This is a genomic window from Myxococcus sp. XM-1-1-1 (assembly GCF_020037095.1).
GTDB classification, from domain to species: Bacteria; Myxococcota; Myxococcia; order Myxococcales; family Myxococcaceae; genus Myxococcus; species Myxococcus fulvus.
In genome coordinates, this window is record NZ_JAIQDH010000003.1 from 456,412 (window position 1) to 513,000 (window position 56,589).

A 56,589-nucleotide genomic window follows, 5' to 3' on the forward strand; every position below is an offset into this window, starting at 1 on the left:
TGAGGTTCATGTCACAGGTGATGCGCAGGTCGTTGATCTGCACCTGGGCGCAGTCCATGGTGAACTTCGCGCCGGAGATCTGCGCCTGGCTGACGCAGCCGCGCTCGGCGGAGCGCTCGGCGACGAAGTTGAACATCTCCTGCATCTCCTTGCCGGAGAGGTACATGATGTTGATGGTGTTCTCGAACGGGAACACGTTGAACATCGACTCCTGGGAGATGACGCCCGCGTAGAGGTTGTCGCGGATGCCCAGCGAGTTGGTGAGCGCCATCTGCGCGTCGACGCGGCGACGCTTGCGCATCGAGTCCGCGGCGATGTTGCCCAGCGGCGAGTCGCCACCCGTGGAGTTGTTCCGGCGCGTCACGTCCGTGGGCGCGTAGGAGAAGATGTTCGTGAGCTGCAGCCGCATGTCCATGCCGATGATGTAGGGCTGGAGCAGGTGCGTCGTCTGGCGGTCCTCCTGGGCCTTGCAGGCCTCCATGGCCGCGCGGACCTCGGGGGTCTGGATGAACTGGCCATCCTCCCAGAAGATGTTCGAGTCATACCGGTACTTGCGCATGGCCTCGTCGCACCACAGGCCGTCGAGCGGGAACACGCGGTAGTCCTGGCTGAGGACCTCGCCGCCCTCGCCGCTGCCGATCACGTCCGGCATCTTCACGACCAGCTCCAGCCGGCCCACGTACTTGGCGAACGCGCCGGAGTGCGAGAGCACCACCTTGCGGCCGCTGGGGTCCGCGAGCAGCTGCGGCGGGTTGAGCACCACGTGCAGGTGGCCGCCCATCACCACGTCCACGCCGCTGACGCCCGGAATCTGGACGCGCACCACGGACTTGTCGTTGCCCTCGGGGCCGAACCACTCGAGCACCTGCCACGGGTTCTTCTCGCGGCGGATGAAGGAGCGGGCGCGGCCGTACTCGTAATAGGCCTCGTAGCCCTGGATGACGTCCTGGTCCTCGGTGAGGCCCAGGTGGCTGACGATGACGATGAGGTCGGAGACCGGCCGCAGCAGGTCCACGTACGCACGCACCACCTCGTTCTGCTCCAGAGGCGTCACCTGGAGGCTGTTGCCACCCTCGACGATGGAGTTGAGCGAGGAGATGTTCGCCATGCCGATGATGGCGACGCGCAGGCCCTTCACGTTGCGGATGGTGTACGGCGCGGCCTCCAGCGCCGTCTCGTTGCTGCCGTTCTGCCGCCAGTCATTCCAGTTGTAGTTGGCGGCGAGCAGCGGGAACGTCGCGAACTGCTTGGCCTGGTTGGTGAAGTTCAGCGCGCCCGCGTCGAACTCGTGGTTGCCGATGACCGCGGCGTCCAGCCGGGCCTGCGACAGGAAGCGGAACTCCACTTCACCGTTGTTGAGGTTGAAGATGGGGGCGCCCTGGAAGCAGTCGCCCGAGTCGACGTGCAGCACCCGCTCACCCTTGGCGCGCTCGCGCTTGAGCACCGCGGCCATGCGCGTGGCGCCACCGAACGGGCCGGCCTCCGGGATGAGTCCCAGGTCCTGGTCCGTCTTCAGCGGCGCGAAGTCGTAGGGGATGAGGCGTGAGTGGATGTCCGAGGTATGAAGGAGCGTCAGCCGCACCTCCTGCCCCTCGAGGTTGTAGTCCTGGCCTTCCATCACTGGCATGCATGAGGCCGAGACCAGGGCGCAGAAGAGGCCGAGCAGGAGGCGACGCATCAGGAGATTCCGTGTTTCGGTAGGACGTCGGGAGTAAAGCGGGCGCAAGGTACGGTATCGGACACGGGCGGGCAAGCAACGCCGCCATGGCATTCGTACAGTCCCCCTATTCAGGGCCCCCTTCACGGAGAGCAAGCAGACATGCGGCAGCGTCATTCCAGTGTGACTGACATCGAGATCATCGAGGATTTCTCGTCTACGGCGCGCTGCGACGAGGGCTTCCTCCGAGTGAAGCGGCTGCGGTGTCGCAACCGACGCGCGGATGGCTCCTCGTCGTCCGTGTACCGCGTCGACGTGGTGGACCGGCCCCGGTTGGATGCCGTCGCCGTGCTCGTCTATCGACGCGGTGCGGCGGGACTCGAGGTCCTGACGCGGATGAACCTCCGGCCCGCGGCGTACTTCCGGAAGGATCAACGCGACGCGATGACGGTGCCGGACCCGGGCACGGGCTACCTGCGGGTGGAGGAGATCGTCGCCGGCCTGCTCGAGCCCGAGGACAAGGGCGAGGAGGGCCTCAAGAAGCGCGCGGCGGCGGAGGTCCACGAGGAGGCGGGCTATCCGGTGCGGCCCGAGGACATCCAGCTGTTGGGCGGCTCGTTCTTCCTGGCGCCGGGCATCCTGTCGGAGAAGGTCTTCCCCGCGGCGGTGGACGTCACGGACGTGTCGCAGGAGGAGCCCGAGGGAGACGGCTCGCCCCTGGAGGAGGGGACGCAGCTGCACTGGCGCCCGCTGGGGGAGGTGCTGGAGGCGTGCCGGCGCGGGGACATCCCGGACGCGAAGACGGAGGTGGCGCTCACGAGGTTGCTCGCCCGATTGGGATGAGCACGGAGTTTCTCCGGGGGCGGCGGCCGGGGTAGGGTGCGCGGCGTTTTCGCACTCCACTGCCGAGGTCGCTGCATGTCGTCGCTGCCCCCGTGGCTGGCCAACCTGTTGCCCATTCTCATCCTGCTGGGAGCCATCGCGCTCGTGCTCGCGCGGCTGCCCAAGGTGGAGCTGGGCCACACGGACGCCTTCCGCCGACGCCGCTTCTTCAACTGGTTCCCGCTGGGGATGACGTACGCGTTCCTCTACATGGGGCGCTACAACCTCAACGAAGCCACCAGCGCGATGAAGGGCCACACGTCCAACGCGGACTTCGGCACCATCTTCTTCTGGGGCACGCTCGTCTACGGCTGCGCGTTCCTGCTCAACGGACCGCTGACCGACAGGCTCGGGGGCCGCAAGACCATCCTCTTGTCGGCCGCGGGCTCGTCGGTGGCCAACGTGCTGATGGGCGTGGTGGTCTACAAGGTCCTCACCGAGGGCTGGCAGCCGCCGGGCGGCATCGTGGGGACGCTGTCGTTCCTCTATGCCGTCAACATGTACTTCCAGAGCTTCGGCGCGGTCTCCATCGTCAAGGTGAACGCGTCCTGGTTCCATGTGCGCGAGCGCGGTCAGCTGGGCGGCGTCTTCGGCATCCTCATCTCGCTGGGCGTCTACTTCGCCTACGACTGGAGCCGCTTCATCGCCAAGGCGGCGCCCACGTACTGGGTGTTCTTCGTGCCGGCGGCGATCCTCGCGGCCTTCGTGGTGCTGGACTTCTTCGTCATCCGCGACACGCCCAGCCACACGGGCCACCCGGACTTCGACACCGCGGACGCGTCCAGCGGCGAGGCGGCGTCCAGCAGCGTGTGGGAAGTGTTCAAGAAGATGATCAGCAACCGCACCATCATCATCATCCTGATGGTGGAGTTCTGCAGCGGCTTCATGCGCAACGCCATCATGCAGTGGTACCCCAAGTTCGCGAAGGCGACGGGCCTGTCGGAGGCGTTCGTCGCGGCCAACTGGGGCATGCTGCTGTGTGTCGCGGGCATCACCGGCGGCATGTTCGCCGGCGTCATCAGCGACCGCGTGTTCGACTCGCGGCGCGGGCCGGTGTCGGCGGTGCTCTACGCGGGCATGAGCCTGGGCGCGGTGGCCACGCTGTTCCTGCTCAACAGCCCGGCGCTCGGCTGGACGGTCATCTTCATGTCCCTGTGTGTCATCGGCGTGCACGGCATGCTGTCGGGCACGGCGAGCATGGACTTCGGCGGCAAGAAGAACGCGGGCCTCGCGGTGGGCATCATCGACGGCGCCGTGTACGCGGGCACCGCCCTCCAATCCATCCTGCTGGGGCGCATCCTCCCGGCGGGGGAGGTGGCCAAGGACCCCAACAACTGGGGCAACTGGCCCCTGGCCATGCTGCCCCTGTCCTTCGCGGGCCTGCTGCTGGCCACGCGGGTGTGGAATGCCCGCCCGCAGCCGAAGACGGCGCCCGTCGGGGGGGCCTCGGTGGTCACCCAGCCGGTTGCGACTCCCAAGACCGGTACGGGAGGCTGAGGCCGCTGTGGACCGCAGGACGTCACGGGGGCGTCACTCCCCCGTGACAGGGTTGTGACGTAGAGTGTGGACGTGTCCCAGGTACCCGCCCCACTGCCACTGCAGAGCCGCTTCGAGGTTCACGACCGGAAGCAGTTCGAGATCAAGCTCGAGTACCAGCCCTCGGGGGCGGACGAGACGCGCTACCTGGTGGAGGCGCATCTGTTCCTCCCGGGGAGCCTGAACATCGACGCGGAGACGTACCCCCGCGCGGACTTCTACGCGGACATCCACAACTACGTGCGCTTCAAGACGCCGGTGATGGCGGTGCAGGAGCTGCTCACGTCGGACGCCTCGCCGCTGGTGCGGCTGGAGGCGTGGCTGCGCACGGGGCTGGGCTCGGAGAAGGACATCGTCTACCAGGCGAAGCTCCTGTCGTGCGTGCTGCGCGGGGCGCTCAGGCGCTTCGCCACGGGCGTGGAGACGCGCTGCGAGGGGCCGGTGGCGCTGCCCACGGAGGCGTGTGCGACGCTGGAGTCGGACGTGGTGGCGATGCAGGCGGGGGTGAGCGAGGTGCTCGCGCGCTTCCGGCAGTGGCTGCGCTCGGTGGGGGAGCTGCGGCTGCAGGAGCGCTCGCGCGCGTCGCTGCGGCTGGTGGACGAGTACGTGAGCCTGCTGGTGGAGAACGGCTTCCGGCGCGCGGTGGCGGACATGAAGGCGCTTCCGCGTGGGGAGCCGTGGCTGCAGCTTCGCAAGGGGCTGATGGAGGCGGTGCTGCGCGAGGAGTCCTACCGCAAGGAGCACCGGCTTCGCAGCGTGCTGAGCCCCACGGGGGACAACGAGGAGTACATCCAGCGGCTGGGCATGCTGAAGAAGTTCTGCATGAACGTGCTCTTCCTGTCCTCGCGCCGGCGGCAGAAGCGGCAGGGCTGGGAGGAGGTGCTCTTCGCGCTGGCGGCGGGCATCGCCATGGCCTTCGCGACGGCGGTGGCGCTGTGGGCGCAGATCCGCTTCACGCAGGTGAGCCTCAACTTCTTCCTCATCGCCGTGGTCGGCTACATGATGAAGGACCGCATCAAGGAGGGCCTGCGCCGGGTGCTCAGCCGGGTGGCGGCCACGCACCTGTCGGACCGCACCGCGGACCTGGTGGACCCGGTGACGGGGCGGACCATCGGCACGTGCGAGGAGCGCGTGGACTACGCGCCCAAGGTCCCCGACTCGGTGGCCTCGCTGCGCCACCAGGACGACTTCCTCACCGTGTCCCAGGGCGAGCTGACCGAGACGGTCATCCGCTACCAGAAGCACATCATCCTGGACGCCCGGCTCCTGCCGCGCACGGAGCGGGGCCTGTCGGGCGTGACGGACATCCTGCGCTTCAACGTGGAGCGCTTCCTGCGCGACATGGACGAGCCGGAGCTGGCGCTCGAGTACGTGGACCTGGCGGACCTGTCCGTGGGTCACATCCGGGGCGCCAAGCGTTATCCGGTGGACGTCGTGCTGCGCTTCACCGTCGAGGAGGAGGAGACGGACCGGCGCCAGGAGAGCACGCAGCTGGTGCGGCTGGTGCTGGACCGCAACGGCATCCAGCGCATGCTGCGCTTCGCGGACACGGCGGCCGGGGCGCCCCCTGGCCCCATGCCCTGGCAGTCGGCCGCCTGAGTCGGGCGGTTTCGGCGGCGCTCGGCGGCCCGCGCGGGTAATGTTCGCCGCGCTCATGGCCCACGAAGACTTCAAGAAGCGCATCCGCGACGACTGGCGCGACAGCCTCCACGCCATCCTGGCCAAGGCCCGCTCGCTCGGGGAGCAGGCGGTGCTGGCGTTCGACCTGGACTCCACCCTGCTCGACAACCGGGAGCGCCAGGCGCGCATCCTCCGGGAATACGGCACGGCGCATGCGGTGGAGCCGCTGTCCACGTGCAAGGCCCACCACTGGAACTCTGGCTGGGACATGCGCGAGGCGATGCGCGCGTGCGGCCTGGAGGCGGCCCTGGTGGAGCGGCACTTCGAGCCCGCGCGCCACTTCTGGGGCGAGCGCTTCTTCACCAGCGAGTACTGCGCGGTGGACGAGGCCATCGACGGCGCGGCGGCCTTCACGCACGCGGTGGTGGGTACCGGCGCCCGGCTCGTCTACGTCACGGGCCGTCACGAGGGCATGCGCGGGGGCTCCGTCGCCTGCATGCGCCGGCTCGGCATGGCCGTGCCGGATGGGGAGCGGGTGATGCTCGTGATGAAGCCCGCGCCCTACGACGACGACGATGCGTTCAAGCGCGAGGCCCATGCGCAACTGGGCCGGCTGGGGACCCTGGTGGCCGCCTTCGACAACGAGCCCACCCACGCCAACGACTACCGGCGCCGCTTCCCCGACGCCACCGTCATTCATCTGGCCACGGATCATTCCGGCCGGCCCGTGACGCTCCTGGACGGCATCATCAGCGTGCCGCACTTCACGCTGGTTTCCTGACGCACCGCGCCTGAATTTTCGGGGGAAGGGCGCGGGGTTTGAAAGGCTTTGAAGTCCCAGGTCCGCGCGCTATGAGGCGCACGGCATTCGCCGTCCCCGGGTGAGGAGGGACGGCCTGCATGGAGGCACCCGCGGTGGCCAGCCCGTACTCGAAAGAACAGCTGTTGACGATGTACCGGAAGATGTACCTCATCCGCCGTTTCGAGGAGCGCGCGGGTCAGCAGTACACGCTGGGGAAGATCGCCGGCTTCTGCCACCTGTACATCGGGCAGGAGGCGGTGGCGGTGGGGCCCGTGGAGGCCATCCGCCAGGACGACTACATGCTCAGCGCCTACCGCGACCACGGCCAGCCCCTGGCGCGCGGCAGCGACGCGGGCATGGTGATGGCGGAGCTGTTCGGCCGGGGCTCCGGCTACAGCAAGGGCAAGGGCGGCTCGATGCACATCTTCGACATCGAGCACCACTTCTACGGGGGCTACGGCATCGTCGGCGGGCAGATTCCGCTCGCGGCCGGCATGGCCTTCGCCAGCCGCTATCGCAACGAGGACCGCGTGACGGTCTGCTATTTCGGCGACGCGGCGGCCAACCAGGGCGCGCTCCACGAGACGTTCAACATGGCGTCCAAGTGGAAGCTGCCGGTCATCTACATCTGCGAGAACAACCGCTACGGCATGGGCACGGCCATCGCGCGCACGTCGGCGGTGCCGGAGATCTACAAGCGCGCCGCGGCGTACGACATGCGCGGCGAGCCGGTGGACGGCATGGACGTGCTGAAGATGTACGAGGCCGTGAAGGACGCGGCCGCGTGGTGCCGCGCGGGCAAGGGCCCGGTGCTGCTGGAGGCGAACACGTACCGCTTCCGTGGCCACTCGATGGCGGACCCGGCCAACTACCGCACCAAGCAGGAGGTGGAGGAGGAGCGCAAGAACGACCCCATCCCCAAGCTGCGCGACTACGCCATCAAGAATGGCCTGGGGGCGGACGCGGACTTCGAGCGCATCGAGGAAGAGGTGAAGGCGCAGGTGGACGCCGCGGTGAAGTTCGCGGACGAGTCCCCGGAGCCGAGCCTGGAGGAGCTGTGGCGCGACACCATCGTCGAGCCGGGCGAGGAGGACGTTCGCCCGCGTGAGCGCGTGCTGGGCGTGAAGGTGACGAACTGGCCGAAGTACCCGAGCGGCCAGGAGCTGAAGGTCACCTGGGACCTGGAGCCGCGCGAGCAGGCGGAAGCCGCGGACAAGAAGGCGGGCCTGAGCAACTAGTGCCCGGCCCGTCACACCCCAACCCTTTTTGATTTCGAGTCGGAGCCGACGATGCCCGAGTTGATGTACCGCGAGGCCCTGAACCAGGCGCTCGCCGAGGAGATGGAGCGCGACGCCAACGTCTTCCTGATTGGCGAGGAGGTGGGCCGCTACAACGGCGCCTTCAAGGTGTCGCAGGGACTGCTGGACCGGTTCGGGAGCGCGCGCATCATCGACGCGCCCATCTCCGAGCTGGGCTTCGGTGGAATGAGCGTGGGCGCGGCCATGGTGGGCCTGCGTCCGGTGGTGGAGATGATGACGTGGAACTTCGCCATCCTGGCGATGGACCAGATCGTCAACAACGCGGCCAAGCTGCGCCACATGTCCGGCGGCCAGCTGCGCTGCCCCATCGTGTTCCGGGGCCCGGGCGGCGCCGGCGGCCGGCTGTCCAGCCAGCACAGCCAGGCGTTGGAGGCCAACTACGCGCACTTCCCCGGCCTGAAGGTGATTGCTCCGGCCACGCCCGCGGACGCCAAGGGCATGCTCAAGGCGGCCATCCGGGACGAGAACCCGGTCATCATGTTCGAGGGCGAGCGGCTCTACGCGCTCAAGGGCGAGGTGCCCGAGGGCGAGCACGTGGTGCCGCTGGGCAAGGCGGACGTGAAGCGCGAGGGCACGGACGTCACCATCATCACCTGGAGCCGCATGTATTACTTCTGCATGCAGGCGGCCGAGGAGTTGGCGAAGGAGGGCATCAACGCGGAGGTCCTGGACCTGCGCACGTTGAGGCCGCTGGATGAGGAGGCCATCCTCGCGAGCGTGCGCAAGACGAACCGCGCCGTCATCGTGGAGGAGGGCTGGGCGCTGGCGGGTGTGGGCGCCTCGGTGGTGGACATCATCCAGTCCAAGGCGTTCGACGACCTGGATGCGCCGGTGGAGCGCGTGACGGGGCTCGACGTGAACATGTCCTACGCGGCGAACCTGGAGAACGCGACGCAGCCGGACGCGCCCAAGATCATCGCGGCGGTGAAGAAGGTGCTGTACCGCGAGGGAGCCTGACCCGTATGGCCACGCCCATTCAGATGCCGAGCCTGTCCCCGACGATGACGGAGGGGAAGATCGTCAAGTGGCTGAAGAAGGTGGGGGACAAGGTCTCCTCCGGTGAGGCCATCGCCGAGCTGGAGACGGACAAGTCCAACCTGGAGATCGAGGCGTACGACGACGGCTACCTGCTGGAGATCGTCGTCGGCGAGAACCAGACGGCCCCCGTCGGCGCGCCCATCGCCTATGTCGGCGCGAAGGGCGAGAAGGTCGCTGCCGGAGGCGCGCCCGCGCCGAAGGCCGCCGCGCCGGCTCCCGCGCCCGCCGCCGCTCCCGCGCCGAAGGCCGCCGCGCCCGAGGCCCCCAAGCCCGCTGCCGCCCCCGCCGCGTCCGGTGGTGGGGACCGCATCGCCATCCAGTTGCCGAGCCTGTCCCCGACGATGACGGAGGGGAAGATCGTCAAGTGGTTGAAGAAGGTGGGGGACAAGGTCTCCTCCGGCGAGGCCCTGGCCGAGCTGGAGACGGACAAGTCCAACCTGGAGATCGAGGCCTACGACGACGGGACACTGGCGGAGATCGTCGTCGGTGAGAACCAGACGGCCCCGGTCGGCTCGCCCATCGCGTACCTCACGCCCAAGGGGGGCAAGGCGGCCGCCGCCGCTCCCGCGCCGAAGGCCGCCGCGCCCGAGGCCCCCAAGCCCGCTGCCGCTCCCGCCGCGCAGCCGGTCCAGGCTCCCGCTCCCCAGGCGCCTTCCGCGTCTGGTGGGGGACGCCGGGTCCGGGCCAGTCCGCTCGCCAAGAAGATTGCCCAGGCGCGCGGGCTGGACATCGCGCAGGTGCAGGGCTCGGGTCCCTCGGGTCGCGTGGTGAAGCGCGACATCGAGGAGGCGCTGGCCAAGGGTGGGACGAAGTCCCCCGCGCAGGCGCCCTCCGCGCCGGCCGCGAGGAAGGGCCCCTCGGCGCCGACGGTGGCGCGCGCGGAGTCCCGCACCGAGCCCCTGTCCTCCATGCGCAAGGTCATCGCGCAGCGGATGACGGAGGTGAAGCCCGGCGTGCCGCACTTCTACCTCACCATCGAGGTGGAGATGGACGCCGCGGTGAAGGTGCGCGAGGAGGCGAAGGCGATGGACCTCAAGGTCTCCGTCAACGACCTCATCGTGAAGGCCGTGGCCATGGCCGTGCGCCGCTACCCGAAGGTCAACGTGTCGCTGCAGGGTGACCAGGTCATCCACCACGGCTCGGTGGACGTGGGCATCGCGGTGGCGCTGGAGCAGGGCCTCATCACCCCCATCGTCCGCGACGCGGACACCAAGGGGCTGCAGGCGCTGTCCACGGAGATTCGCGAGCTGGCGGAGCGCGCGCGCAAGCGGGCCCTCAAGCCCGAGGAGTACACGGGCGGCTCCATCACCGTGAGCAACCTGGGCATGTACGGCATCGACAACTTCGCCGCCATCATCAACCCGCCGCAGGCCTCCATCCTCGCGGTGGGCGCGGTGACGGACAAGGTCGTGGTGCGCGACGGGCAGATGGTCATCCGCAAGATGATGTCGGCCACGCTGTCGTGCGACCACCGCATCGTCGACGGTGCCATCGGCGCGGAGTTCCTCCGCGAGCTGCGCGGCCTGCTGGAGCACCCCACGCGGCTGCTCTTCTAGGCTGCTTGCAGGTGAGTGGCCCGCTTCCTCGCTCCGTCCCCGGAGCGGCTGGGAGCGGGCCCTCTCGTTTCTACTCGCGGGTGGGCTCGCGCTCGCTCGCATCTTCCTCCTCGAGCTTGCGTTGCGCCTCCGTCACCCGGGCCTGCTGCTCGCGCGGCGTGCCGGTGGGGAGCTCCTGCTCATCCTCGTGCGAGCGTCCGCGGATTCCGGGCCAGGGCTCGGGGCGCGTGGCCTCCACGTGGTCGATGCGCTCGGCGTAATCCGCGTCACTGCCCGCCTTGCGCGGCTTGTCGTCGGGCTTGTCCTGGTGCGCCATGACGAAGTCCCTCCTGAGGGTGCGTGTGAAGTTGCGCGATTAACGGTGGGGCGCCCCGCGGAAGGTGGCCACCCGGGGCCCGCTGCGTGGCCCGCTCTCCCGGTTGCTGGGCGGGCACGAAAAAAAGGCCGGCAGCCGAATCGGTTCGCTGCTTAACTTCGTCCAAATGAACGACGACATGACACGCGAACGGCTTGTCCAGGGTGTGTCGGAGTTGGAGGAGCGGGTGGGCCCGCCGCTGCCTCTCGCGCAGTCGCTGCACCAGGCCCTGCTCGGCGCGGTGTTCCCCCTCACCGCGGAAGAGCTCACCTGGGTGGCTCGTGAGAACGAGGCCCCGCCCACGGTGCTCTCGCTGTTGGGCGCCCTCCCCAGGGGCCGCTTCGCCTCCGTGGACGCGGTGGCCGTGGCCCTGGAGCAGGACACCGGTGATGCCCTGGCGTCCCCGGACACACCCGCGCCCGTCCTCACCTCCACTCGCTGAACCCTCACTCCTCCTGCGCCCTCCCGTCGCCGGCATGCCCGGTGAACGGGCAGGGTGACGGGCACTCGTCTGGATTTTCCTGGGGGTCAAACCTGTCTGGTTGGTCTAGAGTTCGCGAGGCATTACGTCCCGGGGGGACGGTTCCGTCGGCACCCAGCAGAAAGGGAGTCGGAGGAGGCGCTATTCTAGGCGGCACCAGCCTGGCCTCTTTGAGGGATAGCCGGCCAGGAGGAGCGTCATGAACCCGTCTGAACTACCCGCGGTGCTGTACGTCGACGATGACGCGCTGAACCTGCGGGTCTTCGACGCGAACTTCGGACAGCGCTTCCGCATCTTCCGCAGCGCGTCTCCCAGCGAGGCGCTGGCGTTGCTCGAGCAGCGCAAGGGCGAGATTGGCGTCATCCTCTCCGACCAGCGGATGCCGGGGATGACGGGCGTGGAGCTGCTGGAGCGCGCGCGCTCGATTGCCCCCGACGCCAAGCGCATGCTCGTCACGGCGTACGCGGACATGCAGGCGGTCATCGACGCGGTGAACCGCGGCCAGGTGACGCGCTACTTCGTCAAGCCGTGGGACCGCTCGGAGCTGCAGGCGGCGCTGGACGACGCGCTGAAGATTGCCCGGCTGGAGCTGCGCATCCGCGAGGTGGAAGGGCGGATGATGAAGTCGGAGCGTCTGGCCACGCTGGGGCAGGTGACGGCGGGCATCGCGCACGAGCTGATGGGCCCGGTGGGCTACCTGTCGCAGAACGTGTCCTCGCTGCAGCGGGATTTGACGAGCGTCATCCAGTACGTGTCCAAGCACCTGTCTTCGGACCCGAACCCGTCGGTGGCGGAGACGGTGGAGGACCTGCCCGCGCTCATCAAGGACCTGGCGGACGGCGCCGAGCACCTGCGTCAGGTGGCGCTGGGCCTGAGGGCCCAGGCGCGCGGCGAGGACATGGAGGCCACCGCGGACGTGGCCGAGGTGGTCTCCTTCGCGGTGAAGCTGGCGCGGGCGGAGGTGCGGGACAGGGCACGGCTGACGAGCAACGGCGAGGCGGTGCGCGTCATCTTCGGGCCGGTGAAGCTGTGCCAGGTGCTGCTCAACCTCGTGGTGAACGCCGCGCAGGCCATGTCGGGCACGGGGCGGCAGGGGCGCATCGAGGTGCGCTGGGCGGTGCGGCCTGACGACGTGGTGCTGACGGTGGCGGACAACGGCTGCGGCATCCCCGTGGACCTGCAGGAGCGCGTGTTCCAGCCGCTGTTCACGACGAAGCCGGTGGGAATCGGCACGGGCCTGGGCCTGTCCATCTGCCGCGAGCTGGTGGCGCAGGCGGGAGGCAACCTGCGGCTGTCGTCCACGCCCGGCGAGGGCACGGACATCGAAATCACCCTCCGGCGAGCCCCGCCCCTCTGAGGCCGAAGGCGTTGCTGAGCATGCGCCACACGCGGTGGAGCGTCTCTCCCTCCGCGTGGCGAACCTTCTCCACCAGCACGGCGCGCCGGGCCTGGGCTCCCTGGGGGCCGTACTCCACGACCAGCGCGTAGCCGGAGCCGGTGCGCTCGACGATGTGCACGGCGCGGACCTCGTCGAAGGGGATGAGCTCCGTGCGGGTGGCGCCGGGAGTCCACGCCAGTCGCTCGACTCGCAGGGTCTCCGAGCGGAAGTGGAGCACGAAGCGGCGGCGGCCGAGCTTCGACTCGAGCCGGAGGGCGGCTCCCACCAGGGCCGCGGCCACCAGGGCCAGGGTGGCGGAGGCGGCCGGGAGCGAGCCCTTCTCCTGTCCCACCAGGACGGCGGCGCCCAGGGCGCAGCCCACGGCGACACCGACACACAGGCCCGGCAGCATGCGCGCATCCCACCGGGGCGGGCGGGATTCCCCCACCAGCCGGCCCCCGTCGTAACGCAGGCGCACGTCGCCCAACAGCGGGGGCACCCGATTCTCCTGCAACGCGTCCTCGAAGCTCGCCACGGGCATAAGCATACCGGTCCCCGCATGCGAGCCTCGAAGTCCGCGTGAAGCTGTGCGAATCTCCAAAGCCATGGATCTCCCGTTCGAGACCGGTGAGGGCGACGGTGGGGAGGGGGGAACGCTCGCCTCGACGGTGTTGGTGGTGGACGACGAGCCCGTCGTGCTCGACATCTGCGCCCGCTTGTTGGAGCGCGAGTCGGACCTCGTGGTGCTGGTGGCGGCGAGCGCGGAGGAGGCGCTGCCGATACTGCGTGAGCAGCGCATCGACGTGCTGGTGACGGACAAGAACCTGCCCGGCATGGGCGGGGTGGAGCTCGTCGCGCAGGCGCGGACGCTGCAGCCCACGCTGGAGGCGCTGATGATCACCGCCTACGCGAGCAGCGAGTCCGTCATCGCGGCCTTCGCGGCGGGGGCGAGCGACTACATCCTCAAGCCCTTCGATGACCTGCGGGTGCTGCGCGCCAAGGTGCGCGCGGCGCTGGAGCGGCGCACGTCCGGGACGCGAGTCCGCGAGCAGGCGCGGGAGGTGGCCCGGGAGGCCGCCGCGCTGCTGGCCGCCGGGCAGGACGCGCCGGAGCCCGCGCACGTGGCGCTGGAGGAGGAGCTCCGGGCCTACGAGGAGTCGTCACGCCAGGTCCAGGCGGGCCGCGTGGCGGTGGTGGGCAGCGCCGAGGCACTGGAGTCGCTGCGCGAGTCCGGGTTCGAGGTGCGGGAGCTGCCGCCGTACGCGCCGGAGCTCGAAGAGGTGGACGTCGTGGTGGTGGAGACGGGGGACCCTCAGTGGCGAACGCTGGCGGAGCGCCTGCAGAGCCGGCCGCCGGATGTGCTGCTGCTGGCCAGTCCCGAGGCGGACCTGGGTGACCTGCTGGAGGCCATCACCCTGCGCATGGACCTGGTGGGCTTCGGCACCACGCAGGGCGCCAGCGTCCTGCCGGAGAAGGTGCGGATGCTGCTGTTGCGCCGGGGTGTCCAGCGAGCCCAGGACCGACTGGCCGCCGCGCTCTCCGCGTTCCGCCAGAGCATCCTCGCGCCGTCGGCTTGAGCCGGTGCTTCAGGCCTCGCCGGCGTCGAGCTGGCGTGCGAGGTCGAGCTGAAGCGCCAGCAGCTCCGTCATGGGCACAGCCCGTCGAGACACCTGGGTGAGGTCCTTGCCTTCTGCCGTCCAGAGGGGAGGGTGGAGGGAGAAGCCCTGATCCGGTGAGAGCCTCGAGGCCTCTTCGCTCCAGCCGGCCGCGCGGTACGCGCCATAGAACCCGGCGAGATCTCCAGAGAGGAAGAAGGCCAGCAGGTCCGAGTAGCCACGCCCCAGGTCCTCCCAGCGGAGCGTGTCGGGCGCGAAGTAGAACGCGCTGCCTCGCCCTTCGCCGAGTGCCCCGCCGTCGAGCGCGAAGAAGCCGCCGAGGACATCATGGGCCACGAGCAGCATTCCCCGGCTCGCAGCCACCGCGGGATGCGGGCCCAGCGCATTCCACGTCGCCAGACTGCCGCGCATGCGCGGGCCTCCGCCGCCCAGGATTCGGAGCCAGCCCCCGTCGACGAGCAGGCCCCCTGTCTCGTAGGCCACCGCGCCCAGGGGAGAGCGCGTCGTCACCTGAAGCAGGTGGAGCACAGCTCCGGCGGCGGCTTCGTCGCGAGGCAGGACCTCGACCGGGTGGCTCGCCGCGCCCAACCACTCCCGCACCAACGGCCACGCGGGGTCCTCGGTTTCGAGCAACGCCTCGAGCGGCCGCATGCGTCACCCCACTCCGGAAAAACAAAACGCCGCCTTCTTTTCAGAAGGCGGCGTCTGAGTGACCCTGCCGGGATTCGAACCCGAGTTTGTGCCGTGAGAGGGCACCGTCCTAACCGCTAGACGACAGGGCCGACATTTCGCTGCAACCACCGTGTTTCTGCTGCTGCTTCCTACATCCTGCTTCAGCTCTCGTCAACCATCTTGATTCGAGCTTTTTTGCTGCGGACTGCGGTGCTGCGAGCTGGGGAACTAGGATTCGAACCTAGATAAGCAGAGTCAGAGTCTGCTGTCCTGCCGTTAGACGATTCCCCAATCACTGCGGCTGCCTCTACTACCAACACCGCCCATCGACTGCAACAACTTCGGTGGGCGTTTCCTGCTGACTGCTCTACTTCTTCTTCCCTGACTTGGGCTCCGGCTTCTTCGCCGGCTTGGCCGCTTGCTGCGTCGGGACGATGTAGATGCGAACTTCCTCGTTCGCCTCGTAAATATTCAGCCCCGCGAAGTTCTTCCCCGAGGGGTTGGTGATGTGGACCGCCTTCACGCCCGGCTGGTTGACGATCTGCCTCCGAGGATAACTGCTCGTCGAGTAGACCGAGCGGTAGTAATCCAACGTCGCCTCGAAGTCTTTCGGCGCCCGGTACCGATTCTCCCCCACCTTCTGGGAGCCGTCCGGGAGCTGGGCGCCACTGACCACCTCGGCGCTCGCCACCACCGCCCAGAGCGCACACATCAACGCGCCGAGCGGGCGCGCCTTATAAAAACGCTGTCTCATGGTGTCAAGCGCTCGCATCATGGCTCGCGAAGATAGGGGCCGAAGCGGGGAACGTCCACCGCTTCGTGAGGCGGAGGTCACGCGCCGCGCGCCAGGGCGGCGTCGATGCGGCGCAGGGCCTCGTCACGACCCGCGAGCAGCAGCGTCTCGCCGATGCCCGGGCTCGTGGTGTTGCCTGTGATGGCGACCCGCACGGGCTGTGCCACCTTGCCCATGCCCACGCTGGAGGACTCGCTGACGGACTTCACCACGCCGTCCAGCGCCTCCACCGTCCACTCCGGCAGCGCGGCGATGCCGTCGCGCACCTTGCGCAAGAGCCCCAGCGAGTCCCCCGTGAGGTGCTTGGCCGCGGCCTTCTCGTCCAGCGTGACGCCGGAGCGGAAGTAGAGCGACGCGGTGGTCGCCATCTCCTCCAGCGTGCGCGAGCGCTCCTTGAGCGCGTGCACCAGCGGCACCAGGCGCGAGTCGCCCTTCACCTGGAAGCCCTTGGCCTCGAGGAAGGGCACCAGCCGCTCCGCGACGGTGGCCTCCGGCAGCTCCTTCATCCACTGCTGGTTGAGCCACAGCAGCTTCTCCGGATTCCACACGCCGGAGGTGGTGCCGACGCCGGAGAAGTCGAACCACTCCTTCATCTGCTCGCGGCTGATGACCTCGTCGTTGCCGTGGCTCCAGCCCAACCGGATGATGAAGTTGTTGAGCGCCTCCGGCAGGATGCCCGTGCGCTTGTGCAGCATCACGTCCGCCTCGGGGTGCTTGCGCTTGGAGAGCTTCTCGCGGTCCGGTCCGAGGATGAGCGGCAGGTGCGCGAACTCGGGCGGCTTCCAGCCCAGCGCCATGTAGAGCATCAGCTGCGGGAAGGTGGAGTTGACGTGCTCCTGCCCGCGCGCCACCAGCGTGATGTCCATCAGGTGGTCGTCGATGACGCAGCCGAAGTTGTAGAGGGGGATGCCGTCCGCGCGCAGCATGACCCAGTCGTCCAGGTCCGAGTAGGGCTTGGTGATGACGCCCAGCGCCTTGTCGTCGAACGACACGGTGCCCTCGGTGGAGGGCATCTTGAAGCGGATGACGGCCTCCTCCTCGCGGCGGCCCTCGGGCGGGCCCTTCAGCTCACGGCACGTGCCCGGGTACTTGTAGAAGGCGCCGGACTTCTCGGCCGCCTCGCGCTGCGCCTCCAGGTCCTGCCGGGTGCAGTAGCAGCGGTAGGCCTTGCCCTCGGCGAGCAGGCGCTGGGAGTGCTCGCGGTAGGTGTCCAGGCGCTGGGTCTGGAAGTAGGGCGCGTGGGGGCCCTCCTTGCCGGGTCCCTCGTCCCAGTCGATGCCCAGCCACTCGAGGCCGTCGAGGATGGCCTGCACCGACTCCTGCGTGGAGCGCACGCGGTCCGTGTCCTCCATGCGGACGATGAAGGTGCCGCCGTAGCGGCGGGCCTGCAGGTAGTTCATCAACGCCGTCCGGGCACCGCCGATGTGGAGGTATCCGGTGGGAGACGGAGCGAAACGGACGCGAGGGGCGGAAGTCATACGGGCGCGCGGATTAGCAGGGAGGCGGTCGAGGGGTCAACGCGGATGGGCGCGCTGAGGTATGGTGCGCCCCGAGGGAGATAACGCGTATGTCGATTCGTCAGCGATTTCGCTTGGGAATGTTGACGGTGGCGCTCCTGGGGGGATGGACCGCGTCCGCGACCACGCAGCTTCGCGTGGACGTGACGCAGCTCTCCCAGGAAGCGGATGCCGTCGTTCATGGCGTCGTGCGCCGCGTGGAGAGCCGCTGGAGCGGGGATGGTCGGCGCATCGTCACCGACATCGAGGTCCAGGTGACCGACCCGCTCAAAGGCCAGCCGGGCAACACGGTGCTCGTCACGCAGCCAGGAGGCGAGGTGGGCGACGTCGGCCAGACGGTGCATGGCCTGGCGACCTTCAAGAAGGACGAGGAGGTGGTCGTCTTCCTGCGCAAGCGCGGCGCCTCCGCCTTCCGCGTCGCCGGCATGGCCCAGGGCAAGTTCCAGGTGCGCCGCGACGAGGCCGGCAAGCCCGCCATGGTCATCCCCGAGCACTCCGACGCGCTGCTGCTGGACCCCGTCACGCGCAAGCCCACGACGGCCACGCAGAAGCCCCGGACGCTGGAGGAACTGAAGGCCACCGTGCGCGCCGCGCTGAAGAAGGGGTCCACGCCGTGATGCCCGTGGCCACGCTGCTCACGCTCATGGCCGTCGGACAGTTCGACCCGTACGTGCGCAGCCGCGTGACGGCGGGAGACCCCTCCACCCAGGCGCTGTACTGGACGGTGCCGCTCGTCACCTGGAACCTGAACCGCGACGGCAACCCCGTCACGCCGGGGGAGACCGAGTTCCAGGCCATCCGCGCCTCCTTCCAGAGCTGGCAGGACATCTTCACCTCCTGCGGCAACCTGTCGCTGCGGGAGGGGCCGCTGGTGGACTCGCGGGAGGTGGGCTACCTGCGCGGCAAGACGAACCACAACGTGGTGCTCTTCCGCACCCAGAACTGCAGCGGGCTGGTGCAGTCGACCGACCCCTGCTGGAAAGAGGAGACGTGCGCGAACCAGCACGACTGCTGGGATGACGACGACGGCACGCTCGCCATCACCCTCACCACGTATGACAAGCGCTCGGGCATCATCTACGACTCGGACATCTCCTTCAACGCGAGCCGGTACTTCTTCACCGCGGTGGACGGGCCTCCGTGCACGGCGCAGGGGCAGAGCAACTGCGTCGCCACCGACGTGCAGAACACCGCCACGCACGAGATTGGCCACTTCATCGGGTTGGACCACACGCGCGTGACGGGCTCGACCATGTTCCCGAGCGCGCCGCCGGGCGAGGTGTCCAAGCGCGAAATCGACCCGGGCTCGCGCGACTTCGTCTGCGACGTCTATCCGAAGGGCAAGCCCAGCCAGTCCGACTTCCACCCGGCGATGGACACGCTGGTGGGCGGCCCCGTGGGCGACAAGGGCTGCTCCGCGACGGGCGCCACCGCGACGTCGATGGGGCCGGCGCTGCTCGCGTGGGCGTGGCTGCGTCGGCGTAGGCGCGGCGCGGCGGAGGGCCGCTCGTGAGAAGGCCCCTGGTGCTCGCGCTGACGCTCGTCACCAGCGCGCCCGCCGTGGCTCAGGACGCGTATCCCTACCGCCGCACCACGGCGAACGGGAACGGCCGCATGTGTCTGGTCTGGCCCGCCCCCGAGTACGTCTACCACCTGGATGCCGCCGGCAGCGCGCGCACGCCGGGCGACACGGAGGTGGCCGCCATCGAGGCCTCCTTCGAGTCGTGGCGGCGCGTGGCCGCGACGTGCAGCGACTACACGTTCCGCCGGGGCAGGGATTGGGAGGGGAAGGTGGAGGTGGGGTACGTGAAGGAGGACCCCGCGTCCAACTACAACATCATCACCTTCCGTGAGACGTACTGCTTCGACGTCGCCCCTGAAGACGACGCGTGCTGGACGGAGATGACCTGCGGCAACAAGTACGCGTGCTGGGACGAGGACTCGCGCACGCTGGCCATCACCATCTCCTCCCACGGCGTCGAGAGTGGGCGGGTGTGGGACGCGGACATCGAGGTCAACGCGGCGGGGTACCTCTTCACCACGGTGGACGCTCCGCCGTGCGTGGAGGGCTCCGAGTCCGTCGACTGCGTGGCCATGGATCTGCAGAACACCATGACGCACGAGATTGGCCACGTGGTGGGGCTGGACCACGTGCCCTATCCGGGCGCGACGATGGAGCGCACCGCGCCGCTCGGTGAGACGCAGAAGCGCATCATCGATGCGGGCTCCGCCGAGGGCTTCTGCTCCATCTACCCGAAGGGGCTGCCGCCCAATCAGTGCATCATGAAGAACACGGGGCTGGCCCTCTTGGGAGACGGGCGCGGCACCGGCTGCGCCTCGGCGCCGGGCGCCGTCGTGGCCGGAGGCTGGCTGGCGGCGCTCGCGCTAGTGCGTACACGGCGGCGGCGCGGCTGAGGCCCGAGACAGGAGCGCCGCCCTTGCCGGAAGGCCGGGGGCGGCGCTCACGTCCTCGAAGGGCCTGACGGACCTCAGCGGCGCGGAGCCACCAGGCGCATGCTGAAGGTGTAGTCCACGTTCACCGGATGGCCCTGGTAGATGACGGGCTTGTAGGTGCGCGACTGGAGCGAGTCCAGCACGGCCTTCTCCATGTACTGCACCGTCTTGATGACGCGGCACTTCTCCACGCGGCCCTTGGTGGTGATGGTGCAGCGGGTGATCATCACACCCTCCGCCTTCGCCGCCATCGCCTCGCGCGTGTAGATGAGGTCCTTGCTCTGGTCGATCATCTCCGGCCGGGGCATGTCCTCGTTGTAGGGCAGCACGTCGCCGCGCGCGGAGGCCAGCGCCGCCGTGGGCAGCACGGGCACCGTCAGTCCGCCCGACACGCCCTTGGCCTGCGTGGCCGCCGCCGCGCCCACCGCGCCCGCCGTGGGGGGAACGGCCGGCTCCGAGGGCGCCTGCGTGGGCGCGAGCATCACCGGCGCGGACATGCCCCCGGGCGTGGCCACGGGCTCGGGCACGTCGACGTCATCCGAGGACGACGAGGAGGCGGTCGCCACCTCCACTCCGCCGCCCCGGCCGCCGCGGCGCTTCTGCAGCTTCTGCGACAGCACCACGTCACCGGAGCCGCCCGTGACGACGGTCTCCATCTGGTAGCCCTCGAGCGCGAACGTCAGCTCCACGGTGATGGTGCCATCCTCGCCCGGCGGAAGCTCCAGGGTGAACGGCGTCACGCCGCGCTCCTTGCCCCGGTAGAACACGCGCGCGCCGCTGGGCTGGCTCATCAGCTTGAAGCGGACCTTCTGGTTGCCCGCGGGCGTGGGCGCCGCCTGCGCCGCGGGAGCCACCTGCGCCGGCGCCTGCGCGACGGCGGCGGGCGTCGGCTCGGCGGGCTTGGGTGTCTCCTTGTTGCCCATGAAGAGCACCGCGCCGCCCGCGATGAGGCCGGCGACCACCACGCCGCCGAGCCCGCCCATGAGCAGCGTGCGCTGCCGGGCGCGCTGCACCGCCACCGGCACCTCGACGCTGATGTCCACGGCGAGGGTGTCACCCGACTCGGTGGACGCGCTGCCGACGCTGGAGAACAACGGAGAGGGGTAGGGGCCCGTCGTCGTCGCGCCGCCGGGGCGCTTGAAGATGCCGCTGTTGCCGCCCGCGGACATGCTCGCCTCGCGCAGGCCCTCCAGCATCTCGTCCATCGTCTGGAAGCGGCGCGCCGGGTCCTTCTCCAGGCAGCGGCGCACCACGCCCTCGATTTCGGGCGGAATCGCGAGGTCCGGACGCAGCTGCTGGAAGGTGGGCGGGGCTTCCTTGTAGTGGGCGAAGATGAGCTCGATGTGGTCGCGCGCGATGAACGGCGGCCGGCCCATCAGCATCTGGAAGAGGACGATGCCCAGCGAGTACACGTCGCTGCGCGCGTCCGTCGCGTTGCGCGCCTGCTCGGGCGCCATGTACTGCGGCGAGCCGAGGAACGTGCCGTTCTGGGTGATCTCCGGGGAGATCTGCCCCTCCTGCGGCGCCGCCACCGACTTCACGAGCCCGAAGTCCAGGACCTTCACCAGGTCCTGATCCTGCTCGTTGAGCAGCATGATGTTGGCGGGCTTCAGGTCGCGGTGGACGATGCCCAGGCTGTGCGCCTCGCGCAGCGAGCGGCAGATCTGCTGCGCGATGGCCACCGAGCGCGACCAGGACAGCGGCCCCACCTGCCCGAGCACCTGGGCCAGCGTGCGACCGTCCAGGTACTCCATGGCGATGTAGAAGATGCCGTCGTCCGTCTGGCCATAGTCGATGACGGTGACGGTGTTGGGATGGCGCAGCTTCGACGTCAGCGACGCCTCGCGCAGGAAGCGCTTCTGGAAGCCTGGATCCCTGCTGCTGGGGAAGCTGGGGTTGAGCACCTTGAGCGCGACCACTCGCTCCAGGGGGGCCTGCAGGGCGCGGTAGACCTTGCCCATTCCTCCGACACCCAGGGGCTCCAGGATGCTGAAGCGGCCGTTCAGGGTGCGACCGATGAGCGGATCCGCGCCCGGCGCGCCAGGCGTCTCGGGGTTCGGCGAGTCGCCCTTGATCATTCGTACCCCCTGACAACAAGCAACATGGATTCTCCAGGAGTGTGCCGGGTCCGCATCAAACCATATCTTCACTTCCGGACGCACTCCCCGCCTGGTGGACACCCGACCTGTCGAGGCGGCTGAGGACACACATCCGCCGCGTCCTGTGGGGGACGGTCAGTTTGACCCCGCATTGACGGTTATTCCTGGCCCGGACTAGCGTGAGTCGACCCGCGCGCCAGGGCTGAAGCGGGCGGGGCCGTCCCCATGGCAGACACCCCCAACAACCCCGTGGACACACAGGTGCGCCGGGCCTCCGTCGAGGAGCGACTGGGTGCGCTGGAGCTCGAGCAGGCGCGGCTGCGTCAGGAGTTGATCTCCCTGTCGGGAGAGCTGCGACTGCCGGGGCTCTTCCTCACCCTGGACGCGGCGGGCACCAGCGCGCTGCTCGCGGCGGACGCCGTGCAGGAGGTGGTGCGATTGGTGGAACTGGAGCCGCTGCCGGGGGCACCGCCCCATGTCGCGGGCACCTTCATCTATCGAGGCAACCCGGCCGTCGCGGTGGACCTGGCGGTGCTGCTGGGCGTGACGCGGCAGCCGGAGCTGGATGCGCACCTGGTCATCTGCAAGGGCGCGCGCCCGGTGGCCGTGCTGGTGGACCGTGTCAGGGATCTGGTGGAGGCGCCCACGTTGGTGGAGGGCACTCCCGATGGCACGGTGACTTTGCCGTGGGACCGGACGGGGTTGATGGCGGGCCTGTGCCGGACGCCCGAAGGGGTGCGGCCGTTGCTGCGCGTCTCGGCGGTGTTGGTGGGGTCGGAGGGGGCGTGAGCGAGGCCGTCCTCGATGACGCGACGCTCATCCAGGTGGAGGAGGTCCTCCGGGCCGCCTGCGGCCTGACGCTCGCGCACAGCCTGCGGCGCACGTTGGAGACGGCGCTCGCGCGCTCGTCGGAGGCGCGGGGCCTTGCGCCCGCGTCGTTCCTGCGCGGGCTGTTGCGCCGCGACGCGCAGGCGGTGGAGACCTTCATCGAGCACGCCGTCATCGGCGAGACGTACTTCTTCCGTCACCCCGAGCACCTGCGCACGCTGGCGCGGCTGGCCGTGCCGCCGGCGGGGCCGTTCTTCCAGGTGTGGAGCGCGGGCTGCGCCACGGGCGAGGAGCCGTACAGCATCGCCATGGCGTTGCTCGCGGCGGGCGTCCCCGAGGGCCGCTTCCGGGTGCTCGCCACGGATGTGTCCAACCGGGCGCTGGACCGCGCGCGCGCGGGGCTCTACGGCCCGTGGTCGCTGCGGCACATCGAGCCGGAGCTGGAGCGCCGCTACCTGGAGCCGCAGGGCGATCAGCTCTCCGTCGTCGCGCAGGTTCGCCGCTCGGTGGAGTTCCGCCGCCACAACCTGGCCAACGAGCCGCCGCCCGTGAGCGCGCCGAGCGCCATCTTCTGCCGCAACGTCCTCATCTACTTCCCGCCCGAGCTGGTGCGCCAGGTGCTCACGCACTTCGTCTCCGTGCTCGCGCCGGGCGGGCTGTTGTTCGTGTCGCCCGCCGAGGTGCCGCTCACCAACGGGCTGGGGCTGGAGACGGTGGATGCCGAGGGCAGCGTGGCGTTGAGGGTGCCGCCTCCGGGGTGGACGCGGCCCGCGCCGCCCACGCCCCGGGCCGTGCGCGACGCGGCCCAGGCGCTGCTTCGCACGGCGGCGCGGGCCGCGGCGCGTCCCTCGGCGCTGGGGGAGGGGGGCTCGACCCAACCGGCGCGCACGCCCTCGGGGACCGAGATGCCCGTCGTGAGCCTGTCCGCCATCGCCACGGGCCCGCACAAACCCCAGGGCGCGGGAGAGGCGCGGGGCCCGCAGGCCGTGCCCGCTTCGAGCGGGAGCGCCACGGGGCCCATGGAGCGCGCGCTGGACGCGGCCCGCTCGGGCCGCTTCGAGGAGGCCGAGGCGCTCGCGCGCGAGGCGGCGAAGGCGTTGGTGCCGGAGGCGTACCTGCTGCTGGCCATGGTGGCGGAGGGGCGCGGGGACTTGAACGGCGCGGTGGAGGCGGTGCGCAAGGCGCTGTACCTGGAGCCCCGGTTGGCGCTCGGTCACGCGACGCTGGTGGCGCTCTACGGACGCATGGACCGGCCCGAGGACGCGGAGCGCGCGCGACAGAACGCGCTGCGCTCGCTCGACGGGCTGGATGATGAACACCCGCTGCGTGGGGTGGAGACGATGACCGCCGGCGGCCTGCGACAGGCCCTGGTACCCAGAACTCAGGCTGGATGGCAGGGCGCGCGCTAGCGCGCGCGCTTTCGCCCGTGGGAGTCAACGTGGACCTCGAGAAGACGAAGCTGACGCTGCCAGGGCTGCTCGCGATGGGCCGCCTCAGCCTGCGCTTCAAGATTGTCGCCGTCACGGGCGTGACGGGCGTGCTCGTGGCGGGCATCCTCGTGCTCGCCTTCTGGATGCAGATGAGCAACGCGCAGCGGGAGGACTTGTCCCGGCGCTCGCACGCGGTGAGCGAGGAGCTGGCGAAGACGCTCACGCCCATGCTGTCGGCCAGCCCGGACGCCAGCCGCCTGCAGTCCACGGCGCACGGTGTCCTGCGCCATGTCCCGGACGTGGCCTACGTGCTGGTCCGCGACGCGAAGGGTGAGCTGCTCGCGGAGGTCGCCGCGGAGCGCTTCGCGGGCGCGGATCAGCCGTCCGCCGAGGGAGACACCGCGGTGGAGCGCCGGCTGGTCATCAACGACGAGGCGGTGGTGGAGTCCTCCACCCCCGTGGTGGCGCCGCAGGCAGGCGCCTCGCGCCGGGTGGGCACCGTGCAGGTGGCGCTCCACGAGGAGGCGCTCACCAACGCGCTGCGAGGCACCACGCGCTTCACGTTGGTGCTCGGCGTCTTCATCCTGGCCGCGTGCCTGGTGGCGTCGTGGTTCTTGTCCGGGCTGCTCGTCGTGCCGCTGGAGCGACTGTCGCACGCGGCGGCGGGAATCGCCGGGGGCAACCTGCGCCAGCGCTTCGACACCGAGGCCAACGACGAGATTGGCGCGGTGTCGCGCAGCTTCGCGGCCATGTCGGAGGGGCTCGCGCACCTGCTCGAGGACCTGAAGGGCGCGGCGGCGGAGATGGAGAAGGAGGCGGCGGGTGTGCTGACGACGTCCTCGCAGCAGTCCGCCATGGCGCACCAGCAGGCGTCCGCCATCAGCGAGACGAGCACCACGGTGGCGGAGATTGCCCAGACATCCAAGCAGGCCACGGCCTACGCGGACTCGGTCATCTCCCAGACGCAGAAGTCGGAGACGCTCAGCGCCGAAGGCCAGAAGGTGGTGTCGGAGAGCGTGTCCGGCATGGAGAAGCTGGGTGAGCAGGTGAAGGCCATCGCGCTCTCCATCACGGATTTGAACGAGCGCACGCTCCAGATTGGCGACATCATCAGCACGGTGAAGGACGTGGCCGAGCAGTCGAACCTGCTGGCGCTCAACGCCTCCATCGAGGCGGCGAAGGCGGGCGAGCACGGGCGGGGCTTCGCGGTGGTGGCCACGGAGATGCGCACGCTGGCGGAGCAGTCCCGGCTGGCCGCGGAGCAGGTGCGCGGACTTCTCAACGAAGTGCAGAAGGGAACGCGCGCGGCCGTCACGGCCACGGAAGAAGGCAGCCGCCGGGCGCAGGCGGCGATGGAGCTGGCGCGCGGCGCGGGCAACGCCATCCTCGGACTGTCCGAAGTCATTCGCGAATCGTCCGGTGCGGCGCGACAGATCGCGGGCAATACCCGGCAGCAGACGATTGGCGTGGAGCAGATCGCCGCGGCGATGGGCGAGCTGACGTCGGCCATGGGAGACTCCGTCATCGGGACGCGACGCATCGAACAGGTGGCTGGAAACCTGACCAATCTCTCGAAGCGCTTCTCGGACCTGGTGGGTAGGTACCAGCTATGAATGTGAATGTGGCGACGGAACGAAAGTCCTTGAAGGTCCTCATCGTGGAGGACACGAAGACCATCACCAATCTGCTCCAGGTCTACCTGATGGGCTGGGGCCTGGAGTTTGTCGACGCCCCCAACGGAGCGGTGGGGCTGAACAAGGCGCGCGAGTACAGGCCGGACCTCATCATCTCCGACGTGCAGATGCCGGAGATGGACGGCTTCGCCCTGTGCGCGGCGGTGCGCGCCGACTCCAACCTGCATGACACGCCCTTCATGCTGCTCACCTCCCTGAAGGACGACGCGAGTCGCAAGAAGGGACAGCTGGTGGGTGCGAGCGCCTTCCTCAACAAGCCGGTGTCGGTGGACGACCTGCGCTCGAAGGTGCGTGACATGTTGAAGCTGCCCGCGACGAAGTGACGAGCCCATGCCGGGTGACGAGGTCAAGGTGAGCAAGGACTCCACGGGGCCCAGGCCCCAGCTCGGGACGACCGGGGTGAGCGTGGACAAGCGCCGCGAGGTGCTCGGCGCGCGCGCGCGCGCCCTGGCCGAGTCTCGTCACGAGGAGCATCAAGAGGTGCTGTCCGTGCTCGCCTTCCAGGTGGGCGGGGAGCGCTACGCGGTCCGAATCGAGCACGTGGACCATGTGCTCGAGGCGCGTGGCATCTCCTCGCTGCCCGGGGCGCCGCGGCACGTGCTGGGCGCGCTGGCCAGCCGCTCGCGCGTGGTGCCGGTGCTGGACCTCCGCCAGCTGCTGGGGCTGGAGGGCGGCGGCATGTCGGACCTGGGCAAGATCGTGGTGGTGGAGGTGGACGAGGAGTGCTTCGGCCTGGCGGCGGAGACGGTGGAGGGGCGTAAGGAGTTGCCGAAGTCGGAGCTCTCGCAGCCCCCGCCGGGACCCTTCCTGTACCTGACTCCGGACCGGCTGACGGTGCTGGAGCTGGAGCAGCTCGGGGGCCCGGCCGCGGGACGGCAGGCGCAGGAATAGGGGCGCGACATGGATCCGCAGCTCTTGCGCAGCATCTGGCCGGTCTTCTCCGCGGAGACGCGTGAGCAGATCCAAGCCATCGGAGCGAAGGTGCTCGGGTTGGAGGGCCCCTCGAACGAGCGCGAGGCGGACCTCCTGCCTTCGCTCAAGCGATTGGTGCACAGCCTCAAGGGCTCGGCGGCGAGCCTGGGGCTCGACGACATCGAGCAGGTGGTGCACGCCATCGAGGACGGGCTGGCCCACATCCGCACGGATGACGGCCTTCCTCGCGACGCGGTGGAGTCCATGCTGCGCGGCCTGTCCGGCATCGAGGCCGCCATGGCCCGGGGCGACGCGGGACAGGCGCCCCAGGTGGATGGCCTGGCCGGGCTGCTCAAGTCGCTGGGCCGCGACGTGGTGCTGCCCGAGTCGGCCGCGGTGCTGTCCGGGCTCGCGGCGAAGGGGCTGGAGGCGCTGGAGTTCCTGGAGGCCGCGCTCGGCGCGCTGTGCTCGCCGGACGTGCCGGACCGCGCGGCCGTGGTGCGCAAGGCGATGGAGCGGGCGCGCGGGCTGAAGGTGCAGGCCCTGGAGGCCGGCTCCGCGCGGCTGGCCACGCTGTCCGAGTCCGCCGCGCTGGGGTTCGCGCGCATGGAGCCGGGAGGCGACGCGGCGAGTCTCGCGGCCTCCGAGGTCGCGGGCACGCTGGTGGACCTGCGCGGACAGCTCGAGCACGAGCGGCCGCCGCAAGCGGTGGCGCGCGCGGTGGAGACGTTGCGCGCGGCGCCGGTGGCCGTGGAGAACGGCGCGTCCGGTGCGCAGCAGGCGCCCGTGCAGCAGGAGGCCCGGGCCTCGACGGACCACACGGTGCGCGTGGCGGTGAAGACGCTGGACTCGCTGGCGCTCCAGGTGGAGCTGCTCGTGGCGGGGCGCTCCCAGCAGGCGCGGCGCTCGGAGAGCTACCGCGCGTTGTCGGATGGGACGCACGAGGTGCTGCGTCAACTGGAGCGCGCCGCGTCGGAGCTGACGCTCGCGGGAGGCGGTGGCGCGGCGCTGGATTCACTGCGCTCGGGCGTGACGTTGATGCGGAGCATGCAGAAGCGCTTGCTGGAGGTGTCGCGCGAGGCGCACCGGGACAGCGAGCAGCTCGCGCTGGTGGCGCAGGTGGCGCGCGATGACCTGCGGGACCTGCGCATGGTGCCCGCCTCGCAGCTGCTGGAGCCCTTGCGTCGCACCGTGCGCGAGGTGTCCGCGCGGCTGAACAAGGACGTGGCGCTGGAGCTGGCGGGCGGCGAGGTCCGGTTGGACCGGCGCATCCTGGATGCGCTCAAGGACCCGCTGCTGCACCTGGTGCGCAACGCCATCGACCATGGGCTCGAGACGCCGGACGAGCGCCGCCAGGCGGGCAAGTCCGAGACGGGGCGGCTGACGGTGCGCGTGGAGCCCCGGGGCGCGCGCATCGCCGTGGTGGTGGAGGACGATGGTTACGGGCTGTCTCCCGAGCGCGTGAGGGCCACGGCCGTGCGCCGGGGCCTGTTGACGGAGGACGCGGCCGCGAAGCTGTCCGACGCGCAGGCCGCGCGGCTGGTGTTCCAGCCGGGCTTCTCCACGCGTGAGCAGGTGACGGCGACGTCGGGCCGGGGCGTGGGGCTGGACGTGGTGCAGGCCACGGCGGCGCGGCTCCAGGGTTCGGTGGATGTGGAGTTCTGGGCGGGGCGGGGGACGCGCTTCACCGTGGACCTGCCGCTGACGCTGGCCGCGGCGCTGGGGCTGCTGGTGCGCACGGGCACGACGGTGTCCGCGATTCCGTCCGACAGCGTGGAGCGCGTGATGCGCCTCACGCCGGACGACGTGGGCACGGTGGCCGGGCGCGTGGTGGCGCGTGTGGATGGCTCGCAGCTCACGTTCCTCCCGCTGGCGGAGGCCATCGGGCTGCCCCGGCTGCCGCTCGCCATCGAGTCGGGCCGCGTGCAGACGGCGGCGCTGGTCGTCGTGGGTGGGGACAAGGTGCTGTACGCCATCGACGAGGTGGTGGGGCAGCAGGAGATTGTCGTGCGCTCGCTGGGCAAGCATCTGCAGAGCGTGCGGCATCTGGCTGGCGCGGCGGTGCTGGATGACGGACGCGTGGTGCCGGTGCTCAACGCGCCGGAGCTCGTGCGCGCGGCGAGGCCGGAGACGCGCTCGATGGCGACGGAGTCGCGTCGTCCGCGCATCCTCGTGTGCGACGACGCGCTCACGACGCGCTTCGCGATGAAGTCGCTGCTGGAGATCGCCGGCTTCCCGGTGGTGACGGCGGCGGACGGCGAGGAGGCCTGGGGCATCCTGGAGCGCACGTCGTGCCAGCTCGTGGTGAGCGATTGGCAGATGCCTCGGCTGGATGGTGTCGGGCTCGCGCGGCGCATCAAGTCACACCCGACGCTGCACTCCACGCCCATCATCCTCGTCACCTCGCTCGACAGCCCCGAGGACCGCGCCGCGGGACTCGAGGCGGGCGCGGATGGCTACCTCGTCAAGCGCGAGGTGGAGCGCGGCAGGTTGCTGGAGCTGGTGCGACAGCTCCTGCCCGCGAACGCGGCGTAGCGGCTCGAGTCGGGGAATCGGCTTCGGTGGCCTGTCCCGACCCGTGGCGATGAGCCCCGCGTCGGAATGGAAAGGCGCTCTTGCCGAGCAGCGGCCGGGGCGTCGCGCCCGGCCGTTCCAGGCAGGCCCGACGCGCGACTCGCGAGATGGTCGGGTGGAGGCGCGATGCTGGGAGCGGGCGGGCCCGCGAATCGCTCAGCCCGTGACGGCGGCGCCGGGAGGTCCGAGCTCCGCCGGAAGTCGCGCGACCCAGCGCGGCTCCTCGTCGGTCGGCGCCTCCAGGGTTCCTCCGAGCCGGCGCGTCAGCTCCCTCATCCGTGTGAGGGCCTTGGCCGAGGGAGTCTCTCCGCCCCGAGTCATCGCGAGCACCCGCCAGCTGCTCGTCGGCTCGAACGCCTCGACCTGGAGGTCCATCGCGGTGGCGCGCGTCGACGCGAGCCCGCGCGCCATCGCCCGCATCCAGGTCTCCACCTCGACGCGGGCTCCCTTCACCAGCAGGGGACGCTCCGGCAGCGCCATCGTCACCGTGCACCGTTGCGCGTGTCGCGACGCGGGACCGAAGGCCGTGTGCAAGAAGGGCCGCAGGTCCGTGACTGCTCCGCGTCCCAGTCGATGGTCGATGAGCGCCCGCTGGTCCTGCGCCGCGCGCATCATCCGGTCCAGGTAGCGCTGCACCGTCGCGTTCATCGGCCCGGCGATGCCCTTCACCATCATGTCCAGATAGCCCTTGATGACCATCAAGGGGGTCCTGAGGTCATGGGCGGCGTGTGAGCGGCGCTGCTCCCACCGGGCCACCTCGCGCTCCAGCTCCCTGCGCTGGGCCAGCAGCTTCGTATGACGTGCGTTCGCGGCCGACTCCCGCGCACGCGCCGCGAGCAGCGCGCTCCCGAAGGCGGACAGCCGTTCGAGCACCGCGCCGTCCGCGCGCTCGGGCCAGACCTTGAGCATCCGTCCACCACCGGACACGGGAAGCGGAATGCCCGTGCCCACGCGCGCCACGCAGACGCGTCCATCGAAGAGCGCCGCGCCGGAGGCCCCCGTCAATCGGAGCGTCTCGCGCAGCAACAGCTCCATGCCCGCGTGGGCACCACGGCACAGGGCCCGCTCGGCCACCGCCACGAGCGCCTGTTCCACCCCCGCGTCGACATCCGGGTCGACGCTCCGCCCACTCCGAGCACCCACTTGCACGCGCAGAGGTATGGGCACGGCACCTCCAGGGCGCAACACTGCCCAGGGTGGGCAAACAAGGCGCCGACACCCGGCAATCCTTTACCCATGCTCCTCGGCGACCTCCCGACTTTTTACCGTCCCGCGGGGCGGGATGATCGCCCAAACCCGCTCAACTCCTCGGAGAGCCCCCTTGGCCGGACCCTTGCTAACGGCCTCTGCGACGGGCGGCGGAAGGGACTGATGGGGACTCTCGACTACTACGCGGCAATCGCCAGACTGGCTCCGGGGGCCTTGGCCCTCAGCGCCGTGCGGCGTGTGCAGGGCGTGGCACGGCAGGCACGATACCGACGGCGTGAGCGCACCGATGAGGTGCGGCTGTTGAGCGCGTTCGGCGTGACTCGCGCGGAGGAGCTGGCCCAGAAGGCGCTCAACAGCCGCACCTCGCGCGCGTGGTGCGAGGTGTCCCAGCGCGAGTCCGTGCTCGCCGCGCTCTCCACGCTTCCAGGCGCGCGTGAGCGCGCCATCGCCCGGGCCCAGGCCGCGCTCCGTCAGGAGTGGGACGTCTTCGGCACGCGCGTCGTCTTCGGCGAGGGCAAGCCGGTGGACTGGTCGCTCGACGTGCTCAGCGGCCACCGCTATCCGCTGGCGCCGGTGGAGCGGATGCCGCTCCTGTCGAAGGGGAATGACCCGAAGTACCCCTGGGTGATGGGGCGGCTCGACAGCGTCATCGCGCTGGCGCAGGGCTACTGGGTGGAGACCTCTCGCCGTGAGCGCTCGCGGCTGGCCTCCGCCTTCGTGATGCAGGTGCTCGACTTCCTCCAGGCCAATCCCGTGGGGCAGGGCGTGCAGTGGTCCTGTGCCATGGAGGTGGCGCTGCGCGGAGCCAACCTGGCGCAGGCCCTGGCCATGTTCGCCGACGCGCCCGAGGTGCGCCGCGCGGAGTTCCTGGTGCCGCTGCTCGGCTCGCTCGCGGACCACATGTCCTGGGTGGAGGCCCACCTCGAGGACCGGGGCGCGGTGCCCAACAACCACCTGGTCTCCAACCACGTGGGCCTGCTCGTCGTCGGCCTGCTGTTCCCGGAGCTGCCCGGTGCCTCGCGCCAGGTGGCGCTGGCGGTGGCCGGCCTGTGCGAGCAGATGTCCGCGCAGGTCCACGTCGAGGGCACCTCCTTCGAGGGCTCCATTCCCTACCACCGTCTCTCGGTGGAGCTGTTCACCCTGGCGCTGCTGGTGGCGCGGGGCGCGGGCGTGGCGCTGGGCACGGCCTACGAGACGCGGCTCAAGCGCATGTTCCACGCGGTGCGCGCGTGGTCCTCCGAGACGGGCCTGGCGCCGCAGATTGGCGACAACGACTCCGGCCGCGTCTTCCCGCTGCGAGACCGCGGCGACATGGAGCAGGGCTACCTGGTGGGCCTGGGCGCGGCGCTCTTCGGAGACGCGGCCCTGGCGGGCGGCGAGCTCCCGGACGAGGCCGCGTGGCTGCTCGGGCACGTGGGCCTGGAGCGCTACCAGCGCCTGTCACCGGGCGCGGCGCCGCGGTCCATCAGCTTCCCGGAGGGCGGCTTCCACGTGCTGCGCGGCGCGGGCGCCGTCGTCACCGTGAGCGCGGGAAAGCAGGGCCAGCGCGGGGTGGGCGGCCACAGCCACAACGACAAGCTCTCCTTCGAGCTGCACCTGGGCGGCCGTCCCGTCATCGTCGACCCGGGCACGGGCTCGTACACGCGCGACCCGGCGATGCGCAACGCGTTCCGCGGCACCGCCGCGCACAACACCGTGCAGGTGGATGGCGCGGAGCAGGCCACGCTCGACAAGGCCCGGCTGTTCGCGCTGCCCGAGGAAGCCAAAGCGCGCGTGGTGGCCTTCCTTCCTGGCGCCACCGTGGACAGATTGCGGGCCCGCCATGATGGTTACCGCCTGCTGCCGGCCCCGGTCGGCATCGAGCGCACGTTCCGGTTGGACCGGCGCGAGCGCTCGCTGGCGGGGCGGGACTCCTTCATCGGTACGGGGCTTCACGAAGTCGTTGGACGCTTTCATCTTCCCGATGAGCAGGCCCGGCGGGTGACGCCGGACGCGCAGGTGCTCGCGCGGGCGCAGCGCGCGGCGGAGGAGCCGCTGGTGTTCTCGCCCGTCGCGGTGGAGCTGGGCCCGGAGGGGGCGCCGCTCGCATGGATTCTGCTGGAAGAGGGCCTGGAGTCGCAGGTGGTGCCCTCGCGCTATTCGCCCGGCTACGGGCGGGTGGTGCCCGCGGTGACGGTGGAGTTCCGGGGGCAGGTGAAGCCTCCGTCGAGTTTGAAGTGGGTCGTGGTCTTCAGGTGAGTGTTCGGGTCGGGGCGTGACCGCTCAGCGGCACGTCGCATCAGGAGAGGTGAGGACGATGAGGGTGATGGTGGGCAGCCCGCTGCTGGAGCGGATTCGTCGGCGGGAGGCGAAGGTCGGTGTGGTGGGGCTGGGGTACGTGGGTCTTCCCCTGGGCATGGCGTTCGCCGAGGCCGGCTTCCCGGTCGTGGGGCTCGATGTCGACAAGCGCAAGCTCGACAAGATCGAGAAGGGCGAGAGCTACATCAAGCACATCCCCAGCGCGCCGCTGGCGGAGCTGACGAAGGCGGGCAAGCTGAAGGCCACCGGGGACTTCTCCCGGTCCAAGGAGCTGGACTGCGTCATCATCTGCGTGCCCACGCCGCTGACGGCCTCGCGTGAGCCGGACATGAGCTACATCATCCAGACGGGTGAGTCGCTCGCGCCGCACGTGCGCCGCGGTCAGCTCTTCATCCTGGAGTCCACCACGTACCCGGGCACCACCGAGGAGGTGCTCAAGCCGATCCTGGAGAAGAACGGCCTCAAGGCGGGCGTGGACTTCCACCTGGCCTTCAGCCCCGAGCGCGAGGACCCGGGCAACAAGAGCTTCAACACCAAGACGATTCCGAAGATCGTCGGCGGCTACTCGCCCGAGTGCTCCGAGGTCGCCGCGGCGCTGTACGGCAGCGCGCTGAAGGAAGTGGTGCCGGTGTCCTCCACGCGCGTGGCGGAGCTCGCCAAGCTGCTGGAGAACATCTACCGCTGCGTCAACATCGCCATGGTCAACGAGATGAAGATGCTCTGCGACCGCATGAACGTGGACGTGTGGGAGGTCATCCAGGCCGCCAGCACCAAGCCCTTCGGCTTCCAGCCGTTCTACCCGGGCCCGGGTCTGGGCGGTCACTGCATCCCCATCGACCCGTTCTACCTGACGTGGAAGGCGCGCGAGTACGAGTTCCACACCAAGTTCATCGAGCTGGCCGGCGAGGTGAACTGGCAGATGCCGTACTACGTGGTGCAGCGCACCATGGAGGCGCTCAACAAGGCGAAGAAGACGCTCAACGGCGCGAAGGTGCTGTGCCTGGGCGCGGCGTACAAGAAGGACATCGACGACATGCGCGAGAGCCCGTCCCTGCGCATCATGACGCTGCTGGCGGAGAAGGGCGCGGAGCTCAGCTACCACGACCCGTACGTGCCGGAGCTGCACAAGGGCCACGGCTTCAACATGGAGATGAAGTCCGTCCCGCTCGAGCCGGAGAAGCTCGGCGAGTACGACGCGGTCCTCATCCTCACGGACCACACCAACATCGACTACGCCGCCGTGGTGGCCAACGCGACGTGTGTGATTGACACGCGCAACGCCACCAAGGGCGTGCCCCAGGGCCGCGAGAAGGTGACGAAGGCGTAAGGCAGACGAGCCTGGGCCCGGAAGTCGACCCTCCGGGCAGGGGTTCGCGACTCCAGGTGTCGGGAGGGGCACCTGGAGTCAGCGGACCTGCTCGTCTTGCGGGGTGGTTTGGGTACAGTGGGGGGCGTGACAGCCCTCACCCGACCCGTTCTCCCCCTGCTGGTGGCCTCGGCCATGTTGCTGGCGGCGGCACCCGCGCAGACCGACTCGCGCCAGGTGCTCCTCGACGCCATGTCGAGCGAGCTTTCGCGCAACCAACAACAGCTCAAGCTGCAGAGCCACGAGCCACCGTACTTCATGAGCTACCAGCTCAAGGACTACGAGCAGGAGGTCGTGGCCGCGCGCTTTGGCGCCATCTTCATGGACGACGGCTACCGGGAGCGGCGGCTGTACGTCGACGCCCGCGTGGGCGACTACGCCTTCGACAGCTCCGTCGCGGAAGGGCTGGAGTTCTCCTTCTCCACCAAGGGCACCAGCTACACGGCGCGCAAGGAGGGGCCGCTGGATGACTCGCCCCTGGCGCTGCGCACGTCGCTGTGGCTGCTCACGGACGAGAAGTACAAGTCCGCGCTCTTCCAGTTCCTGAAGAAGAAGGGCGAGGACGTGTACTCGGTGGAGGACCCGAAGCGGCCCGCCTCCTTCACGAAGGAGAAGCCGAGCACCTTCGTCCAGCCGCCGGTGGCCCGTCCGTTCGACCGGGCGCGCTGGGTGAAGGTGGCGCGCGAGGTGTCCGCGCAGTTCAACGCGCATCCGGAGCTGTTCGACTCGGAGGTGCGCATCACCGCCGACAAGGTGACGCGGCTGTTCGTGTCCACGGAGGGCACGCGGCTGGTGACGGAGGAGACGTTGTACGGGCTCCACGTCTCCGCGGTGACGCGGGCGCCGGACGGACAGCTGCTGGATGACTCGCGGGACTTCTACGCGCCCACGGAGGCGGGGCTGCCGGACGACGAGCGCATCCGTCAGTCCGCGGCGAAGGTCATCGAGGAGCTGATGGCGCTGCGGCAGGCGCCGGCCATCGACCCGTACACGGGCCCCGCCATCCTCGCGCCCGAGGCCTCCGGCGTGCTCTTCCACGAGACGGTGGGCCACCGGCTGGAGGGAGACCGGCAGGACGGCGACAACGAGGGGAAGACCTTCAAGGGGCAGGTGGGCAAGCTGGTGCTGCCCTCATTCCTGTCCATCCATGATGACCCTTCGCAGCGCTCGCTCGCGGGGGAGCCGCTCAACGGCTACTACCTCTATGACGAGGAGGGCGTGAAGGGGCAGCGGGTGACGCTGGTGGAGAAGGGCGTGCTGCGCAACTACCTGCTGGGACGCCGGCCGGTGGAGGGCTTCCTCCAGTCGAACGGGCACGGTCGCAGCCAGGGCACGCTCAAGCCGGTGGCGCGCATGGCGAACCTCATGGTGGAGAGCACGCGGCAGGTGAGCGACGAGAAGCTGAAGCAGATGCTCATCGACGAGGCGAAGAAGCAGGGCAAGCCGTATGGCCTCATCATCCGCGACATCACCGGTGGCAACACGAACACGTCCAGCTATGGCTACCAGGCCTTCAAGGGCGTGCCGCGCATGGTGTACCGGGTGGACGTGAAGACGGGGAAGGAGACGCTGGTGCGTGGCGTGGAGATCGTCGGCACGCCGCTGTCCGCGGTGAACCGCATCATCGCCACGGGGCAGAAGCGCGGCATCTTCAACGGCTTCTGCGGCGCGGAGAGCGGGAACGTGCCGGTGTCCACGGTGGCGCCGGCGGCGCTGCTGCAGGAGATCGAGCTGCAGCGCGCGGTGGAGGGCAAGGACCGTCCGCCCCTCCTCCCGAGCCCCGCGGCGCAGCAGGCTCCGCCGCCCGCCGCGAAGCCCTGAGTCACGCCGATGCGGGGGGCCACGAAATGCGCTTCTGGCGGTAGCGTGCGTGCCTTCACGCCTCGGCCATGGGGGAGGGGGGCGCTCGCGGCGTGTCTCCTCCTGCTCGCGAGTCTCGTGGCGGGCGACGCGGGTGCCGAGCCCGTGGCGACCGGGGACGCGTGGCTGGAGCTGGCGCACGATGACAGGCTCAGCCAGGACGGATTCTGGGCGCTCGTCTCCGTGGACTACACGCTGAATGGGCGGACCTTGGCGTCCACGGGGGGCGCGGGTCCTCGACACGTGCTGCCCCTGGGGCTGCGCTGGCTCGACGTGTCGGTGGTGTACGAGGGGCGCTCGTCGGTCTTCTCGTACGTGGATGCGTACCGCTTCGTGATGCGTGGTCGCGTCACCATCGACGCGCGTCCTGGTGACACGGTGCGAGTCACCTCGACGGCCTACGAGCGCGACGGGGTCACCCTGCACTGGCAGCAGCGCCCGGCCTTCATGCTCCTGGGACAGCCGCAGGAGGCCATCGTCGGAATCGAGTACGGCCCCGTGGTGAACACGCCGCTCCCCGACGAAGTGGCCGCGCGTGTCGTCGACGAGGTCCTCGCGGAGGCGCGTCGGCTCTCGCCCGAGCGTCCCGCCACCGCGTCCATCGCGGAGGTCGTCGCGCCTGCCGTGTCTTGCGAGCTCGAGCCCGTCTTCTTCGCCTTCTTCGACACCCGGCTCTCGGCGGAGGGCGAGGCCTCGCTGCTGCGCGCGGCGGAGTGTCTCCACCGGGGGCCGCGGCTGCGCGTCCGGCTGCGCGGACACGCGGACATCCTCGGCCCCGAGTCCGTCAACGCCTCGCTGGGCCTGGGCCGCGCGCAGTCCGTGGCCGCGAAGCTCCAGGCGCTCGGCATCGAGGGCGCGCGGCTCGTCCTGGAGACCCAGGGCGCGGACCTGCCTCCGTGCAATGACGGCACCCTGGGGTGCATGGCGCGCAGCCGCCGGGTGGAGCTGCTCGTGGAGTCGTCGCCGCCCTGACGCCCAGGCCCTCAGTCCCGAGGGGGGAGGGCCACGGCCATCACCGCGTCGCGCAGGTGCCGGGCATCGAAGGGCTTGGCGAGCACCGGGTTCTTCACTTCCTGGAGGAAGCGCTTGGTCTCCGGCGTGAAGGCGCCGCCGCTGATGAAGACGATGCGCTCGTGCAGGCCCGGCCAGGCGTCGCGGACCGCCTGGTACACGTCCACGCCCGTCAGCTCCGGCATCATCAAGTCACACAGGATGACGTCGAAGGCGCTGTCCCCGCGCAGTCGCGCCAGTGCCGCGCGTCCATCCGGCACGGTGACCAGCTCGTGGCCGCGCAACAAGCGCCGCATCAGGTCCAGCACGCGCGGCTCATCGTCCACCACCAGCACCCGTCGGCCCTCGGAGCGGGCGAGGGACTGGAGGCTCGGGGCGAGCGGCACGGGGGCCTCGGCGCGCGGCAGGGTGACCTCCACCGTGGTGCCTCGCCCGGGCTCGCTGCGCACGTCGATGCGTCCTCCCAGCGCCGTGACGATGTCGCGGCAGATGGCCAGCCCCATGCCCATGCCCTCACCCGCGCGGCGCGTGGTGAAGAGCGGGTCGAAGATGCGCGGCAGGACGTCTGGAGCGATTCCGCAGCCCGTGTCGGAGACGGCGAGCCGCACCTCGGTGGCGTCGGTGCGCAGGCTCACGGTGATGCGATGCTCGGAGACGTGGCCCTCGGGGATGGCGTGCGCCGCGTTGAGCACCAGGTTGAGCAGCACCTGGCCCAGCTTCGTCGACGTGCCCCGGACCCGAGGCTCGTCCTCGCCGTAGTCCCTCACCACCTGCGCCTTGTGGCGGAGCTGGTTGGCCGCCATCCGCAGCGTGCTCTCGGTGACGGCCTTGAGGTCCACCGGCTCCGTGGCCTCCACCTGCGTGGAGGACAGCGCCTTGAGGTCCGCGACGATGCGCTGGATGCGCAGCGTGCCCTCGAGCGCCTCGTCCAGGACTTGAAGGCACTCCGCGTCCGTCGGCTCGCTGACCTCGGGCAGCCGCTCGCGCAGGTACTCCAGGTTGCCCGTCGCGTACGCCAGCGGGTTGTTGATCTCGTGCGCCAGCCCCGCCGCGAGGATGCCCAGCGACTGCGCGCGCTGCTCGCGCTCCTTCTCCTGCAACAGCTGCGCGTCCCGGCGCTTGCGGTCCACCGCGCTGACCACCACGTGGGCCGTCAGTCGCATCAGGTGCCGCTCCTCGGGCGTCCACTCGCGCGCGGCGTCCACCGAGTCGAAGCCCATCCACCCGAGCAGCCGCCCCGCGAGCAGCAGCGGCGCGGTGATGTACGAGCGCACGCCCAGCAGCGCACAGACGCGCTTCTCCTCGACGGACTCGGGCGGAAGCCGGCCCGCGTCCGTCACCGTCACCATGCGCCCCGCGCGCAGCTCATCCAGCGACCAGGGGAAGCCCACCAGCGAGCGCCCGCGGTGCTGCGCGAGCCCATGGGCCTTCATGCCGGGCGAGAACCACTCATACGCCTCCGACAGGTGCTCGCCGTCATCCGACAGCAGGGTGACGTAGCCACGCTGCGCGTCGATGTTCCGCCCCAGCACCTCCAGCGCCGCGCGCACCCCCGACTCCAGCTCGTCCGGAGGCAGGTTGAGCAGCTTCTGGGACGTGTCCGTGAGCAGCGACCAGCTCTTGAGCAAGAGCCCCAGCTCCCCACGCATGCGCCGCAGCGCCGCGGCCTCCTGCCGCAACGCCGCCGACGTGCCCTCGGACTGCTCCGGGGCCCGCGTCTCGCTGAGGTTCTCCAGGACGTCGGCGGACCGCTGGAGTCGCTCCAGCAAGGTCCTCGAGTCCGCTGCATCGGCGGACAGCTCCGGGCTGTTCCGCGGCGGCTCCGTCATCGATACCCCCTCCACACTCCCCGCACGGGCTTCCCCAACCCGTCACGTGGATTTCAGTCGCGCCGGAATAATGCCACTGGTTTGTTCTCTGCATCCAGTGTGCAGTTTTGAATATTTCAACCGGGCGAAGGGGGAGGGCTCAGAGGGAGGGAGGGGGCGGGAGCGTGAGGTGGTCCGGGGTGGGGAAGGAGTAGGGGCGGAGCAGGCGGCCGCCCTTGAAGCCGCGCCATTGGACGTAGCGGCGGAAGTCCCGGAGGAAGGCCTCCTGGGACAGGCCCACGGCCTGGGCGAAGGCCTCCGGGAAGTCGGGGCCCTGGCTCATGACGCGCAGGACGCCCCGGGCCACGGGCTCGCCGTAGCGGCGCACCAGGAAGGTGAAGGCGTGGTGGGCGGCGCTGTAGACGATGTCGCTCTCGCGTCGGTAGAGCGAGTCCGCCTGGGCCAGCGGGTCCGCCTGGGGATGGAGGCCGTAGTAGCGGGCCAGGTCCTCCAGGGACGCGGTGCGGTAGCCCTGCTCGGCGGTGTACGAGGCCATGCCCTCGCGGAACCACAGGGGGATGCGCTTGCGCGTCCAGCCCAGCCGGTCCGAGGCCACCTGGTACATCAGGCTGTGGGTGAGCTCGTGCAAGAGCAGCTCGTCCACCTGGGATTGGCTGGCGCCCAGGAGCGTCCACGTGCGCGGGCTCTGCAGTTCAATCTGCTCGTAGCGGGCCCACGCCCTGAGGAAGTCGTGGTTGGGGCGGTTGGCGGCGCGCTCCAGGGCGGCGTGGTTGGGGTGGATGATGATGGAGACCGAGTCATCGAACGTGCCCCAGCGCGCCATCCGGGGCAGGGCGCGCTCGACGGCCAGCCGCACCTGGTCCGCGGCGGCGGTGTCGCGCGGCTGGAACTCGAGGGTGATTCGCGCGCCGCTGGAGGTGGGCAGGGCCGTGGTCTTCGCGAGGGCGCCCGGCGCGGCGGCGGGGGAGATGTCCACCGTGCTGCGGCGCGGGGCCTGACATCCGGCGAGCATGGCCATGAGGGCCGCCCCCACGACGAAGAGGCCCGCTCGTCCCTGTCCGCGCATCCATCCCCTCGTCACGAGCGTCACTCCACTGCCAGCCAGCGCATCACCGTGCGTCCCACGTCGGCGACGGTGGAGAGCGCCTCCACCTCCGGCGATGGAGGCCCGAAGTAGAGCACGGGGACGGGGTGGAGCGTGTGTCCGCGCGTGGACAGGTCCTCCACGTTGCCGTGGTCGCTGCACACCATGAGGCGCGCGTCGGCGGGGCGCGTGGCGAGCACGGCGCGCAGGAAGGCGTCGAAGGTGTCCAGCGCGGTGTGGGCGGCGGTGAAGTCCTGGGCGTGTCCGGCCTCGTCCGCGAGGTAGTGCTCGAAGTAGGTGAAGTCCGCGCCCATCGCCACGCGCCAGAAGATGTCCGCGGCCTGCTCGGGCGTGCGCTCGGGCGCGGGCAGTCCGAAGGCGCGCGCGTGGGCGCCGGTGATGTCGGGCGTGAGGCCGTCCGCCGCGCGTGCGTCCTCCAGCGTGCGCAGCGGCACGTCGCCCGCGGCGAAGGCCAGCTTGGCGGCGGAGGGCTTCATGCGGCGGCGGGCCTCGGGGGGCGGGGTGAACTCCGGGGGCGAGGTGGTGGGGCGCCGGGGGACCCCGAGCGCGTCCAGGTACGCGGCGGGGTAGGCGGTGGCGAACGTGGCCTCGCGGCCAGCGACGCGCAGGCGCTTGACGATGGAGCGCTCGGCGAGCAGCGCGCGCAGGGCGGCGTTGGGATAGCCCAGCACATGCTGGCCGAGCAGCGCGGGCGCGGGCTCTCCGGTGAGGATGGCCGTCTGGTTGGAAGCGGACTGGGGCCGACCCGACACACCGAAGGTCGTGTCCACCGGGATACACAGGCCGCCGTCGGGCAGCGGGGGGCTGGGGGCGTCCTGGAAGCGGGAAAGCAGGTGCTCGCGGTGGGCGAGCGGGTTGATGGCCGGGTCCTTCCGGCCGATGCCCACGCCATCGATGAAGAGGAGCGCGACGCGCACGGCTCGTGACTGTATCCTCGAACGCATACCGCATGGCCCTCCACGGCGACCTCTTCAGCTACCCGCTTCCCGAGTTCCTTCAATGGTTGGACAGCTCCCGCAAGACGGGCACGCTCCAGCTCTCCTGGGAGGCCGGCGAGCGGAAGCTCTTCCTGCTCTCCGGCCAGGTGGGGGCCACCGCCTCCGAGGGGCTGCGCGGCCGCGTGGCCCGGCTGCTCGCGCTGGCGAAGCTGGCCTCGGGCACCAAGGTGCTCGCCGCCTTCGATGAGCTGTCGCGCACGCCCGACGTGGACGCCGCCTTCGATGTGCACGGCATCCAGGCCCGGTGGATTCGCGACCTCGGCCGCGAGGAGCTGTTCGCGGCGATGACGGACTTGACGATTGCAGGGCGCGGCACGTTCCACTGGACGGAGGACGCGGACCGCTCAGGCGAGGACTGGGTGCCGTCGGACATGGGCATCCGCGAGCTGCTCTTCGAGTCCTTGCGCTGGGTGGATGAGCAGCCGGACGTGGACAAGGCGCTGCCCATCGACGCGCTCAGCGTGCGCGCGCTGGCGCCGCCGAGCCCCAGCCAGCCGCTGATGCACAGAATCATCCTGGGGCTGTGCGCCACGCCGCAGAACCTGGGGCGGCTGCGGCTGTCGATGGGCGTGTCGCGCTCGTCGGTGACGCGGCGGGTGTACGAGCTGCTCCGCTCGAAGCTGGTGGAGGTGGAGGGCGCGCCGCAGGTGGAGGCGGACCCGGTGGCGGAGATGCTGGAGAAGGGCGCGGTGCTGATGCGCGAGGGCCAGTACGACGCGGCGGGCATCGTCTGCGCGTCCCTGCTCGCGAGCGACCCCGCGGACCGGCGTGTGCGCGAGTTCGCCCGGCTGGTGCAGCGCGAGCACGTGGCCGCGCTCTACTCGGACATGCCGCCGCTCCTGATTCCCGTCGTCGTGCACGACCCTCAGGGCATGGCGTTGCTCAAGCCCGAGGAGCGGCAGATCGCGGGCCTGGTGAGCGGGACGTGGGATGTGTCCACCATCGTCCTGGCCAGCCCCTCGCGGGAGCTGGAGACGCTCAAGACGCTGGCGAAGCTGCTCCGGATGGGGCTGCTCCAGCTCACCGCCCCTCGCTGAAGAGGGGCGGCGGGGCGCGGCCTACTCCGACGCGGGCAGGCCCACCGCGTTGAGCCGCGCGAAGGACTGCATCAGCACGTAGAGCGCGAAGGCCGCGTCGTCCACGCGCAGGTGCGACTGGGTGGAGAGGCCCTGCACGCGCAGCAGGTCCGCGCCATCCATGCGCAACAGGAACGCCTGCTGCGCCAGCGTGCCCTCGCCCGCGTACGCGAGCGCGCGCCGGATGGCGTCCGTGCACGCGGTGACGCAGGTGGAGTAGTTGCCCGCCATGAACGCGGCCTCGGCGGCGCGCGCGTGGTCGAACAAGTCCCCCGGCGCCAGCGCGCTCGCGGCGCCCAGCAGCTTGGGGCCCGCGGGCTGGGCCACCATGGCCGGAGCCATGACGGCGGGCGCCACGGGCGGCGGCGTCACCGGCTCCACGCGGGGCGGAGGGGCGATGGCGGGGAACGAGCCCGACGGCCGATGCGGCACGGGCGTGTTGGGGATCACCGCCATCGCGGGAGCGTGGCCGCCGGACATCGCCACGGGGGGCGCGGACGGGGGCTGGCGGTGCTGCAGGTGCTGGGCGAGCTGGGCCTCCAGGCCCGCGGGCTGAGCGCCGCCGGCGGGCGCCACGGGGCGGGGCGGCGGGACGATGCGCTTGGCGCGCAGGTCCTTGATGACCAGCCGGGTGATCGCCTTGAGCGTGTCGAGCACGCCCCGGCCGTTGGTGGCCGCGGTCTCGAAGTCGGGCACGCCGCGCGGGTTGAGCTCCTGGCGCAGCTGCTCCACGGGCAGCACGTGGTCCAGGTCGCGCTTGTTCCACTGCATCACCAGCGGGAAGCGGTCCAACCGGATGCCGTGCTCGAAGAGGTTCTCCTCCAAGTTCGCCAGCGACTCGCGGTTGGCGTCCATGGCCTCCGGCTGCGAGTCCGCCACGAAGACGACGCCGTCGGCACCCTGGAGCACCAGCTTCCGGGTCGCGTTGTAGAAGACCTGGCCGGGCACGGTGTACAGCGCCAGCCGCACCGAGCAGTCCCCGACGCGCTCCACCTTCACGGGGAGGAAGTCGAAGAAGAGGGTCCGGTCCCCCTCGGTGGCGATGGACATCATCTCGCCCCGGTGCGCGGGCCGGACGGTTTCGTAGATCTTCCGCAGCGAGGTCGTCTTCCCGGACAAGCCAGGTCCATAGAAGACGATTTTGGCGGCCACCTCGCGGGCCATCAGGTTCACGCTGCTCACGGTGTCAGCTTTCCTAGAACGACTCGACGCTTCGCGCCAGTTGCGGACGGGACATTCGCGGGGGTTCCCACGAGGTACTCGGCGGCCAGCAGGGCGAACAAGGCCGCTTCCTTCGCGCCTTCTGGAAATCCAAGGCTATCAAGCCGGCGCACGGGGAGGGGAGCCAGTCGCGCTTCGAGCCGCGCCATCAACCGGGGATTCCGTGTACCGCCCCCGGAGACGTACATCGCCTCCAGGTCCGGCGCTCGGGGAAAAACCCAGGTTTCGTAGGCGCGCGCGGTGCTCTCCACGGTGAGCTCCAACGCGGTGGCCAGCAGGTCATTCGCCCGGTCCGGGTGAATCGTCCAGAGCCGCTCCACCAGTGCGTCTCCGTAGCGCTCACGTCCCGTGCTCTTCGGAGGCGGTCGGGCGAGGAAGTCGTCGGTGAGCAGCTCCTCGAGCAGCTCCGGAATCACCCGGCCCTGGCCGGAGAGCGTCCCGTCCAGGTCACACGCCAGCCGGTTGTGCGTCGCGCGCCGGGCCAGGCCGTCCAGCACCATGTTCCCGGGGCCGGTGTCGAACGCGAAGGTGTCGTCCAGGCGCGGCCCGACGACGGACACGTTGGCGATGCCGCCCAGGTTCTGGAGCGCGCGAGGGGCCTGGAGACCGCGGAAGGCCACCCAGTCGAAGTAGGGCACCAGCGGCGCGCCATGGCCCCCGGCGGCCACGTCCCGGGTGCGGAAGTCGCTGACGACGGGCAGGCCCGTCAGCTCGGCGATGACGGACGGCTCGCCGATCTGCAGGGTGGAGGGCACCTCGGTGGTGCCCGGGGGATGGTGGGCCATCGTCTGGCCGTGGGAGCCGATGGCGGCCACGTCCGAGCGCGCCACGCCCGCCTGCTCCATCACCTGGAGCGCGGCGCGGGCGAAGTACTCCCCCAGCTCGAAGTCGAGCCGGCTGAGCGAGTGCGCGTCCTGGGGCCCCAGCATCCGCGCCACCACGTCCGGAGGGAAGGGCGCCGAGACGTGGGACAACAGCCGCAGCCGAGCGCCGCCGCCCGTTCCAGTCACCTCGCACAGCGCGGCCTCCACCGCGTCCGCGCTGGTGCCGGACAAAAGCCCGATGCACAGGCGCGGGCGCTCGGAATCGGAGAGGGGAGGCGGAAGGCGCATGCCTCCAAGTCTAAGGCCCGGTCCCCACACGCCGCTTTCGGGGAGCGGGCAGGCGGGCGGCCGATGCGTGCTCGCCCTTACGTCCGGAGCGGTCGAGCGCGCGCAAGCCGTTCTCCTCCAGACGCTTCCGGGCCTCCCGGGCGCCCAGGCCCGTGAAGGCCATGGCCACCGCGACCCGCACCTCGCCCCGGGCCTTCGCGAGCAGCGCCTCCGCGTCCTCGCCGGGAAGCCCGGTCAGCTCGGCCACCATGCGCGCGGCGCGGGCCCGCAGCTTCGCGTTGACGGGGCGCATGCCCACCATCCGTCCCCGGTACACCCGGCCCAGCGCCACGAAGGCCGCGGTGGTGATGGCATTCAGGAGGAGCTTCGTCGCAGTGCCGGCCTTCAGCCGCGTGGAGCCCGCCACCAGCTCCGGCCCCGTGCGCGCCAGCACCAGCGTGTCCACGTCCGCGCGAGTGCCAGGCGGGTTGCAGCACACCAGCACCGTGTGGGCGCCTCGCCGCTTCGCCTCGCGCAGCGCGCCGCGGACATAGGGAGTGGAAGCACTCGCGGAGATGCCGCAGACGACATCCCGGGGGCTCGCGGCGAAGTCCGCCACGTCCCGGACGCCCGCCTCGACGTCGTCCTCGGCGCCCTCCACGGCATGCGTCATCGCCCGGCGTCCACCCGCGATGCGGGCCTGGACCTGGGTGGGGGCGCTGCCGAAGGTCGGAGGACACTCGCTGGCGTCGAGGACGCCGAGACGTCCACTCGTGCCAGCGCCGATGTAGAGGAGCCGTCCGCCCGCCCGCAACGCGGCCACGACGGCGGTCGCGGCTCGGGCGACAGCAGGCAGCGCGGGGCGAACCGCACGGACGGCGACAACGTCCTCGTCATGTAACCGGCGGACGACCGACCCGAGAGAAAGCAGATCCAGGCCGTCCGCGCGGGGGTGAAGCCGCTCGGTGGGAGGGAGTTTCGTGAATGAAGCGCGAGAGGAACCCACCCCCGAGCGCCCGACTTCAAGCTGCCTTGGTCACCTTGCCCGCTTTGATGCAGCGGGTGCAGGCCAGAACGCGCTCCGTGCGACCCTCGACGCTGGCCCGAATCTTCTGGAGGTTCGGGAGGGTCCGCTTCTTGGTCTTGTTGTTCGCGTGGCTGACGTTGTTGCCGACGAGCGGACGCTTGCCACAGATGTCACACTTCCACGCCATGACCTCTAACTCCTTGAAAACTGGGGCGTTGGACGCCTGCCGATTAAAGAGCGGCGGAACCTGCCAGAAAGCCGCTTGGAAATCCAGCCTTTCAGCCGTTTTGGATCAGCCCTTGAGCGGATCCTTCTTCTTCAACATGTCCTGAACGAGCCTGGCGGCCCGGACGCCCGCGAGCAGCTCGCCCTCCAGGCCCAGGCCCGGGAGCACCTCGCGGCCCGCGAGCAGCAGGTTCTTCACCGGGGTGCGCTGGGGCAAACCGGTGACGCCCAGGAAGGCTTCAGACTCGAAGCTGTAGAGGGGATGGGGCATCAGCCGCGTCCCTCGGGAGCCGCTGGCGTCCAGGTAGGGGACCGAGCGAAGCAGGCGGTGGGGCGCGGTGAAGGGCATCAGCGCGTCGAGCTGCGCGTCGATGCGCACGGCCAGCCCCTGCAGGTGCTCGTCGCCCAGCTCCCGCGCGGACGCCGGGACGAAGACGCCGGCGCAGACCACGCGCACGCCCTCCACGTCCTTGCCCTCCTTGCCGCCCGAGGCGGTGGTGCGCGCCGGGTGGAGCTGCAGCAGCATGGGGCCCAGCTCCGCGTCCTGCGTGTCCACGAGCGTCAGCTCCCCCATGCCCCGGGGGAGCGCGGACTCGGGCACCACCCAGTTGACGGTGAAGAGCAGGGACTTCGTGGTGGACTGGTCCAGGTGCTCGAGCAGGCCGCGGTGGTGCTTCTTGTCCGTCACCAGCCTGCGCAGCGCGCCGGAGTCGGTGGCGGCGACGAGGCAGGAGGCGCGGTAGAGCGTGTCCGAGCGCACCAGCTTCACGCCCGCGAACTTGCTGCCGTCGAAGGACAGCTCATCGACGATGAAGCCCGAGGGGCTGTCGCGGCCGAGCACGTCTCCGCCCAGCTCCGCCAGGCGCCGCGTGAGCAGCTCTCGCAGGCCGTCGTGGCCGCCCTGGAAGGAGGAGGGGGCCGACAGCACCTGGGACAGGGGCCGGGTGAGCGCCAGGGACGACTCGGGCTTGTCCAGGTGGTTGATGAAGGGGCGCAGCCCGCGGAGCAACGCGGCCGCGGGGGTGTCCGAGGTCAGCCGGGGCGCGCTCTCCAGGCCGGGGTGGGCCTTGATGAGCTTCTTGAGCCCCCAGCCCTCGAAGAACCCGTCCGGGGGCAGGGCGGGCTGGGCCTTGAAGAAGGCATCGCTCGCCTCGTGCTGGGCGGTGGTTCCGGCCAGGGCGCCCAGGAGCGCCTCGCCCTCTTCGCCCAGCTCGCGCGTCACCTCGGCCTTGCGGCGGGCGGCGTCGGCGTGCAGGTCCATGCGGTTCCTGGGCAGGACCAGCTGGAGCTCGGGCGTGTGGGGGCGCAGCGCGCGCTGCACGGTGGTGGTGAGGCCCAGCTCGGTGAGGGCCTCCTCCACCGCGGGCATGGCCTTGAGCGGGGGCGCGACGAAGGGCGCGTAGGGGAGCACGTAGCCGCCGTGCTCGTAGCCCGGGCCCATGCCGTCGTGCTCGACCCAGAGGACGCGGTGGCTGCGCTTGGCCAGCAGCGCCGCGGCGAGCGCGCCACCGAGCTGGCTGCCCAGCACGATGACGTCGTACACGTGCCGCGACGGGCCCGAGGGAAGCTTGAGTTTGGCTGCGGACGTCATGCGGCGCGCAACACTACACAACGTCCTCCCGGCTGGCTCCCTTTTGACGAGGCAAGAGGGTGGGTGCTCGGAGCCCTCAGCCTCCCGCGCCGAAGAGGCGGGCCTCCAGCTCGGGCGGGAAGGTGGTGAAGTCCGGGAGCGTCCAGAGGGCGCCGGCCTGGCGCAGCTGGACGGCCGTCGTCGTGGTGGTGATGCCCACCACCGGCATGCCCGCGTCCCGGGCGGACATGACGCCGAGGATGGCGTCCTCGAAGGCGAGGCACTCGGAAGGGTCCACGCCCAGCCCGCGCGCGGCGGCCAGGAAGATGTCCGGGAAGGGCTTGCCCCGGGAGACCTCCTCGGCGCCGACGATGCGCTGGAAGACGGGGCGCAGGCCCAGGCCGTCGATGACCAGCGCGCGGTTGCCTTCCGGCGCGGCGGTGGCGATGGCCATGGGGATGCCCGCCGCGCGCAGTCGGGACAGGAGCGCCTCCGCGCCGCGGTGCAGCCGCAGGTGGGGCCGGTAGAGGGTGCGGTAGTGGCCCTCCTTCTCGTCGGCCAGGCGCTGGAGCTCCTCCGCGTCCAGGGCGCGGCCGAGGAGCTCGGGGAGGATTTCTTCGTTCTTCCGGCCCGCGAAGCGCGTCTGGAAGTCCTCGGCGGTGAGCGACAGGCCGAGCTTGCGCGCGAGCGCCACCCACGCCTGGTTGTGGAACACCATGTTGTCGACGAGGGTGCCGTCCATGTCGAAGACGGCGGCTCGGAGGGGCGCGTCGGAAGGTGTCATGGTTTCCCACCCATAGCGCGGCTTTGGAGCGGTGAGCGGCCGAATCGTGCGCGCCTGCTCGGGAGGACTGATATTCGGGCCTCACATGAGCGACGGCGTGCGGACAGAGATGCGAGGCGCGGTGGGGGTGGTGACGTTGGACCGGCCCAAGGCGCTCAATGCGTTGAATCTGGAGATGTGCCGGCGGCTGCTGCCCCAGCTGGAGGCCTGGCGTGCGGACCCCGCGGTGAAGGCCGTGGTCGTCCGGGGCGCGGGCGGACGGGCCTTCTGCGCGGGAGGAGACGTGCGCGCCGTGGCGGCTTCCCAGGCGGAGCCCCGGCCGGCCGACGCGGAGCGCTTGTCGCGGGAGTTCTTCCGCGCCGAGTACACGCTGAACCACCTCATCCACCACTTCGGCAAGCCGTACATCTCGCTCGTGGACGGCATCTGCATGGGTGGCGGGCTGGGCCTGTCCATCCATGGGGCGTACCGCGTCGTCACCGAGAAGCTGGTGCTGGCGATGCCGGAGACGGGGATTGGCCTGTTCCCGGACGTGGGCGGCGGCTGGTTCCTGCCGCGCTTCCCGGGCGAGTCGGGGACGTACCTGGGCCTGACGGGCGCGCGGTGCAGCGCGGCGGACGCGATGTGGCTCGGGTACGGGACACACTTCGTGGAGTCGGCGCGGCTGGAGACGGTGCTGGAGGCGCTGGTGGGCGCCGAGTGGGGCGAGGGCCTGGCGAGCGCGGTGGTGGAGCGGGTGCTGAAGGACTTCCACGCGGACGCGGGGACGTCGGTGCTGGCCACGCAGCACGTGGCGATGGACCGGTGCTTCGCGGCGGAGCGGGTGGAGGACATCCAGCAGGCGCTGGAGGCGGAAGGGACGGCGTGGGCGCAGGAGACATGGGCCACGCTCGTGCGCATGTGCCCCACGAGCCTGAAGGTGACGCTGCGTCAGCTGCGCATGGGCCGCACGCGCGACTATGACGAGATGCTGTCGGTGGAGTACCGGCTGAGCCAGTCCATGACGGCGCGGGCCGACTTCCGCGAGGGCATCCGCGCGGTGCTGGTGGACAAGGACAACAAGCCGCGCTGGCACCCGGGAACGCTGGGCGACGTCTCCGAGGCGGATGTGGAGGCGTGCTTCGCGTCCTCGGAGGGGGATGAGCTGGTGCTGTCGCGAAGCTGAGCGCTCAAGCCCGTTTCAGGGCCTGCTTCAGGAAGTCGATTGAGGCCTCGGGGGCTTCCTCGTGGGGCCAGTGGCCCGCGTCGGGGAGCGTGTCCACGGTGGCGTGAGGCCAGGCCTTCCGGAACCGCTCCAGGACCACGGGCGGGAAGGCGGCGTCGCGCAGGCCCCAGATGAAGTGGATGGGCGTCTTCGCGAACCGCTCACGCCGCTCCCAGAGGGACTGGAAGAAGGGCGTGGAGGCGCTGAGGCTCTTGGCGAGGGCCCAGAGCACGCGCTCGCGTGAGTCGGCGTCCGGGAACGCGGAGGTGTACTGGTTCCACACCTTCGCGGGACGCGGGCCCTTGCCCCAGGCCGACTTGGCGATGATGAAGGACAGGTTCAGGTTCCGGTACAGCCAGCGGAAGAGCCCGCCCCCTGCCATTCGCGCGCCCCGGGCGAGCGAGGGCTCGTCGATGAAGGGCCAGGCGATGGTGTTGATGAGCACCACGCGCTCGATGCGCTCCGGATGGGAGAGCGCGAAGTCGAGCGAGATGGGGCCGCCGAAGTCGTGTGCCACCAGGGTGAAGCGGGGCAGGTTCAGCGCCTCGATGAGCGCGGCGAAGCGGCGCGCGTGGGCCTCGGGCGAGTAGTCCGCGTCCGGAGGTCGGGGCGACAGGCCGAAGCCCAGGTGGTCCACCGCGATGCAGCGGTGCGTGGCGGAGAAGGCGCGGATGAGCGCGCGCCACTCGAAGGACCAGGTGGGCGTTCCGTGCACGAAGACGATGGGCGGCCCCTGGCCCACGTCCACCACGGACAGTCCTGCCACCTCACGCACGCTGAAGGGAAACGCCTCTCGGTCGACCCATGCGGGAACTTGCATGGCAGATAGTCAATGGTTCTGACCAATAAAGTCAAGTACACTTGACTGGATGAAGAGGAAGGACGCGCTCGAGGACGTGAAGAAGCTTCAGGCCAGCAGCCTGGGTTACGTGCTCATCCGATGTGGGCAGTTGTTCAACGAGTTGGGGATGCAGGCGGTCAACAGCGAGGCCGGCTATCCCATGATGCGCGAGGTGCACGCGCGCATCCTCCCGTACCTGGAGAATCCGGACGGCGTGCGAATCACCGAACTCGCGCGCAGCCTGGGGGTGACGAAGCAGGCGGTGCAGCCCGTCATCGCGGAGCTCGCGGAGTTCGGCGCAGTGCGGATTGAACCGGACCCTGATGACGCCCGCGCGAGGCGGGTCCTCCTGACGGAGAAGGGCATCGCGGCCATGCGGCACGGGACGACGAAGCTGGTGGAGATCGACCGGCGCGTGGCGAAGCGCCTGGGCGCGGAGGAGACGCGGGAGCTGCACGGGCTGTTGACCCGGCTGCTCGAGGTGCTCAAGGCGCAGGATTGAGGCGCGTGGCATGCTCCTCGTGAATGGGGGCCGTGATGCTTGGCGGCGGCGAACGAGAGGGCCTCGTTGCCGACGTCGGTGGCGCGGACCCGCTGGGCCAGTCTCGGCGTCGGGATGCGCGCACGGAGCCGACAGCCGCGCCTCGTCAGGCGATGTGAGGGCGCGCAGCCGGGCTTCGGTGGCGCGAGCCTCGCCAGTGAAGCCGGTGGGTGCCCTCCGGAGGTTGCTGGCTACAGCTCTTCGTCGCTGACGACGGTGATGTCCTCGGCGCGAAGCAGGGCCGTGGTGATGCCTTCTCCCGAGCGCAGCACTCCGGACTCGTAGACGCGCTGGCTCCCGCAGGAGGGGCTCTTCTCCTTGAGCAGCGCGACCGTCACGTCGAAGCGTCGCGCGGCCTCGAGCGCGAGCTGGGCTCCCCGCTGGAAGTCCTCGGTGCGGTCCGTTCGCGCCTCGCGTTCCACCGCGCGAGCCTGTCCCGCCCAGACGTCGACGCCCGTGCCGCCTCGCAGGTCGACGGGAGGACGAGGGATGGGGAGCCCCGAGGCGACCTCGGGACAGATGGGCACGACCGCCTTGCCCTCGAGGGCCGCGAGCACTCGCTCCGAGCGCTGCGAGCGGCCGTCGTAGCGGCACGCTTCGCCCAGGAGGCACGCGCTCACCAGCACCACGGGGGCCTCGCGAAGGGCCGCGCGGCGCGCTTCCTGCGGCGGTATCGCGCGCGCACGTGCGTGACAACCGTCGGCGTCACCCTCCACCGAGGAGGCGAGACCCGTACCGGCCCGCGCGTCCTCACGCTTCACGTCGTCGCCCCAGGACTGCGCAGGGCCAGCTCGCCCGTGCTCGGCGCCGCCGCCACGCGGGTCCTCCCGCCGTCCAGCGTCACCTGTCCCGTCACCGCGAGCCGCACGGCCAACGGATACAGCCGATGCTCCTCGACGAGGATGCGCGCGCTCAGGCTCTTCTCGTCATCCTCCGGCAGCACCGGCACCGCAGCCTGTCCGATGATGGGCCCCGTGTCCGTGCCCGCGTCCACGAAGTGCACCGTGCACCCGGCCACCTTCACGCCCCGCTCCAGCGCCTGCCGCTGCGCATGCAGCCCGGGGAACGACGGCAGCAGGGAAGGGTGGATGTTCAGCACCCTCCCGGCGAACCGCCCCAGGAAGTCCGCGCTGAGCAGCCGCATGAACCCCGCCAGGCACACCCACTGCACGCCCGCCGCGCCCAGCGCCTCGAGAATCGCCGCCTCGAACGCGGCCTTGCTCGCATGCGCCTTGTGGTCCACCACCACCGCCGGGACGCCCGCGGCCCGCGCCCGCTCCAGCGCATGGGCCGTGGGCACGTTCGACACCACGCAGGCCACCTCGGCCGGGAAGTCCTCGCGCGCGCACGCGTCGAGCAACGCCTGCAGGTTGCTCCCTCCGCCGCTGACGAGCACGCCCAGCCGGACCCGCGCTGTGCTCATGGCTCGATGACCGCCGTGGCCTCGCCCGAGCCCGCCTCCACCCGGCCCACCTCGGACGCCTCCACGCCCCGCGCGCGCAGCACCTCGAGCGCCTGCGCCACGTCCTCCTGCGCCACCACCACGATGAGGCCCAGGCCCATGTTGAACGTGCTGAACATCTCGTCGCGCGCCACGCTCCCCAGCTTCGCGATGAGGTCGAAGATGGGCGGCTTCACCCAGGACTTCTCGCTCAGCACCGCGCGCGTCCCGTCCGGCAGGCACCGGGGCAGGTTGCCCGGGATGCCGCTGCCGGTGATGTGCGCCATGCCCTTCACCTTCACCGCCTGCGTCAGCGCCAGCGCGTCCTTCACGTAGATGCGCGTGGGCTCCAGCAGCGCGTCACCCAACGAGCGGCCCAGCCCCTCGGGCGTCGCGTCCAGCGCGAGCTTCGCGTTCTCCAGCAGCACCTTGCGCGCCAGCGAGTAGCCGTTGCTGTGCAGCCCCGACGACGTCAACCCGATGAGCGCGTCTCCGGGCTTCACGCTCTTGCCGTCGATGATGGCCGAGCGCTCCACCACGCCGACACAGAAGCCCGCCAGGTCGTACTCGCCCCGCGCGTAGAAGCCCGGCATCTCCGCCGTCTCGCCGCCGAGCAGCGTGCACCCGGCCTGCTCGCAGCCCTGGGCGATTCCCTTCACCACCTCCGCCGCCGCGTCCACCTCCAGGCGGCCCGTGGCGAAGTAGTCCAGGAAGAACAGCGGCTCCGCGCCGCACGTGAGGATGTCGTTCACCGACATCGCCACCAGGTCGATGCCCACCGTGCCGTGCCGGCCCGCGGTGAAGGCCACCTTCAGCTTGGTGCCCACCCCGTCCGTGCCCGCCACCAGCACCGGCTCGCGGTACTTGCCGGGCGGCAGCGCGAACAGCCCCCCGAAGCCGCCGACTCCCGCGACGACCTCCGGACGCATCGTGCGCGCGGCGTAGGGCTTGATTCGGTCGACAAACGCGTCGCCGGCCTCGATGTCCACTCCGGAGTCTTTGTAGGTCGTTCCCACGGGCGGCCTTCTATCCACCCCCGCGCCGGTTGTCTCGGGCTCCGAAACCCCGGTGTCGGGTTTGCGGCGAGCCCGGACGCACGGTGTGTCCCACCGCTCCGTACAAAAGGTAATTTGACCAGGGGGGGAGGGGCTGATTGACTCCTCGCAGGATGGGCGCCGAGGAAACCCTCTTTCAACGTTTCGGCAAGGAATTCCCAAAGGGCACCGAACTCTTCCGTGAGGGAGAGGCGGGCCGGGAGATGTTCGTCATCCAGGCGGGCAAGGTCTCCATCTCCAAGCGCGTGCGCGACGTGGAGAAGGTCCTGGCCGTGCTGGGGCCCGGTGAGTTCTTCGGGGAGATGGCCATCATCTCCAACAAGCCGCGCAACGCGTCCGCGGTGGTCAACGAGGACGCCCGGCTGCTGGTCATCGACCCCAAGACGTTCGAGGCGATGATCCGCGGCAACGCGGAGATCGCCGTCCGGATGATCAAGAAGCTGGCCGAGCGGCTGTCGGAGGCGGACGCCCAGATCGAGAACCTGCTGCACAATGATCCGGCCAGCCGGGTGGTGCACCAGCTCATCCAGACCGCCCAGTCGCGCGGCCGCCCCTCGGATGAGGGGACGGGGACGGACATCGACTTCGTCGTCCGCGAGATGCCCCGGCAGATTGGCGTGGGCGAGCCCGCGGTGCGCAACGTGCTGGACCGGCTGGTCCGCGCGGGCCTCATCTCACGCAGTGGTGACCGAGTCACCGTGTATGACACGGCCAGACTCCACGACTTCCTCCAATACCTGGAGATGAAGTGGAAGTTCGGAGACCTCTAGCGTGAAGCTCCGCGTCCTCGGCTGCCACGGTGGCGAGCTCCCCACGTGCAAGAGCACGTGCTTCCTCGTCGATGACGTGCTGGCGCTCGATGCGGGCGCCCTGACGGGGACGCTCTCGTTGGACGAGCTGTGCCGGGTGGACCACGTGCTCGTGGGCCACAGCCACTTCGACCACGTGAAGGACCTGCCGCTGATGGCGGACCTGGTCATCGGTCGCCGGGACAAGCCCGTCACCATCCACGCCTCTCGCGAGTGTGCCAAGGCCCTGCGCGAGAACATGTTCAACAACGCCCTCTGGCCGGACTTCACCCGCATCCCGACCAAGGCCAACCCCGTCCTGCGCATCCAGACCTTCCGCGCCGGCGGCACCTTCCAGGTGGGGCCCTACACCGTGCGCAGCGTCCCGGTGAGCCACCCCGTGGAGTCCTGCGGCTTCATCATCTCCAACGGCAAGAGCACGCTCGCCATGAGCGGGGACACCGGGCCCACCGACAAGCTCTGGAAGGCCCTGAACGAGACGAAGAACCTCAAGGCCCTCCTCCTGGAGACCTCCTTCCCCAACGCCCTCCAGTCGCTGGCCGACATCTCCGGCCACCTGACGCCCCACACCCTGGGGCTGGAGCTGCGCAAGTTCGAGCGCAACGGGGCCTCGGTGATGCTCTACCACCTCAAGCCGGCCTTCGTGGCCCAGCTCAAGAAGGAGCTGGCGAGCATGCCGGTGGAGGTGCTGGAGCTCAACGACGTGTTCGAGTTCTAGCCCGTCCCCCGGGCGGCGACGCATCGCGCCACACGGAACGGTTGACGGGCGGGGACGGGCGGATTAACCCCCGCCGTTCTCATGGCCTGGTTTTCGAAGAAGCCGCGCATCGCCGTCGACACCCAGCAGCAGCCCGAGCCCGGACCGTCTCGCATGGAGGGCCTGTGGGCCAAGTGCGAGAGCTGCGACGAAATCATCTACCGGCAGGAGCTGGAGAAGAACTGGATGGTGTGTCCGCACTGCGACCACCACCACCCCTGGAACGCGCGCGCGCGGCTGGCGACGCTGTTGGATCCGGACAGCTTCGAGGAGTTCGACAAGGAGCTGGAGCCGCAGGACCCGCTCGGGTTCAGTGACTCGAAGAAGTACAAGGACCGGCTGAAGACCACGCGCAAGAGCCTGGAGGAGAACGACGCGTTCATCTCCGGTGTGGGCCGCATCGGCGGGCACCCGGTGTCCGTGGGCGCGTTCGTCTTCGAGTTCATGGGCGGCTCCATGGGCTCGGTGGTGGGCGAGAAGGTGGCGAGGACCTTCGAGCGCGCGCATGACCTGAAGTGCTCCGCGCTCATCTTCTCGGCGTCCGGCGGCGCGCGCATGCAGGAGGGCATCTTCTCGCTGATGCAGATGGCGAAGACGTCCGCGGCCATCGCCCGCTTCCGCACTGGCAACAAGCCCTACATCTCCGTGCTGCTGCACCCGACGACGGGCGGCGTGGCGGCCTCGTTCTCCTGGTTGGGGGACGTCATCCTCGCCGAGCCCAAGGCGCTCATCGGCTTCGCCGGTCCGCGCGTCATCGAGCAGACCATCCGCCAGAAGCTGCCCGAGGGCTTCCAGCGCTCGGAGTTCCTGCTGGAGCACGGGATGATCGACAACATCGTCAACCGCAAGGACCTGCGCGCCCGGCTGGGGCAGATCCTCGGCCTGCTGGGCTGAGCCCGCGCGCTCATCGGCATCCCTCATGAGCGCGCCCAGGACACCGGAGGAAGCACTCGCCTTCCTCTCGCGGCTCAACCCCTCCGGCATCAAGCTGGGGCTGGAGCGGGTGAGCGAGGCGCTCGAGGCCCTGGGCCACCCCGAGCGCCGCTATCCGGTGCTGCACGTCGCCGGCACCAACGGCAAGGGCAGCACCTGCGCCTTCGCCGCCACCGCGCTCCAGGCCGCGGGCCACCGCGTGGGCCTCTACACGTCCCCGCACCTGGTGCGCGTCAACGAGCGCATCCGCGTGGGCGGCGAGGACATCTCCGACGAGGACTTCGGCCGCGCCATCCTCGACGTGCTGGAGCGCTACCCGTCCGCCGTCGCCGAGCCGATGACGTACTTCGAGTTCGGCACCGTCGTGGCGCTGTGGCACTTCGCGCGCGTGGGCGTGGACGTCGTCGTGTTGGAGACGGGGCTGGGCGGCCGGCTGGACGCGACCACCGCCGCGCCCTCCACCGTGACGGCCATCACCCCCGTCTCGTTCGACCACATGGAATACCTGGGCAACACCCTGGCCGCGATCGCCGGCGAGAAGGCCGGAATCCTCAAGCCCGGCGTGCCTTGCGTCGTCGCCCGGCAGGCCCCCGAGGCGCTGGAGGCCATCGAGGCCCGCGCGCGGGTGCTCGGCGTGCCCCTCGTCGTGGAGGGGCGGGACTTCGAGGCGCGGCGGCAGCCTGACGGGAGCCTCACGTACCAGGGCGTGGCGTGGCGGCTGGAGCGGCTGCGTGTGTCGCTTCGAGGCCCCCATCAGGTCCAGAACGCGGCGGTGGCGCTGGCCTGCCTGGAGAGCCTGTCCTCGCGTGGCGTGGCGGTCTCGAGCGAGGAGGCGAAGGCGGGGCTCGGCTCGGCGCGCTGGCCTGGACGGCTGGAGGAGGTGGGCGAGCGACCGGTCGTGCTCCTGGATGGCGCTCACAACCCGGCGGGGGTGGAGGTGCTGCTCGCGTCCCTGCGCGCGCTGTACACGGGGCGCCCGGTCCACTGTGTCTTCGGCGTGGTGGCGGACAAGGACCGGGGGCCGATGATGCGGGCCCTCTTCCCCGCGTGTGCCTCCGTGCAGCTGACGCCCCTGGAGACGTCCCGCTCGCTTCCACCCACGGCCTATCTCGACGAGGCGCGCGC

50 protein-coding genes, 2 tRNA genes and 1 pseudogene (2 of these 53 cut by a window edge) are annotated in these 56,589 nt (G+C 70.3%); 30 read left to right on the forward strand and 23 right to left on the reverse strand.

The features are described 5' to 3' along the window. Positions 1-1,678 carry the 5' portion of a bifunctional UDP-sugar hydrolase/5'-nucleotidase gene (locus K8640_RS09575; RefSeq protein ID WP_223746775.1) on the reverse strand. The gene continues 833 nt to the left of window position 1, outside the view, so 1,678 of the gene's 2,511 nt are visible here — the first part of the coding sequence; the start codon lies at positions 1,676-1,678; its stop codon lies beyond the left edge, outside the window. Positions 1,679-1,819: 141 nt separating this feature from the next. Between K8640_RS09575 and K8640_RS09580 the strand changes: the two genes are divergently transcribed. From K8640_RS09580 to K8640_RS09610, 7 genes and pseudogenes are all read left to right on the forward strand, one after another. After that, positions 1,820-2,500 carry an NUDIX hydrolase gene (locus tag K8640_RS09580; protein ID WP_141323239.1) on the forward strand — a complete coding sequence of 227 codons (681 nt, stop codon included), beginning with the start codon at positions 1,820-1,822 and terminating at the stop codon, positions 2,498-2,500. A 75-nt stretch (positions 2,501-2,575) separates the two neighbouring features. Beyond that, positions 2,576-4,036, forward strand: coding sequence for an MFS transporter (locus K8640_RS09585; protein ID WP_223746776.1), 1,461 nt, complete (start codon positions 2,576-2,578; stop codon positions 4,034-4,036). Positions 4,037-4,108: 72 nt separating this feature from the next. Beyond that, on the forward strand, positions 4,109-5,674 hold the full coding sequence (locus K8640_RS09590; protein ID WP_141323242.1) for a hypothetical protein: 1,566 nt from the start codon (positions 4,109-4,111) through the stop codon (positions 5,672-5,674). 55 nt (positions 5,675-5,729) lie between these two features. After that, a complete protein-coding gene (locus tag K8640_RS09595; protein ID WP_223746777.1) occupies positions 5,730-6,476 on the forward strand; it encodes a hypothetical protein in 747 nt (248 codons plus the stop codon). A gap of 134 nt (positions 6,477-6,610) precedes the next feature. Continuing rightward, on the forward strand, positions 6,611-7,735 hold the full coding sequence (pdhA, locus tag K8640_RS09600) for a pyruvate dehydrogenase (acetyl-transferring) E1 component subunit alpha (protein WP_223746916.1): 1,125 nt from the start codon (positions 6,611-6,613) through the stop codon (positions 7,733-7,735). Between the two features lie 42 nt (positions 7,736-7,777). Then, a pseudogene (locus K8640_RS09605) lies at positions 7,778-8,773 on the forward strand (pyruvate dehydrogenase complex E1 component subunit beta); the annotation flags it as partial. Positions 8,774-8,778: 5 nt separating this feature from the next. Next, the gene (locus tag K8640_RS09610) at positions 8,779-10,410 is read left to right on the forward strand and encodes a pyruvate dehydrogenase complex dihydrolipoamide acetyltransferase (protein WP_223746778.1); all 1,632 of its coding nucleotides are present in this window, start codon (positions 8,779-8,781) and stop codon (positions 10,408-10,410) included. A gap of 70 nt (positions 10,411-10,480) precedes the next feature. On the opposite strand, the gene K8640_RS09615 is transcribed toward K8640_RS09610, so the two are convergent. Continuing rightward, the gene (locus tag K8640_RS09615; RefSeq protein WP_223746779.1) at positions 10,481-10,726 is read right to left on the reverse strand and encodes a hypothetical protein; all 246 of its coding nucleotides are present in this window, start codon (positions 10,724-10,726) and stop codon (positions 10,481-10,483) included. Positions 10,727-10,904: 178 nt separating this feature from the next. Between K8640_RS09615 and K8640_RS09620 the strand changes: the two genes are divergently transcribed. Together K8640_RS09620 and K8640_RS09625 are read left to right on the forward strand one after the other, a co-directional pair. Then, the gene (locus K8640_RS09620) at positions 10,905-11,207 is read left to right on the forward strand and encodes a DUF2795 domain-containing protein (protein WP_223746780.1); all 303 of its coding nucleotides are present in this window, start codon (positions 10,905-10,907) and stop codon (positions 11,205-11,207) included. Between the two features lie 238 nt (positions 11,208-11,445). Further along, positions 11,446-12,603, forward strand: coding sequence for a sensor histidine kinase (locus K8640_RS09625; RefSeq protein ID WP_141323248.1), 1,158 nt, complete (start codon positions 11,446-11,448; stop codon positions 12,601-12,603). On the opposite strand, the gene K8640_RS09630 is transcribed toward K8640_RS09625, so the two are convergent. Further along, positions 12,575-13,171: a hypothetical protein gene (locus tag K8640_RS09630; RefSeq protein WP_141323249.1), complete on the reverse strand. Its 597-nt coding sequence runs from the start codon at positions 13,169-13,171 to the stop codon at positions 12,575-12,577. The genes K8640_RS09625 and K8640_RS09630 overlap by 29 nt on opposite strands. A 58-nt stretch (positions 13,172-13,229) precedes the next feature. Here K8640_RS09630 and K8640_RS09635 point away from each other — a divergent pair, with 58 nt between their 5' ends. Further along, positions 13,230-14,201 carry a response regulator gene (locus K8640_RS09635; RefSeq protein ID WP_194869019.1) on the forward strand — a complete coding sequence of 324 codons (972 nt, stop codon included), beginning with the start codon at positions 13,230-13,232 and terminating at the stop codon, positions 14,199-14,201. Positions 14,202-14,210: 9 nt separating this feature from the next. On the opposite strand, the gene K8640_RS09640 is transcribed toward K8640_RS09635, so the two are convergent. The 5 genes from K8640_RS09640 to gltX form a co-directional block, all read right to left on the reverse strand. Further along, positions 14,211-14,891 carry a DUF2625 family protein gene (locus tag K8640_RS09640; protein ID WP_223746781.1) on the reverse strand — a complete coding sequence of 227 codons (681 nt, stop codon included), beginning with the start codon at positions 14,889-14,891 and terminating at the stop codon, positions 14,211-14,213. 59 nt (positions 14,892-14,950) lie between these two features. Next, positions 14,951-15,022: transfer RNA gene (locus K8640_RS09645), tRNA-Glu, on the reverse strand. A gap of 110 nt (positions 15,023-15,132) precedes the next feature. Continuing rightward, positions 15,133-15,203: transfer RNA gene (locus K8640_RS09650), tRNA-Gln, on the reverse strand. Positions 15,204-15,279: 76 nt separating this feature from the next. After that, on the reverse strand, positions 15,280-15,666 hold the full coding sequence (locus K8640_RS09655) for a hypothetical protein (RefSeq protein ID WP_223746782.1): 387 nt from the start codon (positions 15,664-15,666) through the stop codon (positions 15,280-15,282). 77 nt (positions 15,667-15,743) lie between these two features. Then, entirely contained in the window at positions 15,744-17,183 is a 1,440-nt protein-coding gene (gene gltX / locus K8640_RS09660; protein ID WP_223746783.1) for a glutamate--tRNA ligase, read from the reverse strand. A gap of 89 nt (positions 17,184-17,272) precedes the next feature. Between gltX and K8640_RS09665 the strand changes: the two genes are divergently transcribed. The 3 genes from K8640_RS09665 to K8640_RS09675 are packed head-to-tail and all read left to right on the forward strand — an operon-like array spanning position 17,273 to position 19,637. After that, on the forward strand, positions 17,273-17,839 hold the full coding sequence (locus K8640_RS09665; protein WP_223746784.1) for a hypothetical protein: 567 nt from the start codon (positions 17,273-17,275) through the stop codon (positions 17,837-17,839). Further along, positions 17,836-18,735, forward strand: a complete 900-nt coding sequence (locus tag K8640_RS09670) for a myxosortase-dependent metalloprotease, MXAN_2677/MXAN_2678 family (RefSeq protein ID WP_223746785.1) — start codon at positions 17,836-17,838, stop codon at positions 18,733-18,735. The genes K8640_RS09665 and K8640_RS09670 overlap by 4 nt, the downstream gene beginning before the upstream one ends. Further along, positions 18,732-19,637, forward strand: a complete 906-nt coding sequence (locus K8640_RS09675) for a myxosortase-dependent metalloprotease, MXAN_2677/MXAN_2678 family (RefSeq protein ID WP_223746786.1) — start codon at positions 18,732-18,734, stop codon at positions 19,635-19,637. The genes K8640_RS09670 and K8640_RS09675 overlap by 4 nt, the downstream gene beginning before the upstream one ends. 74 nt (positions 19,638-19,711) lie before the next feature. Here K8640_RS09675 and K8640_RS09680 read toward each other — a convergent pair whose 3' ends face one another. Further along, positions 19,712-21,754 carry a protein kinase domain-containing protein gene (locus K8640_RS09680; protein WP_223746787.1) on the reverse strand — a complete coding sequence of 681 codons (2,043 nt, stop codon included), beginning with the start codon at positions 21,752-21,754 and terminating at the stop codon, positions 19,712-19,714. 246 nt (positions 21,755-22,000) lie between these two features. Between K8640_RS09680 and K8640_RS09685 the strand changes: the two genes are divergently transcribed. Genes K8640_RS09685 through K8640_RS09710 form a run of 6 tightly spaced genes read left to right on the forward strand, consistent with a single transcriptional unit; the run spans position 22,001 to position 29,174 of the window. Further along, entirely contained in the window at positions 22,001-22,564 is a 564-nt protein-coding gene (locus tag K8640_RS09685) for a chemotaxis protein CheW (RefSeq protein WP_074957366.1), read from the forward strand. After that, positions 22,561-24,012 carry a protein-glutamate O-methyltransferase CheR gene (locus K8640_RS09690; RefSeq protein ID WP_223746788.1) on the forward strand — a complete coding sequence of 484 codons (1,452 nt, stop codon included), beginning with the start codon at positions 22,561-22,563 and terminating at the stop codon, positions 24,010-24,012. Before K8640_RS09685 ends, K8640_RS09690 begins: the two co-directional genes overlap by 4 nt. A gap of 29 nt (positions 24,013-24,041) precedes the next feature. After that, positions 24,042-25,646, forward strand: coding sequence for a methyl-accepting chemotaxis protein (locus K8640_RS09695; RefSeq protein ID WP_370640331.1), 1,605 nt, complete (start codon positions 24,042-24,044; stop codon positions 25,644-25,646). Continuing rightward, positions 25,643-26,050, forward strand: a complete 408-nt coding sequence (locus tag K8640_RS09700) for a two-component system response regulator (RefSeq protein ID WP_141323264.1) — start codon at positions 25,643-25,645, stop codon at positions 26,048-26,050. Before K8640_RS09695 ends, K8640_RS09700 begins: the two co-directional genes overlap by 4 nt. 7 nt (positions 26,051-26,057) lie before the next feature. Further along, entirely contained in the window at positions 26,058-26,618 is a 561-nt protein-coding gene (locus K8640_RS09705) for a chemotaxis protein CheW (protein ID WP_141323265.1), read from the forward strand. 9 nt (positions 26,619-26,627) lie between these two features. After that, positions 26,628-29,174, forward strand: coding sequence for a response regulator (locus K8640_RS09710; RefSeq protein ID WP_223746789.1), 2,547 nt, complete (start codon positions 26,628-26,630; stop codon positions 29,172-29,174). A gap of 195 nt (positions 29,175-29,369) precedes the next feature. Here the strand turns inward: K8640_RS09710 and K8640_RS09715 are convergent, their stop codons facing one another. Continuing rightward, positions 29,370-30,380 (reverse strand): histidine kinase dimerization/phospho-acceptor domain-containing protein, encoded by a 1,011-nt coding sequence (locus K8640_RS09715; protein ID WP_223746790.1) that lies wholly within the window; start codon positions 30,378-30,380, stop codon positions 29,370-29,372. Positions 30,381-30,584: 204 nt separating this feature from the next. Here K8640_RS09715 and K8640_RS09720 point away from each other — a divergent pair, with 204 nt between their 5' ends. The 4 genes from K8640_RS09720 (at position 30,585) to K8640_RS43080 (ending at position 36,918) form a co-directional block, all read left to right on the forward strand. Further along, on the forward strand, positions 30,585-32,660 hold the full coding sequence (locus tag K8640_RS09720) for an alginate lyase family protein (protein ID WP_223746791.1): 2,076 nt from the start codon (positions 30,585-30,587) through the stop codon (positions 32,658-32,660). A 67-nt stretch (positions 32,661-32,727) separates the two neighbouring features. After that, a complete protein-coding gene (locus K8640_RS09725) occupies positions 32,728-34,047 on the forward strand; it encodes a nucleotide sugar dehydrogenase (protein WP_305070650.1) in 1,320 nt (439 codons plus the stop codon). Between the two features lie 174 nt (positions 34,048-34,221). After that, the gene (locus K8640_RS09730) at positions 34,222-35,907 is read left to right on the forward strand and encodes a TldD/PmbA family protein (RefSeq protein ID WP_223746792.1); all 1,686 of its coding nucleotides are present in this window, start codon (positions 34,222-34,224) and stop codon (positions 35,905-35,907) included. Between the two features lie 144 nt (positions 35,908-36,051). Further along, entirely contained in the window at positions 36,052-36,918 is an 867-nt protein-coding gene (locus K8640_RS43080; RefSeq protein ID WP_223746793.1) for an OmpA family protein, read from the forward strand. A gap of 11 nt (positions 36,919-36,929) precedes the next feature. Here K8640_RS43080 and K8640_RS09740 read toward each other — a convergent pair whose 3' ends face one another. The 3 genes from K8640_RS09740 to K8640_RS09750 all read right to left on the reverse strand — a co-directional run bounded on the left by K8640_RS09740 (position 36,930) and on the right by K8640_RS09750 (position 40,808). Beyond that, positions 36,930-38,786 carry an ATP-binding protein gene (locus K8640_RS09740; protein ID WP_223746794.1) on the reverse strand — a complete coding sequence of 619 codons (1,857 nt, stop codon included), beginning with the start codon at positions 38,784-38,786 and terminating at the stop codon, positions 36,930-36,932. 139 nt (positions 38,787-38,925) lie between these two features. Then, positions 38,926-39,852, reverse strand: a complete 927-nt coding sequence (locus K8640_RS09745) for a hypothetical protein (protein WP_223746795.1) — start codon at positions 39,850-39,852, stop codon at positions 38,926-38,928. Positions 39,853-39,872: 20 nt separating this feature from the next. Further along, positions 39,873-40,808, reverse strand: coding sequence for a metalloenzyme (locus tag K8640_RS09750; RefSeq protein ID WP_223746796.1), 936 nt, complete (start codon positions 40,806-40,808; stop codon positions 39,873-39,875). A gap of 32 nt (positions 40,809-40,840) precedes the next feature. Here K8640_RS09750 and K8640_RS09755 point away from each other — a divergent pair, with 32 nt between their 5' ends. After that, entirely contained in the window at positions 40,841-41,926 is a 1,086-nt protein-coding gene (locus K8640_RS09755; protein WP_141332905.1) for a DUF4388 domain-containing protein, read from the forward strand. Between the two features lie 21 nt (positions 41,927-41,947). On the opposite strand, the gene K8640_RS09760 is transcribed toward K8640_RS09755, so the two are convergent. The 6 genes from K8640_RS09760 to K8640_RS09785 form a co-directional block, all read right to left on the reverse strand. Beyond that, a complete protein-coding gene (locus K8640_RS09760; RefSeq protein WP_223746797.1) occupies positions 41,948-43,147 on the reverse strand; it encodes an ATP/GTP-binding protein in 1,200 nt (399 codons plus the stop codon). Further along, entirely contained in the window at positions 43,144-44,298 is a 1,155-nt protein-coding gene (locus K8640_RS09765; RefSeq protein ID WP_223746798.1) for an anhydro-N-acetylmuramic acid kinase, read from the reverse strand. Before K8640_RS09765 ends, K8640_RS09760 begins: the two co-directional genes overlap by 4 nt. A gap of 10 nt (positions 44,299-44,308) precedes the next feature. Continuing rightward, positions 44,309-45,283 (reverse strand): N-acetylmuramic acid 6-phosphate etherase, encoded by a 975-nt coding sequence (locus K8640_RS09770; RefSeq protein WP_223746799.1) that lies wholly within the window; start codon positions 45,281-45,283, stop codon positions 44,309-44,311. Between the two features lie 16 nt (positions 45,284-45,299). Then, on the reverse strand, positions 45,300-45,491 hold the full coding sequence (rpmB, locus tag K8640_RS09775; RefSeq protein WP_043403428.1) for a 50S ribosomal protein L28: 192 nt from the start codon (positions 45,489-45,491) through the stop codon (positions 45,300-45,302). 105 nt (positions 45,492-45,596) lie between these two features. Continuing rightward, positions 45,597-47,120, reverse strand: coding sequence for an NAD(P)-binding protein (locus tag K8640_RS09780; protein ID WP_223746800.1), 1,524 nt, complete (start codon positions 47,118-47,120; stop codon positions 45,597-45,599). Positions 47,121-47,196: 76 nt separating this feature from the next. Next, complete coding sequence (locus K8640_RS09785; protein WP_223746801.1) at positions 47,197-47,883, reverse strand: HAD family phosphatase; 687 nt, start codon at positions 47,881-47,883, stop codon at positions 47,197-47,199. An 85-nt stretch (positions 47,884-47,968) separates the two neighbouring features. On the opposite strand from K8640_RS09785, the gene K8640_RS09790 reads away from it, so the two are divergent. Beyond that, complete coding sequence (locus K8640_RS09790; RefSeq protein WP_223746802.1) at positions 47,969-49,048, forward strand: enoyl-CoA hydratase/isomerase family protein; 1,080 nt, start codon at positions 47,969-47,971, stop codon at positions 49,046-49,048. A gap of 4 nt (positions 49,049-49,052) precedes the next feature. On the opposite strand, the gene K8640_RS09795 is transcribed toward K8640_RS09790, so the two are convergent. Beyond that, positions 49,053-49,862, reverse strand: a complete 810-nt coding sequence (locus tag K8640_RS09795; protein WP_223746803.1) for an alpha/beta fold hydrolase — start codon at positions 49,860-49,862, stop codon at positions 49,053-49,055. Positions 49,863-49,956: 94 nt separating this feature from the next. Between K8640_RS09795 and K8640_RS09800 the strand changes: the two genes are divergently transcribed. Continuing rightward, the gene (locus K8640_RS09800; protein WP_223746804.1) at positions 49,957-50,430 is read left to right on the forward strand and encodes a MarR family winged helix-turn-helix transcriptional regulator; all 474 of its coding nucleotides are present in this window, start codon (positions 49,957-49,959) and stop codon (positions 50,428-50,430) included. Between the two features lie 230 nt (positions 50,431-50,660). Here K8640_RS09800 and K8640_RS09805 read toward each other — a convergent pair whose 3' ends face one another. From K8640_RS09805 to purM, 3 genes are read right to left on the reverse strand one after another with little or no spacing between them, the layout of a single operon-like run. Then, positions 50,661-51,230 (reverse strand): DUF523 domain-containing protein, encoded by a 570-nt coding sequence (locus tag K8640_RS09805; RefSeq protein WP_223746805.1) that lies wholly within the window; start codon positions 51,228-51,230, stop codon positions 50,661-50,663. Beyond that, the gene (gene purN / locus K8640_RS09810) at positions 51,227-51,892 is read right to left on the reverse strand and encodes a phosphoribosylglycinamide formyltransferase (RefSeq protein WP_223746806.1); all 666 of its coding nucleotides are present in this window, start codon (positions 51,890-51,892) and stop codon (positions 51,227-51,229) included. Before purN ends, K8640_RS09805 begins: the two co-directional genes overlap by 4 nt. Continuing rightward, positions 51,889-52,926 carry a phosphoribosylformylglycinamidine cyclo-ligase gene (gene purM / locus K8640_RS09815; RefSeq protein ID WP_223746807.1) on the reverse strand — a complete coding sequence of 346 codons (1,038 nt, stop codon included), beginning with the start codon at positions 52,924-52,926 and terminating at the stop codon, positions 51,889-51,891. Before purM ends, purN begins: the two co-directional genes overlap by 4 nt. 152 nt (positions 52,927-53,078) lie before the next feature. Between purM and K8640_RS09820 the strand changes: the two genes are divergently transcribed. From K8640_RS09820 to K8640_RS09835, 4 genes are all read left to right on the forward strand, one after another. Continuing rightward, positions 53,079-53,735, forward strand: a complete 657-nt coding sequence (locus tag K8640_RS09820; protein WP_141329846.1) for a Crp/Fnr family transcriptional regulator — start codon at positions 53,079-53,081, stop codon at positions 53,733-53,735. 1 nt (position 53,736) lies between these two features. After that, a complete protein-coding gene (locus tag K8640_RS09825; RefSeq protein WP_141329826.1) occupies positions 53,737-54,492 on the forward strand; it encodes an MBL fold metallo-hydrolase in 756 nt (251 codons plus the stop codon). Between the two features lie 81 nt (positions 54,493-54,573). Beyond that, on the forward strand, positions 54,574-55,425 hold the full coding sequence (gene accD / locus K8640_RS09830; RefSeq protein WP_223746808.1) for an acetyl-CoA carboxylase, carboxyltransferase subunit beta: 852 nt from the start codon (positions 54,574-54,576) through the stop codon (positions 55,423-55,425). Positions 55,426-55,450: 25 nt separating this feature from the next. After that, a protein-coding gene (locus tag K8640_RS09835; protein ID WP_223746809.1) for a folylpolyglutamate synthase/dihydrofolate synthase family protein crosses the window boundary here: on the forward strand, positions 55,451-56,589 show its 5' portion. The gene runs 145 nt beyond the window's last position; only the first 1,139 of its 1,284 coding nucleotides appear in the window; its start codon is at positions 55,451-55,453; its stop codon lies beyond the right edge, outside the window.

Coding starts and splice junctions, on each gene's coding strand:
- K8640_RS09610 (WP_223746778.1), top strand. CDS start 8,779: ATGGCCACGCCCATTCAGATGCCGAGCCTGTCCCCGACGATGACGGAG.
- accD (WP_223746808.1), top strand. CDS start 54,574: ATGGCCTGGTTTTCGAAGAAGCCGCGCATCGCCGTCGACACCCAGCAG.
- K8640_RS09720 (WP_223746791.1), top strand. CDS start 30,585: ATGGGGACTCTCGACTACTACGCGGCAATCGCCAGACTGGCTCCGGGG.
- K8640_RS09820 (WP_141329846.1), top strand. CDS start 53,079: ATGGGCGCCGAGGAAACCCTCTTTCAACGTTTCGGCAAGGAATTCCCA.
- K8640_RS09765 (WP_223746798.1), bottom strand. CDS start 44,298: ATGCGCCTTCCGCCTCCCCTCTCCGATTCCGAGCGCCCGCGCCTGTGC.
- K8640_RS09785 (WP_223746801.1), bottom strand. CDS start 47,883: ATGACACCTTCCGACGCGCCCCTCCGAGCCGCCGTCTTCGACATGGAC.
- K8640_RS09680 (WP_223746787.1), bottom strand. CDS start 21,754: ATGATCAAGGGCGACTCGCCGAACCCCGAGACGCCTGGCGCGCCGGGC.
- K8640_RS09620 (WP_223746780.1), top strand. CDS start 10,905: ATGACACGCGAACGGCTTGTCCAGGGTGTGTCGGAGTTGGAGGAGCGG.
- K8640_RS09725 (WP_305070650.1), top strand. CDS start 32,728: ATGGTGGGCAGCCCGCTGCTGGAGCGGATTCGTCGGCGGGAGGCGAAG.
- K8640_RS09745 (WP_223746795.1), bottom strand. CDS start 39,852: ATGCGCGGACAGGGACGAGCGGGCCTCTTCGTCGTGGGGGCGGCCCTC.
- K8640_RS09635 (WP_194869019.1), top strand. CDS start 13,230: ATGGATCTCCCGTTCGAGACCGGTGAGGGCGACGGTGGGGAGGGGGGA.
- K8640_RS09730 (WP_223746792.1), top strand. CDS start 34,222: ATGTTGCTGGCGGCGGCACCCGCGCAGACCGACTCGCGCCAGGTGCTC.
- K8640_RS09640 (WP_223746781.1), bottom strand. CDS start 14,891: ATGCGGCCGCTCGAGGCGTTGCTCGAAACCGAGGACCCCGCGTGGCCG.
- K8640_RS09580 (WP_141323239.1), top strand. CDS start 1,820: ATGCGGCAGCGTCATTCCAGTGTGACTGACATCGAGATCATCGAGGAT.
- purN (WP_223746806.1), bottom strand. CDS start 51,892: ATGAGCACAGCGCGGGTCCGGCTGGGCGTGCTCGTCAGCGGCGGAGGG.
- K8640_RS09755 (WP_141332905.1), top strand. CDS start 40,841: ATGGCCCTCCACGGCGACCTCTTCAGCTACCCGCTTCCCGAGTTCCTT.
- K8640_RS09710 (WP_223746789.1), top strand. CDS start 26,628: ATGGATCCGCAGCTCTTGCGCAGCATCTGGCCGGTCTTCTCCGCGGAG.
- gltX (WP_223746783.1), bottom strand. CDS start 17,183: ATGACTTCCGCCCCTCGCGTCCGTTTCGCTCCGTCTCCCACCGGATAC.
- K8640_RS09800 (WP_223746804.1), top strand. CDS start 49,957: ATGAAGAGGAAGGACGCGCTCGAGGACGTGAAGAAGCTTCAGGCCAGC.
- K8640_RS09615 (WP_223746779.1), bottom strand. CDS start 10,726: ATGGCGCACCAGGACAAGCCCGACGACAAGCCGCGCAAGGCGGGCAGT.
- K8640_RS09740 (WP_223746794.1), bottom strand. CDS start 38,786: ATGACGGAGCCGCCGCGGAACAGCCCGGAGCTGTCCGCCGATGCAGCG.
- K8640_RS09585 (WP_223746776.1), top strand. CDS start 2,576: ATGTCGTCGCTGCCCCCGTGGCTGGCCAACCTGTTGCCCATTCTCATC.
- K8640_RS09685 (WP_074957366.1), top strand. CDS start 22,001: ATGGCAGACACCCCCAACAACCCCGTGGACACACAGGTGCGCCGGGCC.
- K8640_RS09705 (WP_141323265.1), top strand. CDS start 26,058: ATGCCGGGTGACGAGGTCAAGGTGAGCAAGGACTCCACGGGGCCCAGG.
- K8640_RS09655 (WP_223746782.1), bottom strand. CDS start 15,666: ATGAGACAGCGTTTTTATAAGGCGCGCCCGCTCGGCGCGTTGATGTGT.
- K8640_RS09665 (WP_223746784.1), top strand. CDS start 17,273: ATGTCGATTCGTCAGCGATTTCGCTTGGGAATGTTGACGGTGGCGCTC.
- K8640_RS09595 (WP_223746777.1), top strand. CDS start 5,730: ATGGCCCACGAAGACTTCAAGAAGCGCATCCGCGACGACTGGCGCGAC.
- K8640_RS09790 (WP_223746802.1), top strand. CDS start 47,969: ATGAGCGACGGCGTGCGGACAGAGATGCGAGGCGCGGTGGGGGTGGTG.
- K8640_RS09625 (WP_141323248.1), top strand. CDS start 11,446: ATGAACCCGTCTGAACTACCCGCGGTGCTGTACGTCGACGATGACGCG.
- rpmB (WP_043403428.1), bottom strand. CDS start 45,491: ATGGCGTGGAAGTGTGACATCTGTGGCAAGCGTCCGCTCGTCGGCAAC.
- K8640_RS09780 (WP_223746800.1), bottom strand. CDS start 47,120: ATGACGTCCGCAGCCAAACTCAAGCTTCCCTCGGGCCCGTCGCGGCAC.
- K8640_RS09630 (WP_141323249.1), bottom strand. CDS start 13,171: ATGCTTATGCCCGTGGCGAGCTTCGAGGACGCGTTGCAGGAGAATCGG.
- K8640_RS09700 (WP_141323264.1), top strand. CDS start 25,643: ATGAATGTGAATGTGGCGACGGAACGAAAGTCCTTGAAGGTCCTCATC.